The organism is Actinotalea endophytica (assembly GCF_025717005.1).
Taxonomy (GTDB): domain Bacteria; phylum Actinomycetota; class Actinomycetes; order Actinomycetales; family Cellulomonadaceae; genus Actinotalea.
Map to the genome: position 1 here is coordinate 173015 of NZ_JAOVZU010000004.1, position 56192 is coordinate 229206.

Consider the following 56192-nt stretch of genomic DNA (forward strand, 5'->3'; position numbering starts at 1 on the left):
TGACCGTCTGGCGCAGCGCGACCCAGGTGTCCGCCTCGCCCAGCAGGCGCCAGAGGTCGGCGAAGATCTCGGTGGCGGGCGGCAGGTAGTCCGGGTTGACGATCGCCAGGCGGGACAGGAGCTCGGCGGTGGTGATCGCGCCGAGCACGCCGAGTGCTCCGATCACACCGCCCGACCAGGACCGGCGGCGGCGTGGGCGCTGGGCGGCCGGGGCGCTCGGCCTCGGCGGCGCAGCTGTTGCCGTCATGACTCCTCCGTACGGTGAGTGGTGCGAGGGGTGTGGCGGACCAGGTCCGGGCGCCCGTGGACCCATGGCGCCCGGACCGGTCCGGGTCTCACGGCAGCAGTGCCGCCACGTCCGGCGTGGCGCCGGTGATCATGCCGTCCTGGACCGCCAGGTCGGCGAGCAGCTGGACGGACTCGGTGCTGATCTCGGTGGGCCAGCGCGGCAGGGTCACGGCCTGCTGGGTCGCCTCGTCCATCGAGGTGTAGGTCGCGAGGATCGCGCGCGCCGCGTCCGGGTTCGCGTCGGCGTACTCGAGCGAGGTGTTCATCGCCTTGGTGAACCGCTCGACGACGTCGGGGTGCTGCGCGATGTAGTCGCCCGAGGTGAAGTAGGCGCCGACCTCGAGGTTCGGGTCGGTCGCGGCGTAGTTCGACACGACCTGGCGCAGGCCCTGGCCCTGGCCGATGGTGAGGAACGGCTCGACGACCTGGCCGGCGTCGACGTCACCGGCGACGATCGCGGGGACGATGTCCGGGAACGCGAGCTCGACGTACTCGATCGTGCTCGGGTCGCCGCCGGCGTCGCTGACCACCTTGTTGATCGTGGTGGTGTTGATGTTCTGCAGCGTGTTCACCGCGATGCGCTTGCCGGCCAGGTCGGCGGCGGACTGGATGTCGCTGCCCTCGGGCACGAGCACCGCGCCGAAGTCGGCGCCGTCCTCACCGGTGCTCGCGACGCCGGAGGCGACGACCTTGATGTCCAGGCCGTTCGACTGCGCGAGGAGCAGGGACACCACGTTGGAGAAGCCGAACTGGAACTGGCCGCTGACCACGCCGGGAACGATGGCTGCGCCGCCCTGGGCGGTCTCGAGCGTGACGTCCAGGCCCTCGTCGGCGAAGAAGCCCTGCTCGATGCCGAGGTAGATCGGCGCGACGTCGAGGATCGGGATCACGCCGATGGAGAGCGCGACCGTCTCCGGTGTCGACGAGGTGTCCTCGGTCATGCTCGCATCGCTGGTGGTGGACGTCTCCGAGCTCGGGTCCGATCCGGAGCTCGAGCCGCAGGCCGCCAGCATCAGAGCCCCCGCGGCGACCAGGGCGCCCAACCGAAGTGCGGCCACGCGCCGCCGGACCGTTCCGTTCATGGCTCCTCCTCGAGTCATCCCACGCTCGCCGTCGAGCGCTGCACGAGGAGACGTTAGCAAGATTGTCGCCAATCTTGTAGCCCTTTTTGTGACCTGTTATCTCACCGTGATACCGGGGAGGGTATATCTGGGCCTAGCGGGACGCCTGGGGAGACGCCTGCTGCCCGAGAGCGTTCAGCGCGTCGATCACGCTCGAGATGTGGTCGCGCATGGCGGCCTCGGCGTCCGCCACATCGCCCCGCGCGACGGCGGCGATGATCCGCTCGTGCTGCACGAGCGAGACCGCGGAGCGGCCGGGGACCCGCGACAGTGCGAACTGGTGGCGCACCATCTGCCCGTGCAACCGCTCGATGATCCGGTTGGCCGTCTCGTGCTGGGCGACCTCGCGCAGCGTCGCGTGCAGCTCGGCGTTGAGGTCGCTGTACTGCATGAGCTCACCGGTCGCGACCGCCTCGCGCATCCGCCGGCCGATGGTCGTCAGCCGCGTGACGTCGGCCTCGCTCGCCTGGGCCGCAGCGCGGGCGGCGACCAGGCCTTCGACGACCCGGCGGACCTCGGTGATCTCGATGGCCTCGGTGAGGCTGATCTCCCGGATCCGGGCGCCCTTGTTGCGCAGGCGCTCGACGATCCCCTCGGCCTCGAGGGCGCGGAGCGCGGCACGCACGACGAACCTGCTGGTGTCGAACTGCTCGCACAGCTCGGCCTCGACCAACCGCTGCTTCGGGGCGAACTCGCCGCGGAGCACGGCCTCTCGGATCCCGTCGATCACCTCGACCTCGGCTGCCATGCCCGCCTCCTCGCTCCGCGCAGGTATTGGCTACAATACTGTAGCCAATCCACTGCGCCAGTCCTTCTGATCACTCGTGCCGGTCACAGCCGCTCGGCCCGGTCGGCCGACGCCACACCGGCGAAGCCTTCCGCAAGGTACTGGCGCCCCGCGCGCGAGGCCAGCATCCCGCGCAGCTCGGCGGCGTTGCGCCGCACCTCGAACGGCGTCGCGTCGGCGCGGGTGTGCAGCAGTGTGGTCATCCGGTACGAGAAGCTCTGCACCTGCCACACGTGGTCCAGTGCGGTGTCGCTGTAGGCGTCCAGGCCCCGGGTGTCGCCCGAGGCCCAGTCGAGGATCGCCGGGCCCAGCAGCGCGACATCCGCGAACGCCAGGTTCAGACCCTTCGCACCGGTCGGCGGCACGGTGTGCCCGGCGTCGCCCGCCAGCACGACGCTGCCGTGCCGCAGCGGCTGGTGCACGTAGCTGCGGAACGGCAGCACCGACTTCTCGACGATCGGGCCCTCCTTGACCGTGAAGCCGTCCGGGCCGGCCGCCCGGGCCTGCATCTCGGCCCAGATCCGGTCGTCGCTCCAGTCGCGCGGGTCCTCGGCCGGATCGCACTGGAAGTACGACCGCTGCAGCGTTGCGTCACGCTGGCTCAGCAGCGTGAAGCCGCGCGCCGACTGCGTGTAGAGGATCTCCGGTGCGGACGGCGGCGTCATGACCAGCAGGGCGAACCAGGCGAACGGGTACTCGATGAAGAACCCTTCGCCGACGCCGCGCGGCAGCGAGTGGCGCACCAGGCTCTGCGACCCGTCCGCCCCGACCAGCAGGTCGCAGGACAGCTCGACCCGCGTCCCGTCCGGCTCGGTGAACGACACCGACGGCGCCTTGACGTCGACCTCGACGTCCGAGACGGCCCAGCGCACGTCGCCGCCGGAGCCGGAATGCACCTCCGCGAGCGCGGCCACGACCAGGTTCTGCGGGTAGAGCCACACGGACGCGCCGACCAGACCCTCGAGGTCGATCCGATGCGTGGCTCCCCCGGTCCGGATGCCGAAGCCGCCGTGCCGCCGCCCGTCACGCGCGACGTCGGCCGCGAGTCCGAGCTCCTCGAGGAGACGGACCGAGTGCTGCTCCAGGACGCCGGCCCGCTGGGTCGCCTCGATCACGCCGCGCTCGCGGATCTCGATCACGACCGTGTCCACGCCGCCGAGAGCCAGCATGCGGGCCAGCGCGAGACCTGCGGGTCCGGCACCCACGATCCCGACCCGGGTCCGCTCCCTGCGCACCGCGCGGCGCGGCCGCGTCCGACCGTCGCCGCCTGCTGACGTCACCTGCTCCGAGCCCGCCATTGGACCTCCGCACCGTCTTCTCGATCGGAGCAGGCCGGCTCGCCCACGCCGTCGCCGTGCAAGACAGTTAACCAGTATACTATCGACGAGGCAATAGACCCGGATCGCGCCCGTGCGAAGTGGGACGCCTCCCACCGCTCAGCGCGCGCGCCGCGCGAGCAGCTGCATGGCCGCGTCGGGCACGCCCTCGGCCTTGAAGGTGCGCACGACCGGCGCCGTCTCCACCGCACGCACCCTGCCGATCGACCCGAGCGTGGCGGACAGGTACGTGTAGAGCTCGTCCTCGTCGTGGGTCAGGACGCTCGCGTAGATGTTCGTGCGGCCGGTCGTCGCCGCGGCGAACGCGACCTCCCGGTGCGTCGCCAGCGCCGCACCGGTCGCCGCCAGGTCCCCGGGCTCGACCGTGATCCAGACCGCGGTACGCATCGGCGTCGCGAGGACCCTCGGGTCGACCGTGACGTCGAAGTAGAGCGCTCCGTCCGCACGCAGCGCGGCGAGCCGGCGCCGCACGGTGCTCGCCGGCAGGCCGATCGCGGCGGCCAGCTCGTCCACCGGCCGCCTGCCGTCGCCCGCGAGGCCGTCGAGCACCCGGCGGTCCACCTCGTCGACCTCGGCCGCGCCGGCGGGATCGACGTCGACGTGCCGACGGAACGCGTCGACCTGCTCCGGGGTGAGGATGCTGCGCTTGCTGACCACGTTGCGCGGACCGCCGAAGTAGGTCGTCAGGAACCGCTGCGCGGTGATCTCCGTGACCTGGGCGCTGCGGGTCAGCGCCCCCTCGAGCGTCTGGTCGTTCCCCATCGCCGGGGACCGCGTCGCGAACGCCACCTCGGTGCCGCCGGCGAGCAGGTTGACCCACGAGGTGGCGGGCCGACGCGCCAGCACGGTCGCGATCCGCTCGGCACTGTCCGCCGTGCACCGCACGCGCAGCAGCCACCGCGCCTGCCCCACGTACCGCGGGTCGGTCAGCGGGGCGAGCCGCAGCCCGGCGGCCGACCGGAGCTTCGCGTAGCGCCGCGCGACCGTGCGGTCGGACACCCCGAGCACCGCACCGATCCGGGCGAACGGGGCCCGCGCGTCGAGCAGCAGGGCGTGCAGGACCTGCCGGTCAAGATCGTCGAAGGTGACGCTTTCCACCATCAGAACGGTACTCCTGTCGGAATCCACCGATCTGCGACCCGCGCCTGGAGGCCGATGCTCGCCCCGCGCACCCTGGGACCTGTCCACCCGCTCCGGGGCCGGCCCACCCCTCGTCGAGGAGACCGAACGATGACCGTCGTCGACATCAACATCCACCACCTGCCGGAGAACCTGTTCACCGACGCGCGGATCCTCAACGGGTTCCTGGACAGCGCGCCGCGCGGGTTCGGTGAGATCGCCCGGGTGATCACGATGGACGACGGCAAGAAGCAGCTGGTCCTGGAGAAGCCGGCCGGCTACCAGAACCTCAACTACGTCGAGGGCGACTACTCGGTCGAGGCGAAGCTCGCCGCGATGGACGAGGCAGGCGTCGACTACGGGGTCATGCGGGTCCCGGTGTGGCAGGAGTGGCTGCCGCTGGAGATCTGCAAGGTCGTCAACGACAACGCGGCCGACATCGTCGCCCGCTCGGGCGGACGGCTGTTCGCGACCGCGTGCGTGCCGCCCTGGGGCGGCAAGGAGAACATCCACGAGCTCGAGCGGTGCGTCGGCGACCTCGGCGCGGTCGGCGTGCAGCTCGCCTGCCACTACGGCCAGCTCTACCTGGACGACCCGGTGTTCCGGCCGTACCTCACGGCCATCGAGAAGCTCGACGTGCCGGTGGTCGTGCACCACACGCCGCTGCCGGTCGAGTGGCGGTCGGTGATCGACTACACGAACCTGCGCCGCGAGTTCGGCCGGGTGATCGACCAGGCGACCGCCGTGGGCCGCGAGCTGTTCAGCGGCATGTTCGACGAGCTGCCCGGGCTGCGGTTCATCCACACCATGCTCGGCGGCAACTGGTTCGCCAACCAGGAGCTGCTCATGCCGCACAAGTCGAACAAGGACGAGGCCATGCACCGGCTCGACCCGACCGGCGGCGACAAGATCGCCTCCTACCTCGAGCACAACATCTTCTACGACCTCACCCACCCGCACTCGTGGGGCGCCGAGCAGGTCGAGGCCGCCGTCGGGGTCGGCGGCGCCGACCACTACCTGTTCGGGTCGTCCTTCCCGGTCTTCTACGGGTGGATGAGCCAGGGCGTCGAGTTCATGAAGCACGAGCTCGACCTCAGCGACGACGACCGGGAGCTCATGCTCTCCGGCAACGCGAAGCGGCTGTTCCGGCTGCCCATCTGACCCGCTCGGGGCAGCATGGCGGAGCACACAGGCCCGACCACCCGCAGGACGGGCACGCTTCTCCCGCACCACACGACGCGGCCGGAACGGCCGGAGGAAGGACAGGTGCCGATGGCACAGCCGGCAGAGCAGACCCCGGGGCGCGCACCGAGCATCGTCGAGCGCGTGCCGCACACCCCGCGACGCCGGGTCCTCGAGGTGGTCGAGGTCGAGGAGCTGTCCCCCACCATGCGGCGGTTCCGGCTCGCCGGCGACGACCTCGAACCCGACTTCCCGTTCGTCCCGCTGGGCGCGACCGACCACGTCAAGCTCGTGCTGCCGGACGAGGCGACCGGCGAGGTGACCCTGCCCGAGGGCGGCCCGGCGCCGGACGGGCCGCCGATGCGGGAGTACACCATCCGCGGCTTCCGCGACGGCTCCCTCGTCCTCGACTTCGTGCTGCACGAGCACGGCCCGGCAGGCCGGTGGGCGGCCTCGGCGACCGTGGGCTCGCGTCTCGGCGTGCTCGGGCCACGGGGCTCCCAGGTGCACCCGACGTGGCCGACCCACTACCTGCTCGTCGCCGACCCGACGGCCTTCGCGGCGGCCGAGCGGTTCTGCGAAGAGCTGCCCGCCACCACCCGGGTGAGCCTGGTGGCACTCGGCCTGGACGGGAGCCCGGCGCGGCCGCTCGGGCCGGACGGGCGCGCCGACGTCACCTGGATCGAGACCGAGGACCTCGCCGAGGCCGCCGGCCGGCTTCTCGCGGCGGTCGCCCGGATCCCGCTCGACGACCGGACCGTCGCGTGGGGCGCCGGCGAGGCGGGCGTCATGCGGAGCCTGCGCGGCCACCTGCGCGATCGCGGCCTGCCGGCCGAGCGGGTCCTGGTCCGCGGCTACTGGCGCCACGGCTGGTCAGGCTCGCTGCCGCGCGAGGACCGCTAGCACTCGAGGAGGAACGAACCGGTCGTGACGACAGAGGCGGTGGCCCGGTACCCGGGCGAGGAGTTCTCCGTGCGGCGCAGGATCGCGCACATCCTCGTGCTGGGCGGGCTGGTGGCGTTCGGGCCGTTCACGATCGACCTCTACCTGCCCGCCTTCCCCGCGGTCGCGGCCGACCTCGCGACCAGCGAGGCGGCCATCCAGTTCACGCTCACCGCCACGACCGTCGGCTTCGGCCTCGGCCAGCTCGTCGTCGGACCGCTGAGCGACGCCGTCGGGCGTCGACGCCCGCTGCTCGTGGCGACCACCGTGCACGTGGTCGCCTCGCTCGGGATCATGCTGGCGCCGACGGTCGGCTGGGTGATGGTCGGCCGCGTCGCACAGGGCGTCGGTGCGGCCGGCAGCGCGGTCGTCGCGATGGCCGTGGTCCGTGACCTGTTCGGCGGTCAGCCGCTCGTCCGGATGCTGGCCCGGATGGCGCTGGTCACCGGTCTCGCGCCGATCCTCGCGCCCGTGATCGGGTCCCAGCTGCTGCTGGTCGTGGACTGGCGCGGGATCTTCGCCGTGCTCGCCGGGTACGGGCTGCTGATGATGCTCGTCTCGGCCGGCCTGCTCGGCGAGACCCTGCCGCCCGCGAACCGGCACGGCAGCGGCCGACGCGCGATCGGCGAGCGCTACCGGGCCCTCGCGCGCGACCGCGTCTTCGTCGGCTCCGCCCTGGTCGGCGCGATGGGCTTCGGCTCGATGTTCGCCTACCTGGCGTCGTCCTCGTTCCTGTACCAGGAGGACTTCGGCCTGAGCGCGCAGCAGTACGGCGCGCTCTTCGCGACCAACGCCGTGGGGATCGTGATCTCGGCCCAGGTGGCCGGCCGCCTCATGCGTCGGTACCCGCCGACGTGGGTCATGGCGGGATCCCTCACGATCATCCTGGTGAGCTCGGCCGGCCTCCTGGTCGCCGGGTGGCTCGACAGCCCTCCCGCCGTCGCCATGGTGCTGATCTTCGTCACGATCGCGGCGCTCGGCGGCGTCAACCCGTCGGTCCAGGTGACCGCGCTGTCCCGGCACGGCGCACGCGCCGGGACCGCGGCGTCGCTGCTCGGCGCGTTCAACTTCGTGCTCGCCGGGCTCATCTCGCCGGTCGTGGGCGCGCTCGGCGTCTCGGTCACCTCGATGGCCTCGGTGATGGTCGCGGTGCTCGTCCTCGCGCACCTGTGCCTGTGGCTCGTGGTCCGGCCGTGGACGGTGGCCGTCGTCGCCTGACGAGCGGCGCGGGACGAGCCCCCGTCCGGCCTCGACGCGGTGGAACGCCGCGGCCGCCGCGCTGCAGAGCCGCTACTGCGCGGCCTCGCGGTCGGCGGTGCTTGCCGTCGCCACGCGCTCGGTGACGTCGAAGAACCGCCCGAGCCCTTTCGCGACCAGGGGCAGCGTCGCCCAGATGACCAGGTACGAGACCACCACGGAGAGCCCGAAGTTCTGCCAGTAGTGGGCACCGAACAGGGCCTGCGGCCCGACGTTCACCCAGGTGATCACGGTGGTCATCACGAACGACATGATCAAGGAGATGATCAGGTTGAACAGGCTGTCGAAGACCCTCTGGCTGATGCGCATCGCTGCTCCGCGGGGCTGACCGGGGGCACCCGCGGGCTGCCGGCCCACGAGCCGTCGTCCTCGTTGACGATGAGATTAATGATACATATATAAGTATTAGAGGTCAGGGACGTAGGTCCGCCGGTTCCCCCTGCCCGGTCGGCGCCAGCTCCAGATCGGCGAGCCGGCGCAGCGCGGGCACGGCACCCAGAGCGGCGCGGCGCTCGGCCGGCGGCAGCTCGGCCAGGAAGGCGCCGATCGCGGCGACCCACGCCTCGTCGATCCGCCGCCGGTCCTGCACCGCGGTCGGGGTCGCGCGCAGGAGCCGGCGCCGCGCGTCCTCCGGGTCGGTCTGCCTGGTCAGCAGCCCGCGGCCGACCAGGTCCCGCACCGTGGCGCTCGCGTTGCTGGGCTGGAGCCCCAGGGCGCGGGCGACCTCGGTCAGGGTGCAGCCGGGATGGTCGATGACGTGGACCAGCACGTCGACCTCGGAGAGCCGGATCTCCTCGATGCCCAGCCGGCGCTCGCCCAGGCGTCGCAGCCGGTGCACCACCGCGCGGACCGCGATCGCGAACTCCCGCTCGGCGTCGGCGGTCGGATCGGGCACCGGATCAGCGTAGCGACCGCGTGACGCGGCCCCGCGCCGGCCCCGCTCAGCCGGCGACGTCGAACGCGCGGGCCACGAGCCGCACCAGACCGTCGGCGACCAGCTCGGCCGCCCCCGGCATGAAGCGGGACGACTGCGCCTCGTACGTGACCCGCTCGAACGAGACGCGGTCGGCCAGGTACTTCGCCGCGCCGTCGGCCATCGTGACGACCGCCGTCACCGGTGCCGACGAGCGCGCCACGACGTCCACGCCGGTCCCGACCGTGACCTCGGGCGCCAGGCAGGCGAGCGCGAGGTCGCCGAGCCGCAGCGCGGCGATCGGCACCGAGGTGGGGCCCGTGGACCGCCACACCGCGCTCCGGGCGGGGCGGAGCTCCTCGCGCGGTGCGGCGTCCCGGCCGAGCACCTCGACCTGGTCGCGCAGCAGCACGACCGGCCCACGCGAGCCGTCCCCGGCCCGCACCGGCACCTGCGCGGCCAGCCGCACCACCTCCTCGCCCAGCCGGCGGCCCTGCTCGGCGACGTCCGGGTGCGCGGCCTCCCCGCGATCGGCGGCCCGCCACGTACCGTCCCGGTCGACCGTGGCCACGACCGCCGTCTCGCGCGGGGCCTGGTCCGCCGCAGCCCCGACGAGGTACATCGCGACCGCCCCCGGAAGCCGGTCCTCGACGTGCCGCACCGCTGCACCCGCGAGGTCCGCGCTGACCACGCGGGTCCCGTCGGCCAGCCACGAGTCGGCCAGGACACCGGGCTGCACCGCGTATCCGACGATCACGGCGACCGGCGCACCCGACAGGTCCTGCACGACGCAGGCGGTCACGGTCGGGTCGCTCGGCCCGGACTCGTCGGAGCCGAGCCACACGCCCGCCGCGGTGGCCACGTCACGGTTCACGCCCACGTCGCACCGCCCGGTCCGGACCACGATCCGACCCGGCCGAAGGCCCGCCACGGCGTCCTGCGTGCTGCGCCGGAGAGCCTCGCGGAGGGCCTCGCGCAGCCGGTCGTTGCGGTCCGACTCCTCGCCGGGCGGCAGGCCGTCGCGCACGTGCGGCGCGCTGAAGGTGTGCGACGCGACGATCACGACGTCATGGACCGCGAGCGCCCCGGCCTCGGCCACCACGCCGCGCAGCTCGGTGGCGAGCGGCGTGCTCAGCGACGTCATGTCCACCACCGCGAGCGCAACGCGGCGCCTGTCGTCGAGCAGCAGCACTCGCACCTCGAGCGGGTCGAGCACCGTGGCGAACCCCTCGACCGGCAGCACACCGTCCAGATCGAGGGTCGCCGAGGCCGCACCGGCGAGCAGGCCGGGCGTCGAGGGGTCCGGGCGGTGCGCACCCAAACCCGCGGGGCTGCCCGTCACGACGACGCCGGCCGCCAGCGCCCCTCGACCGCGTCGTCGCCGAGCTCCAGCCACTCGCGAGCGTCGGCGTAGAACGCCTCGAGCAGGTCGGGACGGTCGTCGCCGGGCAGGTCCTGCGGCACCGGCCGTCCGGAGCGGTTGTTGAGGTACGTCAGGAACTGGTACGACGCCCGGCCGGTGGTGAGCTCGTCCACGTCGATGTCGAGCGACTGCCCCGGCACCACCGGGTCCAGGCGGTCCTTGCCGTAGATGCTGTCGAACGACCGCAGCCGCCACTCGCCGGCCCGACGCTCCAGCCGGGAGAAGAACCGGCACCAGCTGGTCACGTCGACCTGCACGCCGTCGAGGCGCGGCCGGATCACGATCTGCCCCTGGCTCTCCACCAGCGCGCGGTCACCCCGGACCTCGCTCCACGCCGGGTTGATCGGGTGGATGCCGCCCGGCCGGCCGGCCGCGCGCGTCGCCCGGGACCCGTCGATGAAGCCCTCGGCCGTGCCCTCGAACCAGGTGACCCGGACCACCGAGTCCGGCCAGTAGAGGTTCGCCATGGTGGTCCAGTCACCGGAGTCCCGCGCCCGCCGCTCGCGGCGGACGAGGGCGAAGAGCTCGCGCTCGAGCTGTGGCTCGGTCGCGCTCGGCGCGATGATGGTCACGGTTCCTCCGTCGTCGGGGGGCACGCGCTCGACGCTCATGCCGGGTCGACGCCGACGGCCGCGGAGACCAGCTCGGTCAGCCCGTCGACGATGGTGCGCTGGGCGAAGCCCTGCGCGATCGGACAGCCCTCGGCGGCCTGCGTGCGCCGGTCGTAGGACTCGTCGGTCGGCAGGTAGCCGATCCGGGCGTTCGCGATCGACACGAGCAGCGTGGCCGCCAGCGGAGACGCGTCGAGCACCGCCCGCCCGACCGGCACGGTCACCTCGCCGGACACCCCGGCGAGCGCGAGCGGGCCGATCGTCAGGCAGGTCAGAGTGAGGTCGACGGTGTCGACGTCGGCCTGCTCCATGCCGGGCGGCACCTCCAGCCGCCGCGCCGGGCACGGGATCACCCGGACCGCCCCGGTCACCGGGCCGGCCGCGGTGAGGTGCCGCTGCTCCCGGACACCGCGGACCGCCGCAGCACCGAGCATGAACCCCTGCGCCGCCATGGCGGCCAGGGCGTAGGAGCGGTCCCGTTCCGGGTCGTCGCTCGGCGCACCGAGCTCGAACTTGGGTGCCTGGTCACCGAGCGAGCCGGCCGTCCACAGCGCCACCGTCGGGCCGCCGAGCTCGCGCTCGACGTGCGCGCACGCGGCTCCGGCCAGGTCGGCGCTGACCTCGCGGACGCCGAGCATCACCGTCGAGTGCACCGCGTAGTTCAGCACGACGGCCACCACGGTGCCGTCCTCGGCGACGAACGCGACCGTGCTCAGGGTCTTGTCCGAGACGCCGTCCGGCACGTGCCCGAGAGTCCAGCGGCCACCGATGTACGCCTCGCGGCACTCGTTGACGTCGACGGACTCGCGCGCGACGCCCATCCGTACCGGACGGGTCGCGTCGGCCGCCTGCCGCACCACCTCGACGACCCGGTCGTCGACGTACGCCGTGTAGTCGAGCGACTCGGGGGTCGGGATGCGCGCCTTGCCGCCCGGCGGGACGAGCCCGACGCGCGGCGCGTTGTGCGCGTGCGACGGCGCGAGCATCACCCGGTCGGCCGGGATCCCGACCTCGTCCGCGATCCGGTCCCGCAGCTGCGTCGTGTCGCCGACCTCGACGAGGTCGAGCGCGACGAGCGCGACCCGGGTGTCGCCGTCGCCGACGACCAGGGCCCGCGCGTGCAGCGGGTCGTGCACCGAGAGGAAGTCCGGCCCGAACGGGTTGAGGCCCGCCAGGGCCGCCGGGGTGATCTCGACCCGCGCCGCGCCTGCGGTCAGCTGTCGGGTGCTCATGCCGTCCTCCCGTCCGATCCGGCGTCCGGGTCCGCGAGCGCCTCGAGCCGGCCGAGCAGCCGACGGAGGTTGACGACCAGCTCGCCCGCGTCGATCCGCTCGCCGTCGGGGCTCGCGGCGAGCGCCGCCCGCACCGCGGCGGTGCGGTCCTGCCGGAACGTCTCCAGGATGGTCCGTCCCTCGTCGGTCGGCACGATCGTGACGGTCCGCGCGTCGTGCGGGCCGGTGCGGCGCTCGACGAGGTTGTCCTGGACCAGCCCCTTGAGCAGGTTGCTCACGGTCGGCCGGGCGACGTGCAGCTCGTCCGCGAGCTGGGCCGGGGTGAGGCCGCCGCGCAGGACCACCAGGCGCAGGATCGTCACCTGCGACTCGTTCGCCGGCAGCCGTTCCTCACCGCGTGCAGCACGCTTCATGGTGCGCCACAGTGCCGGGACGAGGTGGGCCAGCTGCTCGGCAGGGTCGACGTCGGGACCCGGGACGGGCTCGTGCACGTGCTCGTTCATCCCTTCACCCCACCTTCGGTCAGGCCGGACATCACGCGCCGCTGGAGCACGACGTACGCGATCACCAGCGGCAGGCTGGTGAGGATCACGTGCATGAACACGAGGTTCCAGCGCAGCCCGTACTGGCCGGCGTTCGCGAAGTTGTAGAGCGTCAGCGGTAGCGTCGCGTTCTCCGGGCCCTTGATCATGTAGAGCGCGAAGAGGAAGTCGTTCCACACGTTGATCACGGTCATCACGGCGGCCGTGAACAGCACGGGTCGCAGCAGCGGCAGGATGATGTGCCAGTACGTCTGCCAGCGGCTCGCGCCGTCGATCTGGGCGGCGTCCTCGAAGTCGAGCGACAGGCTGCGGATGTAGCCCGTGGTGAGGAACACGATCACCCCGATGCGGGTGCCGACCAGGGCGAGGACGTACCCGGCGACCGACCCGGTGAGGTGCGTCTTGGTCAGCAGCACCACGGTCGGCACGATCGCGGGCGGCAGGATGATCGACAGCGCGGTGATGTAGTACGTGGTCAGCAACGACCGCGACCGGGTCCGCGCATACGTCCACGCGGCCATCGAGCCCAGCAGCAGGACGCCGAGGACCACCGGGATCGCCACGAGCAGGCTGTTCTTGAGCCCCACGAAGTAGTGCCCGTCGTTGATCACCGTGGTGAGGTTCTCGAGCGCCGCCCAGGTCGTGGGCAGGGCGACCGTCGGCGTCGCGGCCTCCTGCTCGGTCTTCCACGAGTTGACCAGGAGGACCCAGAACGGCAGGACCACCCACGGGATCGCGACCAGCGACAGAACGGTGTACCGGATGGTGCGCAGCACCCGGGCACGCGGGCTGACCCACGTGGTGGTGGCGGTGGTCGGGCTCATCCGTTCACCTCCCTCTTGCGCAGCGCCCAGATCAGCGGGACGGCGGTCAGGATCACGAGGATCGCGATCATGAAGCTCAGCGCGCTGGACGTCCCGAACAGGCCCTGGCCGTACTGCCGGTAGACCGCGACGTTGAGCACCGAGGTCGCGTCCCCGGGCCCGCCCTTGGTCGTGGCGAAGATCACGTCGAGGGCGCTGAACGAGCCGACGAGCGTGATCACGATGTTGAACGTGAACGACGGCGCGAGCATCGGCACCTCGATCGACCGGAACCGCCGCCAGGCGCTCGCACCGTCGATCAGGGCCGCCTCGATCATCTGGCGCGGGATGCTGTTGAGCCCCGCGATGTACACCAGCGTGACCAGCCCGCTCCACTTCCACGCATCGATGAAGCCGACGGCGACCAGCGCGGTGGACTCGCTGCCGAGCCACGAGTACGTGAAGTCACCGGGTACGAACAGCGAGATGAAGGCGTTGATCGGCCCGTCGGGGGCCAGCATCGCGGACCAGATGTAGCCGGCCGCGAGCGGCGACATCAGCACGGGGACGAAGAAGATCGTGCGGTACACCGAGTTCAGCCGGTTGGTGTCCTGCAGCGCCTTGGCCAGGGCGAGCCCGACCGTGTTCTGGACCAGCATCGTCGTGGCGGCGAACCCGATGGTCACCAGGGTCGAGTGGCCGAGGATGCCGAGCGAGATCATCGACCGGAAGTTGTCCAGGCCGTTGAACGAGATCTCGCTGCTGAAGCCCGTCCACTTGGTGAAGCTCAGGACGCCGTTCGCGAGGAACGGGCCGGCGAAGAAGAACGCGACGAGCAGGATCGCCGGCAGCGCGAACCACAACCGGTAGGCGCCGCCGCGGTGCCGCTCCACGCGCGGCGAGCTCTTGGCGGAGAGCCCGCCGCGCGCGGCGGTCGTGTACGACGAGGGAAGACCGGCCCTCTTCGGAGACATGATGACTGGCATCCCTCAGGTCAGGGCTTCTACTGCTGGGCCTCGATCGCCTGGTCGACGTACGCCTGCCAGGTGTCCGCAGCCTCCTGCGGGCTCGCCTGACCGACCAGCACGCTCACCGAGACCTGACCGAAGCTACCGAAGCCGGGGACGGACTGGTTGAACGCCGGGGTCGTGCTCGGGTCCATCAGCACGTCGGCGAGCGAGGCGTAGAGGCCGCCCAGGTCCGGGGTCGTCGCGTTGGTCAGGGTCGGCACGGCCTGGGCCTCGTCGACGTAGTCCTGGTAGCCCTCGGTGGTGATCCAGTCGATGAAGTCCTTGGCCGCGGCCTCCTTGGTCGCGTCACCGGTGCTCGGCACGAAGTAGCTGCCGATCGGGCTGGCGGAGTAGGAGCCGATGCCCTTCTCGGCCGAGATCGGGCCGAAGCCGATCGTCTCGTCGACGGTCGCGGTGTCGCCGCCGCCGGCCTCGTAGAAGAGCGAGATGAAGTCCGAGGGCAGGATGGTCAGCGCGGACGAGCCGTCATAGACCGCCGCGATCGAGTCCTGGAAGGTCGCCGTGGCGGCGTCGCTGTTCACGCAGCCGGCGTCGACCAGGTCCTTCATCGTGGTCAGGCTCGCCACGATCGGGCCTTCAGGGTCGTTGACCTTGATCGAGCCGTCGGCCACCCCCTGGCCCCACTGGTCGCCCTCGTTGTAGTCCGCCATGTAGGCGAAGCCGGCGAACATGTTGACCGGGAACTCCGAGCCACCGCCGATGTTGACCATGTCGGCGCCGCTCGCGGTGACCGCGTCGCAGCTGGTCATCAGGTCGCCGTAGCTGGTGGGCACGTCCACCCCGGCAGCGTCGAGCACGTCCTTGTTGTAGAACATCCCGAACGACGAGAGCGGGCCGAGCACCGCGCCGTAGACGGCGCCGTCGAGCTCGCCGGCGTCGTTCACCCGGTTGCCGACGAAGGCCAGGTCGCTCAGGTCGAGCATGTTCTCGGACATGTTGAGCTGCCGCATGTCCTGCGGGGTCGGCACGTACTCGAGGATGTCCGGCCGGTCCCCGGTGGCCCACTTGGTCTGGACGGCTGTGGTGTAGGTGTCCGCCGGCAGGTCCACGAGCTCGATCGTGTTGCCCGATGCCGCCTCGTACGCCTTGTAGAGGTTGAGCTGCGGGTCCGCGTCGGCGGACTGGTGCCACATCACCAACGTGACGCCGGTCGGCGCGGACGCCGAGTCGCTGCCGGTGGCCGAGTCGCTCGGGTCGGAGCTGCCACCGCTCGAGCAGGAGGCCAGGAAGAGAGCGGAGGCTGCGACGGCGGCGGTCATGATCGCCGAACGCCTGACAATCGTTGCTGACATCACGGTTCCTCGTCTTTGAGAAAGCGGCGACCAGGGCAGCCTGATGCTGCCGAGGTGTCATGGCTCGTGGGGGTCACGAACCAACTGTTTTGTCTATCGAATATTTCACCTTACCGACGTATCTCGTCAACGTCTCCGACGTCACGATTCGGTGACGTCATCCCAGGGGCGTCGGCGGTGCACGCGTCGGTCAGCGCAGCGCGACGGCGACGCAGACCATCCAGATCACGTTCAGGGCGGCGTTGAGCCGCAGCAGCCAGACCGGCGCGGGTGCGCGCCGGGCGGCGAGCGCCAGTCGGGCCGCGAATGCGAGCGCGAGCGCCGTGCCCGCGACCGCGAGCACCCCGCCGCCGGTCAGGCCCGCGGGGATCAGCCATGCCATCGCGATCACGTGCACGCCGTCGCGCAGCGGCTTGACGTCGGTGGTGGCACCGGCCAGCTGGGCCCCCTCGAGCATCGTGTCGAGGAGCATCCAGGCGAACCCGGCCGCCACCGCCCAGGCCGGCGCCGGGAGCGCGGCGACCGCGGGGAGCAGCAGCAGGTGGTAGGCGATCCCGAGCAGCCGGGCGGGCCGACCGCCGACCTCGGCGAGCACCCACCGCCCGTCGCGGCGCAGCGGCAGCGGCACGTGGAAGGCCGCGAACGCCGCAGCGGCAGCGAGCGTCGTCGCAACCACCACCGGCATCGCCTCGCTCCTCCCCTCGATCCGTCCGTCCGGTGCTCGGACCTGCGCCCATCGTGGCCCGCCCCGACCGGCGCGTCAGTCAGTCCGCGTCGTCCGGCAGGTCCTTGTACTCGGCGTAGAGGCGGGGCAGGAACTTGCTCAGCTGCTGTGCCTCGGTGGTCGAGTGGGTGATGACCTTCTTGAGGTACCCCTCGTTGAGCATCCAGTCCGGCGTGCTGAGGTCGCGCACGATCGTCCCGTCCTCGACGCCGTACCCGATCCACTCCCGGGTCACCTTCTCCAGCACGCCCCACGGGTTGATCCGGGACAGCGTCATGAACAGGTGCGTGCCGGGCAGCGTGACCGACGGGTCCTCGACCGGGTGGAACGACTCCGTGCAGCAGTCCACGAAGCACCCGGCCGCCTTGAGCTCCTGCTCGCGCTCGGCGGTCAGGCCGAAGTCGCGCGGGTCCAGCTCGTGACGCACCGACCAGAGCATCTCCTCGCCCTCGCCGAGATCGAGCGACTCGACGGTGTAGATGCCGCCGTGCTTGTCGACACCGTTGATGAAGCCGTGGTCCCAGTGGTCCGCCCGGTTCCAGATCTTGTAGCGGATGTTCCCGACGCCCTCGGGCGTGCTCTTCGAGCGGATGTTGATCCACCGGAAGTACCAGCCGAGCATCTGCGGCGTGCAGCCGGGGTACGTGGTGTACACGGCCAGGTAGCCGGTGCCGTCCTCGCGCATGCAGTAGCCGTACTCGACCTCCTCGTACCCGACCGGCCGCAGCAGGTCGGTGAAGCTCTCCGGGAGCGTCGCCTTGCTCGGGTCCATCGGGCCGGCCTCGATCAGCTGGCGCTGCAGCGGCGCGACCCGGTGCAGCGGGAGGTCCCAGTACTTCGCGAGCGGGAGCGCGCGCTCGGCCTCGGTCAGCTCACGCCGCTTGGTGACGAGCATCTCGTCGGGGTAGTCGGTCACGGGGTCCTCCATCGGGTTCGCGTCGTCCCCACCGGGTCGGGCCGCCACCGGGCCCGCGGGTCTGGCTGCGGCGCTGATCGCCGCCAACTACTTCGGCACAGTAAACCACTTGTTTCAGTAGATGGAAATAGTTTGTGCGTGGCCGGCGCCGCGACGAGTCCTGCGTGGGCTGATACCGTGACCTGCGGACACGACTGGAGGCTCGGATGGGCGACACGGACCCGACGCTCGCGGACCAGGCGTCCGAGTTCGCCGAGGTGCTCGGCTACCTCTGGCAGGAGGCGACCCTCGCCACGCGGTCCAAGGGCGGCCTGCCCGTCCTCCCCCCGTCGCAGGCGCTCGCGCTGCGGCTCGTGATCGCGACCGAGGGCCTCACGCCGACGGCGCTGGCCGCCGAGATGCGGCTGTCCCGGCCGATGGTGAGCGAGGTGCTGCGCAAGCTCGAGGAGCAGGGCCTGGTCGAGCGTCGGCGCTCGCGGCTCGACGGGCGGTCCGTGGTGCTGAGTGCGACCGATCGCGGGCACTACGTCCGCGAGTCGTTCCGGTCCGGGATCTCCGCGGCGATGTCCGAGGCCTTCGAGTCGCTGTCCGCCCGGGACATCCAGCGCATCATGCGCAGCATGCCGGCCCTCGACCAGCTGCAGAAGCACCTGTCCGGGATCGCCGACCGCGAGGAGGCCGCGGCCGCCGCCCGAGGTCGCGGGGCCTGACGACCGGACCGCGGCCGGCGGTCCCGGAACCCGAACCTTGGCCGAGGCCGACACTCCTGGCGCCCGACGGCCGAGCCATGGCCGCGGGCCGCGGCTGGACTCAGCTCGAGTGCCGCTCGAGGAACGCGAACACCTCGCTCTCGTCGACCCCGGGGAAGCTCCCGCTCGGCAGCGGCGCCAGGATCTGGGTGTGCACCGCCGCGCTGGGCCACGACCGCTCGGCCCAGCGGTCGGCCAGGTCCCGCGGCGGCAGGCTGCAGCAGGCCGGGTCGGGGCAGGTCGACCGGGTTCGCACCGTCGTCTCCCGACCGCGGAACCAGGTGGCCGACTCGAACGGCACCCCGAAGGCGATCGAGAACTCGCCCTGGTTCGCCATCCCGGTCTGGGTCGAGGCCCAGTACGTGCCGGCCGGCGTGTCGACGTACTGGTGGTACTCGCTCGTGCGGTCCCGGCGACCGAACGCCGCCCTCGCCGGCCAGCGACGGCAGACGGTCTGCCCCACCGACGCACCGGTGCTGTCCACCGGGAACGGGAACCCGTCGTTCTCGTAGCCCTTGTACAGCGCGCCGTCCACGCCCACCCGCATGAAGTGCACCCGCAGGTCCAGGTGCGAGGTGAGCAGGTTCGTCATCCGCTGGGCAGCGGTCTCGTGCGTGACGCCGAACGCGTCGCGGAAGTCCTCGACGGCGAGGTCCTTGGCCCGCTTCGCGCGCTCCAGGAACCCGACCGCGGCCGAGCGCGGCATCAGGCAGGCGGCCGCGAAGTAGGTGATCTCGGTCCGCTGCCGCATGAAGTCCGAGTAGCTCCGCGGACGCTCGTGCCCGAGCAGGCGGTGCGCGATGGCCTGCAGAGCGAGCGAGCGCAGGCCGTGGCCGCCGGGGATCGACGCCGGCGGGAGGTAGATCCGCCCGTTCGCCAGGTCGGTCACCGTCCTGGTCGACGACGGCAGGTCGGGCGTGTGGATGATCGAGAAGCCGAGGCTCTTGGCGATCTCGGCCACGCTGCGGTGGGTGAGCGGGCCGGTCGTGTAGCCGCTCGACCGGACGGCGTCCTCGGCAACCTCCTCGATCGCCGGCAGGTAGTTGTCGCGCTCGCGCATCCAGGCGTGCAGCGCGGTCGAGGCCCGACGGGCCTCCTCGGGCGTGGCGATCGCCGCGTCCGCGCGCCGGGCGAGCTCGGTGTGCAGGCCGACGAGGGCCTCGAGGGCCTCGGTGGGCAGGCTCTGGCCGGGCCGAACCTCGGGCAGGCCGAGCGCGCGGTACGCACCGGTCCGCTGCGCACGGTCCAGCGCGATCTCCAGCGCGGCGCGGTGGGACGGCGGCTCGGGCGCCAGGAGCGCGGCCGCGGGCACACCGAGCGCCGCGGCGATCGAGCGGAGCAGCGTCACGCGCGGCTCGCGCCGACCGTTCTCGACGAGCGAGAGCTGGCTCGCGGACGCGCCGACCTCCCCGCCGAGCCGGTCGAGGGTCCAGCCGCGCTCGGTCCGGTAGTGCCGGATCCGCCGCCCGAGGGTGAGCAGGTCGCTGCTCTCCTGCTCGCCGGCGCCGCTCTCCGGGATCGCGATGACCGGACCGGCTACCCGCGCCGATGCCGACCCACTCTGCTCCGTCGCCATGACATGACCGTACCGAAAGAATCGCCAAATTTTTCATCGGATGACTGGATCCAGCCCGTCTGAACCGTGGAATCGTCAACAGGGAACTCATCGACACGGCGAGAGAAGGACCCGATGACCACGCTGGCCGAACGGCCCCGCAACGCCCACCACGACAACGGGCCGCAGACCGAGAACCGACGCCTGCTCGCGTGGGTCGACGACATCGCCCGGCTGACCCGGCCCGACCGGATCGTCTGGTGCGACGGCTCCGACGCGGAGTACGACGCACTGTGCGAGCTGCTCGTGGAGCAGGGCACGTTCCTGCCGCTCGACCCCGTGCTGCGACCCCGGTCGTTCCTCGCCCGCTCGGACCCTCGGGACGTCGCGCGGGTCGAGTCGCGGACCTTCATCTGCTCCGAGCGGGAGGAGGACGCCGGCCCCACGAACAACTGGCGCGCGCCGGCCGAGATGCGCGCCGAGCTCGACGGCGTGTTCGCCGGTGCGATGCGCGGCCGCACGATGTACGTGGTGCCGTTCTCGATGGGCCCGGTCGGCTCACCGCTCGCCGAGATCGGCGTCGAGCTGACGGACTCCCCGTACGTCGTGGTGAGCATGCACGTCATGACCCGGGTCGGCACGGCCGTCCTCGACGAGCTGGGGCCGGACGGCGACTTCGTGCCCGCGGTGCACAGCGTCGGCATGCCGCTGGTCGACGACACCGGGGCGATCCGCGCCGACGTCCCGTGGCCGTGCCACGAGACCAAGTACATCTCGCACTTCCCGGAGACCCGGGAGATCTGGTCGTTCGGCTCGGGCTACGGCGGCAACGCGCTGCTCGGCAAGAAGTGCTTCGCGCTGCGGATCGCCTCGGTCATGGGCCGCGACGCGGGCTGGCTCGCCGAGCACATGCTGCTGCTGCGGCTGACCAGCCCCGAGGGCCGGTCCTTCCACGTCACCGCGGCGTTCCCGTCGGCGTGCGGCAAGACCAACCTCGCGATGCTGGACCCGACGCTGCCGGGCTGGCGGGCCGAGACGCTGGGCGACGACATCGTGTGGATGCGGGTCGGGGACGACGGCCGGCTGCGCGCGATCAACCCCGAGGCGGGCTTCTTCGGCGTCGCACCGGGCACCGGCGAGGTGACCAACCCGACCGCGGTCACGATGGTCGCGAGCGACACGATCTTCACCAACGTCGCCCTCACCGACGACGGCGACGTGTGGTGGGAAGGCCTGACCGAGCAGGTCCCCGAGCACCTGGTGGACTGGACCGGGCAGGACTGGACCCCGGACTCCGGGCGGCCCGCCGCGCACCCGAACGCGCGCTTCACGGTCCGGGCCGACCGGTGCCCCTCGATCGCCCCGGACTGGGAGGACCCGGCCGGCGTGCCGGTCGACGCGATCCTGGTCGGCGGGCGCCGCGCCACGAACGTGCCGCTGGTCACCCAGGCGCGGGACTGGGCGCACGGGGTGTTCCTCGGCGCGACGATCTCGTCGGAGCAGACCGCTGCCGCCGAGGGGACCGTCGGGCAGCTGCGCCGCGACCCGTTCGCGATGCTCCCGTTCTGCGGCTACAACATGGCCGACCACTGGGCGCACTGGCTCACGATGGGCGAGCGCCTCGGTGACGCGGCGCCGGAGATCTTCTGCGTGAACTGGTTCCGCAAGGGCGCCGGCGGCCGGTTCCTGTGGCCCGGCTTCCGGGAGAACTCCCGCGTGCTCGCCTGGGTCGTCCGGCGGCTGGAGGGGTCGGCCGAGGCGGTCGACTCGCCGGTGGGCCTGCTGCCCACGCCGGGTGCCCTCGACCTGACCGGCCTCGACGTGCCCGAGCAGGACATGACCGAGCTGTTCGCGATCGACCGCGACTCCTGGCTCGCCGAGGCGGACCTCACCGAGGAGTGGTTCGCTCAGTTCGGCCCGGCGCTGCCGGAGCAGGTCGCCGGGCAGCTGGCCGAGCTGCGGCGTCGGCTGGGCGACTAGCGAGCGACCGATCGGGTGGTGCCCCGGGCGGGCGCCACCCGATCGGGGCGAGTCCGGTCGGACCTCCCGCCGCGCCGAACGCCGGATCGGTAGTCTCCCGCCCGACGAAGCGGGAGGCCGGATGGCTGAGCCGATGCTGATCGGTGCGGTTGCGGCGCAGCAGTGCACCGTGGCCCCGGCCATGGTGCTCGAGGCGCTGCGCCGCGGCGCCGAGGACGTCGCCGCGCACTCCATGGGCATCGACCTGCGCTGGAGCACGACCGCCATCAACGCCGAGGACGACCTCGGACGGCCCGGTGCCGCCACCGTCGGCGACGGCCTCGACCCCGGCTTCGTGGCGGACCGCTGGAGCGACGGCACACCCCAGAGCGGGAGGTTCTCCGCCCGTTCCTCGGCGATGCAGGACGCGATCCAGGACGACGTCACGCTCTACGACCCGCGAATGGAGGTCGTGACCGTCGCGTGCGACTTTCCCGCCGTCGTGGGCTGGAGCGACGAGCCCGTCGGTGGGCTGGTCGTGTGGGTCGGCCTGCAGCGTTGGGCGATGTACGGCGGCGGAGCGACCATGGGCTGGGCGGTCGGACGCCTCGAGCGGTGGGTGCTGGACACAGCGGTGGCCATCGGGGCCACCGCCGGGTTCCTCACCGCCACCGACCACCCACCGCTCACGACCGAGAGCCCGTGGGAGCTGGCGACCGGCGCCGCGCCCTCCCTGCGCGACGTCGCCCACAAGGTCTGGGGCTTCGGCTGGGGCACCCTGCTCGGGCGGTCCCAGCTGGATGCGCTCGAGGGCACCGGCGCGCTGGACGACGCCGAGCTGACGCGGCGTGACCTGCCCGGTGGGCGGGCGTGGCTGCGGCTCCCCGGCGACGACCCGGCCGCCGTCACCGACGCCCGGATGGACGCGCTGCGCCGGGCGCTGGGGCCCGTGCTGGACCCGGGCCCCGCGCAGGCCTGAACCGCCACAACCCGGACAGCGGGGCGCGGGCCGCGCTGTCGATCGCCCGCGACCCGTCGAGATGACGGGTCGGGCCCTGTGGTCTCACGGATGGCCTCGGGGTTTCTGACCTGCGGCGACGTCTACTTATGACCAGATCACGACAGATAACGGCGAAAGATTGCGTCAGAGGTTTGACAGATCACTGACGTCACCCCGAGTGTCCTCCTCGGCAAGTCCGCCGACGTCGAGGAAGACAACGAGTGAGCGCCGTGACCGAAACCTCAGATGCCGCCCAGACCCCCCTCTGGCGCCGCGTCACCACCGCACTGGGCCGCCGTGGCGGGTCCAGCCTGCTGGCCGGGATCCTCGCCCTGCTGGTGCTCTCGCAGCTGCTGACGACCCCCGCGTTCGGCCGCTGGGCGAACATCGCGAACATCCTCCAGCAGAACTCGATCATCGGGATCGTCGCGTGCGGCATGCTCCTGATGATCATCCTCGGCGGCTTCGACCTGTCCGTCGGCGCGGTGGGCGCGATGTCCTCGGTGCTCGCCGCGACCGTGATCGTCCATGTCGGGACGCCCGCCGGGATCGTCGCCGCCGTCCTCGCCGGGCTCGCGGTCGGTGCGGCCAACGGCGCGTTCGTCGCGCTGCTCGGCATGAGCCCCTTCGTGGTGACGCTCGGCACCCAGAGCGTCGTGCTCGGCGGGCTGTTCGTCGCGACGCAGGCCAACCCGGTCTACGGCGTGCCCGAGTCCTTCACGCGCCTCGGGCTGGGCCGGATCGCCGGCATCCCGATCGTCACGATCATCTTCGCCGCCGTGGTGGTCGTCATCTGGGCGACGCTGCGGTTCTCCCGGTTCGGCCACTACGTCTACGCGGTCGGCGGCAACCGCGAGGCCGCCCGCCTCGGTGGCGTGAACGTCCCGCTCGTCACGATCGGCACCTATGCGATCGGCGGCACGCTCGCCGGGCTCGCCGGCGTCCTGCTGCTCGCGCAGACCGGGATCGGCCAGCCCGCCGCGGCCAGCACCTGGGCGCTGTCGGCGATCGCGGCGGTCGTGGTCGGCGGCGTCCCACTGTCCGGCGGAGTCGGCAAGGTCTCCGCGGCCGTGCTCGGCACGTTCCTGCTCGGCGTCGTCTCGAACGCCTTGAACCTCAACGGCGTCTCGTCCTACTGGCAACCGATGGTCACCGGCTTCGTGATCCTCATCGCGGTCGGCATCGACAGCTACCAGCGGCAACGGCGCGCCTCGCGCTGAGGCCGTCGATCACCACCACCCGGGGACGAAGCGGTCCCCACCAACCATGAGGAGAACCATGCGCATCACACGACGCCTCGCGGCCTCGTTCGTCGCCATCGGCCTCGCCACGTCGATGGCGGCGTGCTCGGGCAGCGCGGACGCGACCGACACGAGCTCCGCAGGTGGGGACGAGTCGTCCGCCGCCGGCGGGGACCTGCGGATCGGCTACATGATCTGGAACACGTCGGTGCCGTTCTACTCGGGCCTGATCAGCAAGGCCGAGGAGACCGCGGACGAGCTCGGTGTCGAGCTCGACATCCGCAACGGCGGCGGCGAGCTCGCCAACGAGGTCGCCGTGGTGCAGCAGTTCGTCGCCGAGGACTTCGACATGATCCTGATCAGCCCGTCCGACCCGACGGGCATCGTCCCGGCGGTCAAGGAGGCGAACGCCGCGGGCATCCCGGTGATGGCGGTCAACACCATGGCCGACACCTCCAGCGGGGCCGAGATCGTCACCTACGTCGGTGTCGACGACGTCGAGTTCGGCCGGCTCCAGGGCGAGCTGCTCGTCGACGCCATCGGCGAGACCGGCACCTACGCCTACATCCAGGGCAAGCTCGGCACGTCCGCGCAGCTCCAGCGGCAGCAGGGGCTCGAGGAGTACCTGGCCGACTACCCGGGCATCACCCGGCTCTCCGAGATCAGCGCCAACTGGGACAACGCCCAGGCCCTCGCTGCGATCCAGGACACCCTCAACCGGTTCGCACCCGGTGAGATCGACGCGATCGTCGGGCAGGGCCCGGAGAGCGTGAGCGGTGCCCTGAACGCCAAGGAGAGCGGTCGCACCGACGTCGCCTTCGTGCTCGGCGACTACCCGTCCGACGTCCGCTCGGCGATCCAGGACGGCGCGGTCTACGGCACGGTCGACCAGATGCCCGACCCGCAGGGCGAGCAGGCCGTGCGCTACGCCTACGCGTGGCTGACCGGCGACCAGGCGTCCGTGCCGCAGCCGCAGGCCTTCATCGACATGCCGCTGGTCACCGCGGACAACGTCGAGGACGTGCCCGCGGCCTGGGGCGAGTGACCGAGACCCCGCGCCCATCCTGACCGACCGATGACGACCGTGGAGCACCTCTGATGCTGACGATGACGCAGATCCGCAAGAGCTTCGGCGGCATCGAGGTGCTCCACGGCGTCGACTTCACCGTCGAGCCGGGCCAGGTCCACGCCCTCGTGGGCCACAACGGCGCCGGCAAGAGCACCCTGATGAAGGTGCTCGGCGGGCTCTACCACGACTACTCGGGCACGATCACCCTCGACGGCCGGACCCAGCACCTGCGGACCCCCAAGGAGTCGCTCGACGCAGGCGTCGCGATCATCTACCAGGACTTCGCCCTGGTCCCCGACCTCGACGTCGCGCACAACATCGCGCTCGGCCGCGAGCCCGGCGGCCGGGGCTGGGGTGGCGTGGCCCACCGTGCCCTGGCCCGCCGCTCCGCGCAGGAGGCCGAACGCTTCGGGATCACGCTGCCGATGACCACGCCGGTACGCCGCCTCGGCGTCGCCGACCAGCAGCTCACCGAGATCGTCCGGGCGCTCGCGCGCGACGTCAGCTACCTGGTGATGGACGAGCCGACCGCCCGGCTCGCACCCGCCGAGCGCGCCCAGCTGTTCCGGATCATCGCTCAGCTCGCCGAGCGCGGCGTCGGCGTCGTGTACATCAGCCACTTCCTCGACGAGGTGGTCGAGGTCGCCGACGTCGTGACCGTGCTGCGCGACGGCGCGGTGCGGGCGGTCGGCCCCGCCTCGGACTGGACCGCCGACACCCTCGCCCGTGAGCTGGTCGGCGAGGACGAGATCGGCGACCGGCCCGTCGTGCCGGCTCCCGGCGGCCCCGCGGCACCGGCACGCAGCGAGACCGGGGCGGGCGCCGCCCGGCTCGAGGTACGAGCGCTCGCGGTCGAGGGCAGACCGCCGACCGACCTCACCGTCGCCGCGGGCGAGATCGTCGCGCTCGCCGGTCTCGTCGGCTCCGGCCGGACCCGCTGGGCCCGGGCGCTGATCGGCGACCTGCGCACCGAAGGGCGCGTGCTGGTCGACGGGCGCCCGCTCGGCCGGCGCAACCCGCGCACCTCAGCGCGGGCCGGGCTCCTGCTGGTCCCCGAGGACCGCAAGGTCAACGGCCTGGTCCTGACCGGCTCCGTCCGCGAGAACATCGAGCTCACCGCGCTCGGCACCCACCTCAGCCGCGGCGGCCTGGTCCGGCTCGCCACGGTGGACCGGGTGGTGCGTGACCTCCTCGCCCGGTTCCGGGTCCTGCCGCCGAGACCGGAGATCCTCACCAAGAACCTCAGCGGCGGCAACGCGCAGAAGGTGCTCGTCGCCCGCGCCGTGGCCGCCCGGCCCAAGGCCATCGTGCTCGACCAGCCGACGGCCGGCGTGGACATCGGCGCGAAGGCCGAGCTGCACACCCAGGTCCGGTCGATGGCCGCGGCCGGCACCGCCGTGGTCGTGATCTCCGACGACCTCGACGAGATGCTCGACCTCGCCGACCGCGTCGTGGTGCTGGCGAACGGGCAGATGATCCAGGACGCCCCGGCGGCGTCATTCGACCGGGCGTCCCTGCTGGCGGCCATGAGCAGGACGGCGGTGGCGTGATGGCCCCGATCATCGGTGTGAAGTGCTACGGGTTCGACTGGATGACGCGCCTCGGCCTCGACGAGCGGTCCGCCGCGCGGCTGATGGCGTCGCACGGCGTGGACTGGGCGCTGATCCAGAACACCATGGACCCGCTGCCGACCAGCGGCGTCGCCCAGGTCCAGCCCGCCCACTACGACGAGCGGCGGTTCCGGGACGAGCTGCGCAACCACGGCATCAAGACCTACGAGTCGACCGCGGTCTTCTTCCAGCCGGACATGGTCGCCGCGGAACCCGACCTTCGCCCGGTCGCCGACGACGGCAGCCCGATGGAGATGTTCGACTGGTACCTCGGCGTGAGCCCGCACAGCCGCGACTACCTCGCGCGGCGGGTCGAGCTGATGGAACGCGTCGTGGCGACCCACGACCCCGACGGCGTCTTCCTCGTGTTCATCCGGTTCCCGGGCTTCTGGGAGGGCTGGACACCGCGGGTGGCCCGGGATCAGATCCACGACTACGGCTTCGCCCCCGGCAGCACCCGCCGGTTCGCCGAGGACACCGGGATCGACCTGCCGGACGCCGACCCAGCCACGGTGGCGCGGGTCGTGCTGGCCGAGCACATGGCCGAGTGGGTGCGCTGGAAGTGTGACGTGGTCACCGACGCGGCGGCCCAGCTCGCCGAGGCGGCCCGCCGCGCGCGGCCGGGCACCGAGACCCTGATCAACGGGTTGGCGTTCCCGCGGGCGGACCGCGGCGACCTCGGCCGCGAGGTGCTCGGGCAGGACCTGGGGGCGATCTCCGGCGTCGCCGAGCACGTCGAGACGATGATCTACCACCAGATCCTCGGCCGGGACACCGACGCCTGGGTGGCCGAGGTGGTCGAGGACCTGCGCCCCCGGGTCGCCGGGACGCTGCTCCCCTCGCTGCAGACCTCGGTGGCGTACACCGAGCCGCCGCACCACACCGCGGGGCGCGCAGCCGAGCTGCCCCCGAGCGAGGTCGTCGACGTGCTGCGCAGCGTCGCGCGGACGGCCGCCGACGGCGTGACCGTCTACCACTGGACCGACATCGCCGACGAGGAGATCAACGGCGACGGAGTGATGGCCGCAGGGTTGCGCGCCTACAAGGAGGGTTCGCTGTGAACGCAGGGAGCACGGGCGACGCCGAGCGCGTGGTCGCGACGGGCTTCGCGTACCCCGAGGGTCCGCGGTTCGACGCCACCGGAACGCTGCACGTGGTCGAGCTCGCCGGCGGGACGGTCAGCCGCGTCGTCGACGGCGAACGTCAGGTGCTCGCCGCGCCGGGCGGCTCGCCGAACGGTGCCGCGTTCGACGCCGACGGCATGCTCTGGGTCGCCAACAACGGCGGCAACTGGGGCCCGAACGCCTCGACCGGGGGTGTCGCCGGCCCCGGTGGCCTGCGCCCCGCGGCGATCCAGGTCGTCGCCCCGGACGGCACCGTGCGGGACGTCCTGACCGAGATCGACGGCCGCCCGCTCGACAGCCCGAACGACGTCGCGCTCGACCCGCGCGGCGGCCTCTGGTTCACCGACCCGGTCTGGGCCACGCGCGACGCGAGCGGCAGCGCACCCGCCTCCGCGAGCCCGCCGGGCTCGGTCTGCTTCACCGACGGCGAGCGCTCGAGCCGCTGCCACACCGGCATGGTGTTCCCCAACGGGCTCGCCCTGACCCCCGACTGGTCCGAGCTCGTCGTCGGCGAGACCGGGACCGGCCGGATCCTGGCGTTCCCGATCATCGAGCCCGGCCGGCTCGGCGAGCCGCGGGTCTGGTGCGAGCTCGGCGACGGCGCCTTCCCGGACGGCATGGCGTGGGACTCGGCGGGACGGCTCGTGGTGGCCGGGACCGGCTCGGGCGCGCTGTTCGTGGTGTCCCAGGCCGGGCGCGTCGACCGGGTCGCGATGGCCGACGTCGACGTGACGAACCTGTGCTTCGGCGGCCCAGAGGGACGCGACCTGTACGTGACCGAGGCCGCCCTGGGCCGGGTCGTGGTGCTGCGCTGGGACGCGCCGGGCGAGCCGCTGCCCGCCGGGCCGCGCCTGTGGTGAGGCCGCGCAGGAGCTCCGGCCGCCCGGGCAGGGCTGTGGTCGGGCCGGTCTGAGGCCGCTGTGGCTCAGGCCGGCGTGCGCCGTGCGGCCTGGACCCGCGGCTCTGCGGTCACCGGGTCGATGACCCCGATCGCCATCGCGATCGCACCGTAGACCTCGGCCCGCTCCCCCAGCCGGCTCGCCGTGATCTCCAGGGCCTGCGCGACGCGGGCCTCGGTACGGTCGGCCATCGACTCGCGCAGGCCCGAGATCGCCCAGTCGCCAGCCCGGGCGAGCGAACCGCCCACGATGACGAGCCGGGGGTTGAGCGCGTTGCACAGGTTGGCGACCGCGTGCCCCACCTCGCGACCCGCGTCGCGGAGCACGCGGCCCGCACCCGGATGACCCTGCCGGCCCATCGCCGCGAGGTTGTCGAGCGTCAGCTCGGGGTTGTGGGTCACGGCGTGCAGGGCCTGGGTGAGGTACTCCGACGCCGAGAGCGTGTAGAGGCAGCCGCGGTTGCCGCACAGGCACACGATCCCGTCGGCCCGGACCTGGGTGTGACCGATCTCCCCGGCGAGGCCGTCGGTGCCGCGGACCAGGCGCCCGTTGACCACGATGCCGAGCCCGACGCCGTGCGAGATCTTCACGTAGAAGACGTCGTCCAGGTTGCGGCTCGCGCCGAACACCGTCTCGCCGAGCACGGCGAGGTTCGCGTCGTTCCAGGCGTGCACCTCCTGGCCCAGCGCGTCGCCGAGCACCTCACCCGGTCGCACACCGTGCCACCGGCTCGCGACGCTGTCCCGCGCGACCCGGCCGTCCCGCCCGATCGGCTCGGGGATCGCCGCGACGACGCCGTGGCAGGTCTGACCGGGCGCGGCGGCCGCGACGAGCTCGCGGACCACGGCGCGGGTGTGCCGGGCCGCCTCCTTCGCGGTCGCCTCGATCCCGATGTGTCGCACGCCCCGGGCGAGCACCCGGCCGGACAGGTCCGCGATCGCGATCTGCAGGCGCTCGTGCCCCGCGTCGATCGCGACCCCGTAGCCCAGCGGCCGGGTGCGCGCGAGCAGCTCGGGGCGCCGCCCCGGCACGTCGGACCTCGGCACGACGAGCGCGTCGCGCGGCGTCGTCAGCAGGCCCTCCCGCACCAGCTGGTCGACCAGACCGGTCACCGTGGTGCGGGACAAGCCCGTGCGGGCGGCGATCTCACCCCTGGTCAGGGCCACCGCGCCGGCGAACGCGTCCAGCACCCGAGCGCGGTTGAAGTCGCGCATCGAGGACGACCCGCGCGGCGACACGCACCGAGTATGCCCGACGCGTGCAGCCCCCCGGTCGCACCGCCCACCGCGACGCGGCGGCGACGCCCGCCCCGCTCAGGCCAGCCCGTACGGCAGGTCGGTGGCCGCGGCGATCTCGAGCAGGCGGTTGTACTTCGCGACCCGCTCGCCCCGGGCCGGTGCACCCGTCTTGAGCTGCCCCGAACCGGTGGCCACCGTGAGGTCGGCGATGAACGAGTCCTCGGTCTCCCCCGACCGGTGCGAGACCATCTGGGTGTAACCGGCCTGCCGGCACAGCCGCATGGCCTCGAGGGTCTCGGACACGCTGCCGATCTGGTTCAGCTTGATCAGCGCGGAGTTGCCGACCTTGCGGCCGATCGCCTCGGCGATGATCGCCGGGTTGGTCACGAAGATGTCGTCGCCGACCAGCTGCGTGGTGCCACCGAGGCGCTCGGTCAGCGCGACCCAGCCGTCCCAGTCGCCCTCGGCCAGACCGTCCTCGATCGACCACACCGGGTAGTCCGCGACCATCGCCGCGTACCGCTCGATCATGTCGGCGCTGGACAGCCGCTCGCCGTCGACCAGGTAGCCGCCGTCGGACCAGAACTCGCTGGCCGCGGGGTCGAGCGCGATCGCCACGCCAGCCCGACCGGTCGGGTAGCCGGCCTTCTCGATCGCCCGCACGAGCAGGTCGAGGACGTCCTCCGGCCGGGCGATCTCCGGCGCGAACCCGCCCTCGTCGCCGAGCCCCGTGGCCATCCCGGCCTCGGTCAGCAGGCCGCGCAGCGCGCGGTACACGTCCGCTCCGGCGCGCACCGCCTCGGGCATCGACGGTGCACCGATCGGCGCGACCATGAACTCCTGGAAGTCCAGCGGGTTGGCCGCGTGGGCGCCGCCGTTCAGCACGTTGAAGTGCGGCACCGGAAGCCGCGGGCTCACGCCCTCGGGCTGCAGCGACCGCCACAACGGGCCGTCGCCCGCGACCGCGCGGGCCACCGCCATCGAGACGCCGACGATCGCGTTCGCACCGAGCCGCGCCTTGTTCGGGGTGCCGTCCGTCTCGATCATCGCCGCGTCGAGCTCGGCCGGCGACGCCCAGGTGCGCGACCTGGCCAGGTCGGCGAGCTCCCCGTTCACGTTGCCGACGGCGGTCAGCACGCCCTTGCCGGCGTAGCGGGCCGGGTCCCCGTCACGCAGCTCGACCGCCTCGCGCGAGCCGGTGGACGCGCCGGAGGGCACGCCCGCCCGTCCGGCCCGCCCGTCCGCGAGAGCCACGTCGACCCGGACGGTCGGGTTGCCGCGCGAGTCCAGGATCTCCAGCGCCGACAGCCCGGCGACCTCGAAGCCTTCAGCCATGACCTTCCCTCTCCGACGGCGCCCGGCGGCGCGCGTCCAGCAGCGGACCGGTGGCGGCAGAGGGGGCGTCACGGCGTCCCCGGTGCGTGCACCGGAACCAGGGACCGTTGGCGGCGAGCGCCGCGGTTGCGGCGAGCCCCACCGCCGTGACACGACCACCGTAGTCAGTGGCCCGGGCGGCGCGCGCGACCCGAACGTCCCGAGCCGCGCGCGGCCCCGCACTCACGAGCCCTGGGTGACCTCGGCGACCCAGGCGATGAAGTTCGTGGTGCCGTCGCCGGTCAGCTCGGCCATGGTGTGCCCCTGGCCCCAGATGGTCGCGAAGTCGACGTCCGCACCGTCGCTCTGCAGCGCGAGCGCGAGGTTCATCTCCACGGTGCTCGCCGTGTCGCCCTGCTGGATGCCCGTCCGGATCCGCCAGGAGGGCGCGACCGTCGAGGTCTGGTAGCCGTCGTAGGAGTCGGACAGGTAGTACATCGGGTTGTACATCGCCAGCCGGGTCGCGACGTCGGTGCCGAGGCTGTCGGTCTCGGCGAAGTCGGACGTGTACTGCGCCGAACCGTACGAGTCGTCCCAGTCGGCGTACGTCGAGTACTCGTCCTCGTTCGCGGCGATCACCGCCTCGGACGCGGCGTCGAAGTGCAGACCCTCCTCGCCCAGGCCGAGCACCAGGTTCTCGGTCGCGCTCGCGTCGATCGCGTCGAACGCACCGACGTCCTTCGACGCGTTCTTCTGGCTCGTCACGAAGCCCTCGAGGCTGGTCACCGTCGCGGTGTTCGAGCTCGCGTCGTAGCTCACCCACGACGTGTCGGCGTTGAGCGCGGCGATGTAGTCGTCGACGGTCTCGTAGGTCGTCGCGTCGGAGCTGCCGGACGACGTCGTGCCGGCGGCGTCGTCCGGTGCGGCTCCGCTCGTCGCGCCCGCGGTGGTCGCGTCTGCGGTCGCGTCGCTCGGTGCGTCCCCGGTCGGCGCGGTCCCGTCGGTGGGCATGCCGGACGGCGCGTCACCCGACGGCGCACCCCCGGTGTCCATCCCGGCCATCTGCTGGCTGCTCGGCGTGTACGGGAACTCGGTGACGGACAGGAAGTCGTTCAGCGAGTCCGTGATCATCGAGACCAGGTAGTCGTAGTACGAGCCGGCGAGGTACACGCCGTCGCTCGACTCGTCGAGGGTCAGCACGGCCCCCGAGTCGTCGGTCAGCCCGAGCTGGTCGACGTACTGCGCGTACGCGGTCGCGAGGTCCTGCGAGTACGCGTCGGTCCAGGTCCCGGAGGCGCGGGTGCCGGTCGTGGCGAACTGGCCCATGTTCCACTCGTAGGCCTCGTTCGCGTAGTCCAGGCTGGTGATCGGGCACCAGGCCATCACGCCGGCGATCGCGTCGCTGATCGCCTCGCCGTTCGCGTCGGTTATCGCCGCGCCGATCGACTCCAGGTAGGGCGTGTACAGCTCGGAGTCGCCCGAGGCGCCCATCACGGCGCTCTGCGCACCGCCACCGCTGTGCCCGAAGACGAAGACGCTGTCCGCGTCCCCGGGGAGCTGCGCGGCGTTGTAGCGCACGTAGCGCACGGCGGCCTTGAGGTCGGTCACGCCCCACGGGGCGTTGCCGGTGTAGTCGTCCCCGTTGCTGTCCCGCCCGCGCAGGCCGGCGGCGACGTAGATGAAGCCGGCCTCGAGATAGGACGCGACCTCGTCGTAGCTGTAGCTCGTCGGCGGGTTCTGGGCCGAGTAGCCCGGGGTGTTCACCGGGAAGACGATCGGGGCGGTGCTCGCGGTGTAGCCGGCGACCTCGCCGGAGTCGTCGATCGTCGCGGTGTAGGTGCCGTCCCCGTTGTCGGTGGCGTCCAGGTAGGCGCCCGGCACGTAGATGCCCAGCGTCTCGTAGTCCTCGGACGCGGGCGAGGACACGTAGACGTTGCCGAGCTGGTAGTAGACGTCGTTCGTCTCGTCGTACTGCCACGCGCCCGGGTCGAGCGCGAGCCCGGACGCGTCGGCGTCCGCCGAGGAGCTGGTGGAGTCCGCCGAGTCGTCGGCCGTGCAGGCCGCCAGGCTCACGGTGCCGAGGGCGAGGGCCGCCACGCCAGCCACCACCCGTGCGGTCCGACTCCGACCGAGCCGCCGATCGATCCGACTCCGACCGAGCTGCATGGGTTGCCGTCCTCTCATCACGGAGGCACCCATCCGGTCGGGCCGCCCCCACACGACTCGGCGAACCTAGGACCGCGCTCTGTGCCGGGTGACGGTGCCGGCCATGCGTCGGCTGTGAGCTCTCAGCGCGACGGCTCGGGGTGGTCCCCGCCCAGCACCGCGGTGACCAGCGGCACCCCCGGCCGGTAGGCGACGTGCACCGGGTCGGGGGCGTCGAGCACCTGGAGGTCGGCGCGCGCACCCACCGCGACCCGGCCGACGTCGTCGCGACGCAGCGCCGCCGCGCCGCCCGCGGTCGCGGCCCAGACCGCCTCCTCGGGTGTCATCCGCATCTGGATCACCGCGAGCGCCACCGCGAGCGGCATCGACGACGAGTAGCACGAACCGGGGTTGCAGTCGCTCGCGAGCGCCACCGTCGCGCCGGCGTCGAGCAGCGCGCGGGCGTCCGGCATCGGCCGCCGGGTGGACAGCTCGACCACCGGCAGCAGGGTCGCGACGGTGCCGCGACCGGCCGCCCCGGCCTCGGTGGGGGCGCCACCCGCCGCGACCGGAGCCGCCCCGGCGAGCAGCGCGACGTCCTCGGCGTCCAGCTCGGTGCAGTGGTCCACGCTCGCGGCCCCGAGCTCGACCGCGAGGCCGACCGCGCCGGTCCGGGACAGCTGGTGGCCGTGCACGCGCAGGCCGAGCCCGTGGGCCGAACCCGCCTCGAGCACGCGGCGCGACTGGTCCAGGTCGAAGGCGCCGACCTCGCAGAACACGTCGATCCACCGGGCCAGCGGGGCGCACGCGTCCAGCATCGGCCCGGTGACCAGGTCGACGTAGCCGTCCGGGTCGGCCGCGTGCTCCGCCGGGACCACGTGCGCGCCGAGGAACGTCGTCTCGGTGGTCAGCTCGCGCGCGATCGCCAGCGACCGTCGCTCGGTCTCGACGTCCAGCCCGTAGCCGGACTTGATCTCGACCGTCGTGGTGCCCTGCCGGCGCATCTCGGTCAGCAGGGCGGCCGCGCGGGTCCGCAGCGTCTCGTCGCTCGCGGCGCGGGTCGCGGCGACCGTGGTGCGGATGCCGCCCGCGCTGTACGGCTGGTCGGTCATCCGGGCGGCGAACTCGGCCGACCGGTCGCCCGCGAACACCAGGTGGGCGTGCGAGTCGACCCAGCCCGGCAGCACCGTGCGCCCGTGCGCGCCCCACCGTGCGTCGCACGCGGGGGCGTCCGCCGACCGGCCGACCCACGCGACCCGGCCGTCCACGACGACCACCGCTGCGTCGCTCAGCGGCGCCGTCCACGAGCCGCGCGCGGGGTCGTTGGTGACCAGCACGCCGATGTCGTCGACCAGCAGGGACCGGCCCGCCGCGGGCGCCGGGATCTCGACCGGCCGCGCGAGGTCGTCGGACGGGCTCATGACGCCCCATCCTGCAGCGCCGCGAGCGCCCGGGTGAGCAGCTCGGCCGGGTCGCCGGCCACGGATCGTCCGTCCCGCACCACGTGCCGTCCGCCGACCACGGTGTGCCGCACGTCGGTGGCCGACGCCGCCAGCCACAGCTGGTCCGGGCGGGCTCCCGTGGTCCGCACCGAGCCCGGGTCGAGCACCGCGAGGTCGCAGGGTGCGCCCACCTCGATCCGGCCGCCGTCCCAGCCCAGTGCGGCGTACCCGTCCGCCGTGGCGGCGGCCAGCAGCGCGGCCGGGGTGAACGTGCCGCGTCGGCCGGTGCGGAGCCGTTCGTGCATCTCCAGGCCCCGCGCCTCCTCGAGCATGTCGAGCACCGCGTGCTGGTCGGTGCCGAGGCTCAGCGGGACCCCGGCTGCGGCCAGGTCGCCACCGCGGCCCGGGCCGTCGGCCAGGTCCCGTTCGGTCGTCGGGCACGCACACACACCGGAGCCGCGCTCGGCGAGCAGCGCGACGTCGGCGTCCGAGACGTGGTTGGCGTGCACGGCGACCAGGTCAGGGCCGAGCAGCCCGTGCCGGTCCAGCAGGCCGACCGGCGTGACACCGTGCTCGGCCAGGCACCCGGAGACCTCGGCGGGCTGCTCGGCCACGTGCACGTGCAGCGGGCCGCTCTCGCCGAGCGCGGCGACCGCGGTCAGGTCGGCGGCGCCGACGGCCCGCACCGAGTGCAGCGCGCGGCCGGCGCGCAGGTGGGGTGCGGCGGGCAGTGCCGCGCGCCGCGCGGCCCACGCCTCGACGGAGCCGTCGTCGAACCGGCGCTGCTCGGCGGACAGCGGCACCGGCCGGCCGTCGGCGTCCACGCCGCCGCGCCGGTAGAGCGTGTCGAGCAGGGTGATCCGCAGCCCGGCCCGCGCGGCCGCCTCGACCAGCGCCTCGGCCATCGCGGTGGACGGCCGGTAGGGCGTGCCGTCCGGGTGGTGGTGCACGTAGTGGAACTCGCCCACCACGCCCACGCCGGACAGCACGGCCTCCGTGTACACGGCCGTGGCCAGCTCGAGGTACGTCTCGGGCGTGAGGCTCGCCGCGACCGCGTACATCTGCTCGCGCCAGGTCCAGAAGGTGCCGCCCTCGGCGTGGGTCCGTCCGCGCAGGGCGCGGTGGAACGCGTGCGAGTGCGCGTCGGCGAACGCGGGCAGCCCGAGCCCGTCGAGCACGGTGTCGCCGGGCGCCGGTTCGACGCCCTCGTCGATCCCGGTCACGACGCCGCCGCCGTGCCGGACCCGGACCCCGGTGGCGACCCGGCCGGCCGGGGGCCGGCCGAGCCAGGCCGTGGGGAGCCAGTAGGCGCCGTCGGTGCCGGCCGGGCGGGCCGCGGTCGGGTGGGTCATCCCTGCCAGCCGGAGCCGGCGCGGTCGCGGATGATCTCGACGAGCGCGGCGGCGCCGAGCCGGGCGTCGTCGTCCTCGGCGTGCTCGCCCGGGGCATGCGAGATCCCGGACGGGTTGCGCACCACGAGCATCGCGGTGGGCACCCCGGCCTCGGCCAGCACCCCGGCGTCGTGCCCGGCACCGGACGGCAGGCTAGGCAGCAACGGTCGCCCGTCCGCGCCCGCGGGCGCCCCCGCGGCGGCGAGCGCCACGCGGACGGGGCCCGCCAGACGGGCTCCGAGCCCGGCGTCGAACCGCGTGACCGGGGTCCAGGACTCGCGCACCCCGGCCGTCCCCAGCGCCGCCGCGACCTCCGCGACGGCCGCGTCGACCGCGACCGGGTCGGCGCCGCGCGCATCGAGCCAGAAGGTGGCCGCGGACGGGATCGCGTTCACCGCCCCAGGATCCACCCGGACCTTGCCGACGGTGGCGAGCACGCCGTGCCGCTCGGCGGCGCGCCGTGCGGCCAGGACGCCCTCGGCGAGCGCGAGCATCGGGTCCGTGCGCCGGTCCAGCGGTGTCGTCCCGGCGTGGTTGCCCTCGCCGACGAGGTCGAACCGCCAGCGTCCGTGCGGCCAGATCTCGGTGAGCAGACCGAGCGGTGCGCCCGCCTCGGCCAGCCCGAGCGCACCGTGCCGGCACCCTCCGGAGGTCGGCAGGTGCCCCTGCTCGACGTGCAGCTCGACGGCCTCGCCGATCCGGGCGACGCGGACCGGGTCGGGACCCCAGGCGGCGGGGTCGGCGCCGACCCGACGCGCGGCGTCCGCAGCGGTCACGCCGTCCGGGTCGGCCAAGGCGCCCGCGCGGGCAGGGTCCAACGCTCCGGTCATCAGGCGCGACCCGGCGCAGGCGATCCCGAACCGGCCGCCCTCCTCCTCGGCGAACACGGGGACGACCACCGGGCGGTGCGGCCTGAACCCCTCGGCGCGCAGCCGGGAGACCGCGGCCAGCGCGCTCACCACACCCAACGGCCCGTCGTACGCGCCACCGGCCGGCACCGAGTCCAGGTGCGAACCGACCTGCAGCACCGCTCCGGGCTCGTCGGCACCGGGCAGGTCGGCGCCCCACCAGGCCCACAGGTTGCCGTTCCGGTCGGTCTCGACGTCCAGGCCGAGTCGCGTGGCGTGCTCGGTGAACCAGTCGCGCAGGGTGAGCTCGGCGTCGGTGTGCACCAGCCGGGACCAGCCGCCGCCGGCCGCGCGGCCGACGTCGGCGATCTCGGCGAGCAGCGCCACCGGGTCCAGGTCCCCGAGAGCCGCCACCGAGGCCGGCACTGACGCCGGCACGGGGCCGGCCGCCGTCCCCGGTCCGGTCGCCCCGGCCCCGGGCACGGCGGCACCAGGTGTCGCGGCGGCCATCACCGGTCCTCGCGCATCGGGATGCGCACGCCGCGCGCCTGCGCGGTCTCGATCGCCTCGGGGTACCCCGCGTCGACGTGCCGGATCACGCCCATGCCGGGGTCGTTGGTCAGCACCCGCGCGATCTTCTCGGCCGCGAGCGGCGTGCCGTCGGCGACGGTGACCTGACCGGCGTGGATGGACCGGCCGATGCCGACACCGCCGCCGTGGTGGATCGACACCCAGGTCGCACCCGACGCCGTGTTGATCATGGCGTTGAGCAGCGGCCAGTCGGCGATCGCGTCGGACCCGTCGCGCATCGCCTCGGTCTCCCGGTAGGGGCTGGCGACCGAGCCGGAGTCCAGGTGGTCGCGGCCGATCACGATCGGCGCGGACACCTCACCGGAGGCGACCAGCTCGTTGAACCGCAGGCCGGCACGGTCCCGCTCGCCGTACCCGAGCCAGCAGATCCGGGCCGGCAGACCCTGGAACGCGACCTTCTCCTGGGCGAGCCGGATCCAGCGGGTCAGCGACTCGTTCTCCGGGAACAGGTCGAGGATCGCCTTGTCCGTGGCGTAGATGTCCTTCGGGTCGCCGGACAGCGCGGCCCAGCGGAACGGACCCTTGCCCTCGCAGAACAGCGGCCGGATGTAGGCGGGCACGAAGCCCGGGAACGCGAACGCGTCGGAGTAGCCCGCGGCCTTGGCCTCGGTGCGGAGGTTGTTGCCGTAGTCGAAGACCTCGGCGCCGGCCCGCTGGAACCCGACCATCGCCTCGACGTGGCGGGCCATCGACTCGCGCGCGGCCTTGGCGAAGCCGACCGGGTCGGCCTCGCGTGCCGCGTGCCAGTCCTCGAACGCGACCTCGAGCGGCAGGTAGGCGAGCGGGTCGTGCGCCGAGGTCTGGTCGGTCACGACGTCGATCTCGGCGCCGCCGGCGAGCAGCGTTGGGACGACGTCGGCGCTGTTGCCGAGCACGCCGATGCTCAGCGGGCGCCGCGCGCGCTTGGCCTCCCCGGCCAGCTCGAGCGCGTGCTCGAGCGAGTCGGCCATGACGTCCAGGTACCGCTGCTCGATGCGCCGGCGGATCCGGGACTCGTCGACGTCGACGCAGATCGCCACGCCCCCGTTCATGGTGACCGCGAGCGGCTGGGCGCCGCCCATGCCGCCGAGGCCACCGGTCAGGGTGACGGTGCCCTCGAGCGAGCCGCCGAACCGCTTGTGCGCGACCGCCGCGAACGTCTCGTAGGTCCCCTGCAGGATCCCCTGCGTGCCGATGTAGATCCACGAGCCCGCGGTCATCTGGCCGTAGGCCGTCAGGCCGAGCGCCTCGAGCCGGCGGAACTCGTCCCAGGTCGCCCAGTCGCCGACCAGGTTGGAGTTCGCCAGGATCACCCGCGGCGCCCACTCGTGCGTGCGCATCACGCCGACCGGCCGGCCGGACTGGACGAGCATCGTCTCGTCGTCGGCGAGCGTGGTCAGGGTGCGCACCAAGGCTGCATAGGACGGCCAGTCCCGCGCGGCCTTGCCGGAGCCGCCGTACACCACGAGCTCGTCGGGGTGCTCGGCGACCTCGGGGTCGAGGTTGTTCTGCAGCATCCGCAGCGCGGCCTCCTGGCCCCAGCCGCGGGCGGTGCGGGTGGTGCCGCGCGGGGCGCGCACGGTGTGCGGGACGGACAGGTCGGTGATCGTCATCGGGTCTCCTCGGGCGGTGGGTGGCCGGGCGCGCGGGGGCTCAGTCGAGCCCGGCGCCGGACTCGGCCAGGGCGGTGCGGGCGACGTCGAGCAGCTCGCCGTCGCGCAGCAGCGCGACCGCGGCCTCGATGTCGGGTGACAGGTAGCGGTCCGGGCCGGGGCCCGGGACGCGGGTGCGGAGCAGGTCGCGGACCGCACGCGCGGCGGGCGACGGGTGGGCGTCCGGCTCGGTGCGCTCGCGCAGGTCGAACGCGCGGGCCGCCGTGAGGATCTCGATCGCCACCACGTCGCGCAGGCCGTCCAGGGCCCTGCGCAGCTTCAGGCCGGCCGACCACCCCATCGACACATGGTCCTCCTGCATGGCCGAGGACGGGATCGAGTCGACCGACGCCGGGTTCGCGAGGCGCTTGAGCTCCGAGACGATCCCGGCCTGGGTGTACTGCGCGATCATGTGGCCGGAGTCCACGCCGGGGTCGTCGGCGAGGAACGGCGGCAGCCCGTGGCTGCGCGCGGTGTCGAGCATCCGGTCGGTACGCCGCTCGCTGATGGACGCGAGGTCGGCGACCGCGATCGCCAGGAAGTCCAGCACGTAGGCGACCGGGGCACCGTGGAAGTTCCCGTTCGACTCCAGCCGCCCGTCGAGCGTGATGACCGGGTTGTCCACGGCCGAGGCGAGCTCGCGGGCGGCCACTCGCAGCGCATGGTCGAGGGTGTCCCGCGCCGCACCGTGCACCTGGGGTGCGCAGCGCAGCGAGTAGGCGTCCTGCACGCGGGTGAAGACCCCGGCACCGCGGTGCGTGACGAGGTCTGACCCGGCGAGCACGGCGGCGACGTTGGCGGCCGAGACCGCCTGGCCGGGGTGCGGGCGCAGCGTCTGCAGGTCGGCGGCGAACACGCTCGACGAACCCCGCAGGGCCTCGACGCTCATCGCGGCGGCCAGGTCGGCCGCCGACAGGAGCTCGGCCAGGTCGGCCGCGGCCAGCAGCAGCATGCCGAGCATGCCGTCGGTGCCGTTGATCAGGGCGAGGCCCTCCTTCTCGACCAGCGTGAGCGGCTCGATGCCGGCGGCCGACAGGGCGTCCGCCGCCGGCAGGAGCCGGTCCTCGGCGTCCCGCACCGTGCCCTCCCCCATCGCCGCGAGCGCGCAGTGCGCCAGCGGGGACAGGTCGCCGGAGCACCCGAGCGAGCCGTGCTCGCGCACGACGGGCGTGATGCCGGCGTCGAGGATCGCGGCATAGGTGCGGGCGACCACGGGTCGCACCCCGGTCCGCCCGGTGCACAGCGTCGACAGGCGCAGCAGCATGAGCGCTCGGACCACTTCGCGCGGCACCTCCGCACCGGAGCCCGCCGCGTGCGACCGCACCAGCGACCGCTGCAGGTCCTGACGGCGCTCCGGCGGGATGCTGGTCGTCGCGAGCGCTCCGAAGCCGGTGGAGACGCCGTAGTGCGGTCGCACGTCGGCAGCCAGCTCCTCGATCACCGCCCGTCCGGCGGCGAGCGCGTCGAGCGCCTCGGCGCTGAGCGCCACGCGGGCGCCGTCCCGGGCGACGGCGAGGACGTCCGCGGGGGCGAGAGGTCCGGTGCCGACCGTGACGGTCGGCGGTGCGGCGAGCGAGGTCATGATGTCCTTCTCAGTCTGGTCGCCCTGTCGGAGGAGGGCGGGTGTGGGGTGCGGGATCCGACGACGGCGGGACCCGGGCACCGCTCCGGCTGGGGCGGGCCCGGGTCGGGCTCAGGCGGCGTCGGCGATCCGCAGCTCGACGACCTGGCCCTGCTGGAGCCAGTTGCGGTGGCCGGCGAGCGCGAGCTCCAGCTCGCCGGACACGACCTCGCCGATGTAGCTGATCTTCAGCGGCTCGTCCGCGAGGTCGTCGCCGTACACGACGCAGAACTGCTGGCGCGGGTTGTACCAGCAGACCGAGCCGCGGGCGTAGCCCTTCTCCTCGCGCCGCATCGCTCCGACCTCCTCGGTCAGGTAGACGTTCTCCCAGGGCGCGACGATCGGCATCGTCCAGAAGACCATCTCTCCGATGATCTTGCCGTGCTGCAGGATGCCCTTCTGCGGCAGCTGCGCTCGGAGCTCGGCGGCGATGCGCGGAACCTTGTCCTCGAAGACCTCGATGGTGCAGGTGTCCACACCGTCGACGCTCATGATCAGGTGCACGGGTCTCTCCTCTCGGGGCAGTTCGTGGGTCGGGTCAGGCTTCGACGCGCTTGAAGCCGTTGGTCACGCCCCAGGGGAAGACGGCGTCGACCCACATGTGGAGCTTGTTGACGTAGCTGATGGCCGAGCGGATCAGCCGGAGCAGCTCGTCGGTGTCGGTGGCGGTCGCGCTGGCCTCGACGAAGCGCTCGATCAGCGCACCGGCCGCGGGCAGGCCGACGAAGTCGAAGAACGCGGCCTTGTAGCCCACGATCTGCTTGAGCAGCAGCTGGAGGGTTCGCAGGTCCAGGCTCTCGGTCTCGGAGACCTCGATGATCCCCCAGAGCAGCTCGTCGGAGAGGGTGCGCGCCTCGCCCTCGGCGAAGATCAGCGTCGTCAGGTACTGCCCGTGGGTCCCGGTGCGCCGCGGGACGATGCCGCGTCCGAGATCGGCCACCTCCTTCGGGCACTCCAGCCAGATGCGGTCTCGCTCGGCGTCGAGCTCGGCGATGACCTCGTCGATCAGGCTCACTGCGGTCTCCTTCCGGTGTCGTACCTCCAGTGTGAGACCGGGATTCGCCAATCCGGAAGAATGAATGCGAGCATTCTGTCTCGTCGGCGAGACGTCGGCAGGCGGGTGTTTCGTGGCGGTGACCGGGAGGTGGCGATGACCGACGTGCCGGCGGCTCGAGCCGTCCTGCAGGTGCTCCGCGTCCTGCGCGCGGCGGGCCAACCGGTGTCCGCCGGCGAGATCGTCCGGGAGCTCGACCTGCCCCGGTCGTCGGTCTACAAGCTGCTCGGCGCGCTGCGCGACGAGGGCTTCGTCATCCACCTGCCCGAGGAGCGGCGCTACGCCCTGTCCCTGCGCGCCGCGCGGCTCGTCGCCGACGACCTCACGGACCTGCGCCTGGAACGCATGGCCGTCCCGCTGCTGCGGCGGCTGGTCAGGAGGGTCAACGGCCCGGTCGTCGCGCATCTGTCGCTGCTGCGCGGTGCGGACGTGGTCTACCGCGCGACGGTGGACGACCCCGCCGGGCCCCGGCTGCTGGTGGGACCCGGCATCCACCTGCCGGCGCACCTCACCGCGTCGGGGCGGGCGATGCTGGCCCACCTGCCGACGGCCCAGGTCAGGGCGACCTACCCGACCGCGGACGCCCTGGTGCACCGGACCGGGCGCGGGCCGCGGACCCCGAGCGGGCTGCGACGGCTCCTGGAGGGTGTCGCCGAACGAGGGTGGGCCAGGGAGGTCGGCGAGGTGGTCGCCGACCTCGCGTCGGTCGCGGTCGCGGTGCTCGACGACGAGCACAACCCGGTCGCGGCGGTCGGACTGACCTGGGTGGGCACGGAGGTGCCGGCGCGGATCGGCACCTGGCAGCACGGTGCCGTGCCGACCCAGGCGGAGCTCGCGGCGCAGACCCGGATCACCGCGGACGCGCTGGCGATGCGGGTGCGCGGACGCCTCTGAAGCGCCCCGGCCGGCTCGGCCGGACGCACACCGCGGCCGGCGGGGCGGGCCTTCCGCTCAGACGAACAGGTCGAGCGACGCGACGTACCGCTCGTACTCCTCCAGACGCTTCTGGGTCGCCACCTCGTCGACCGCGCAGATCGCCTCGAGCAGCATCAGCGAGAGGGCCAGCGGCACGGCGTGCGAGTCGAACGACAGCGAGGACTCGACGGGCGCGTAGAGCACGTGGTCCGCGTACCGGGTCGCGGGTGAGGTCGGCGTGTCGGTGATGCAGACGACGGTCATGCCGAACCCACGGGCGATCTCCAGGAGCTTGATGGTCTCCTTGGGGTACCGCGGGAGCAGGAAGGCCAGCAGCGCCGAGCCGCCGGCGGTGTGGGCGTGCATCAGGGCGTCGACCATCGCGACCGTGCCGACGCTGGTCAGCGCGCGGACGTCGGGCAGCGCCTTGGAGGCGAAGTAGCCGAAGTACTGCGCGGCCGGGCCCGCGGACCGCAGACCGAGCACGCTCAGCGGCCGGCTCGCGGCCAGGACCTCGGCGGCCGCGCGCAGCGGGGCCGGGTCGGCCATCTGACGTCGCAGCTCCTCCATCGCGGCCATCTCGTAGGTGACCGACCGCTGCCACATGTTGAGGTTGGTGAGCTCCGCGGTCCGCTCGTCGTCGGACGGGAGCGCCCGGCGGATCGCGTCCCGGAACTGCGGGTACCCCTCGAAGCCCACCGCGTTCGCGAACCGCGTCACCGAGGGCTGGCTGACGTGGGCGAGGTCGGCGAGGTCGTTGATCGTCAGGTACGGCGCGTCCTGCGCATTGGCGATGAGGCAGTTCATGACCCGGCGTTGCGTCGCGGTCAGCTGCCTGCCTGCCGCGAGCTCGAACAGGAACTGTCGTCGCGCTCGGACCTGTGGGTCGTCCGACGCGGCGATCTCTTCGGGGCTCATCTTCGACCTCCATCGTCCCCCGCCGAGGCTCCGGCGAGGCTAACGCTACGTGTCACCTTGATCGGATGCGCCGAGACGCAGGGGCGGCGCGCCGGGCGCGCCGCCCCTGCGTCTCAGGCGACCGCGGACTCGGTGCTCTCCTCGTGCAGCCGGAGCTCGACGATCCCGCCCTGACGCCGCCAGGTGCGCTCGCCGAGCAGGGCCAGCTCCAGCCCGCCGTCGACGACCTCGCCGATCAGGCTGTTCAGCAGCGGCTCCACGGCGAGGTCCTCGCCGTAGGTCATGACGAGCTGCTGGCGCGGGCTGTAGAAGCAGACGGTCCCGACGATCGTGCCCTTCTCCGCCCGGCGCATCCGGCCGATCTCCTCGGTCAGGTAGAGGTTCTCCCACGGCACGACGAAGGGCAGGGTGGCGAAGAGCTGGTCGCCGACGAGCTTGGCGTGCTGCAGCACGGTCCGGATCGGGAGCTGCTCCCGGAACACCTTGGCGGTCTCCGGGACCTTGTCGTCCCAGATCTCGAAGGTGCAGATCTTCTTGTCGTCCACGATGTAGTCGACGAGCACGGTGGTGCCTTCCTTCTCGGGGTGGATGCGCTGGTCGCGCTGGTCTGTGGGGGCCGGGCTCAGGACGCCTTGAGGCCTTCGCCGGTCTCGAGCCCGCTGTCGTCCCGCGGGAACGCGTTGGCCAGGCCCCACGGGAAGACGAAGTCGATCCACATGTGCAGCCGGTTGGCGTAGGACAGCGCCGCGCCGGTCACCGCGATGAACTCGTCCAGGTCCGCGGCGGCCCGTGCGCCCTCGGCGTAGCGGTGGGTCCACCGGCACGCGACCGGCAGCCCGACGAAGTCGAAGAAGTCCGCCTTGTAGTCGACGATCTGGGTGACGAACATCTTGAGCGTCTCGAGATCCGCGTCGCCCTTGCGGGCGATCTCCAGCAGACCCCAGAGGATCTCGTCGGACAGGGTGCGGGCCTCGCCCTCGGCGAACAGCAGGGACGTGAAGTACTGGGCCTTGGGGCCGGTCCCGCGCGGCAGGACGCCCTTGCCGAGGGACTGGACGTCCTCGGGAAGCGTCAGCCAGATCCTCTCGCGCTCGCCGTCCAGCTCGGCGATCACGTCGTGAACGAGCGACATCGGTTCTCCTCCAGGTGAGATGGGTGGGGTTCTGGGGTCATCAGACGAGGGCCTTGCCCCCGTCGATGCGCAGCGTGGTTCCGGTGACCTGCAGCGAGGACGTGCTCAGGTGCAGCAACGCCTCCCACACCGCGTCGAGGTCGATCTCGCGGAGCCGGTGGCCCGCGACGTCGACCGTTCCGTCCTCGTGCGGCTCCACCTCGCCGCGCCCCGCACGGAGCGCGTCGTTGGTGCCGTCGTCGGACCGGAAGAACTGGGACGGTGCGATCGCGTTGCACGCGACGACCGGTGCGAGCGCGACCGCCAGCTGTTCCATCAGCCGGGCGAGCGCGGACTTCGCCACCGAGTGCGGGACGAACGTGGGCCAGGCCTCGGTCAGCGAGTTGCCGACCATCGCCACGATCCGGCCCTCGCCCTGCTCGAGCATCACCCGGGCCGCCGCCTGGCTCAGGAAGAACGGGCCCTTGAGGTTCACACCCAGGGACGAGTCCCACGCCTGCTCGTCGACCTCGAGCCACGGCGCGGGCCGGAACGTCGACGCGTTGTGCACCAGCACGTCCAGGCGCCCGAAGGCCGCCGTCGTCTCGGCGACGAGCGTGCGGCAGGCCGCGACGTCGGTCACGTCGGCCTCGACGGCGACCGCGCGTCCACCCGCCGCCGCGATGCCCCGCACGACCTCGGCGGCGTCGGCGCCCTGGGTCGGGAGGTGGTTGACCACGACGGCCGCCCCGGCCGCGGCGTAGCGCTCGACGAACCGGCGACCGGCACGGTCCGCGGCTCCGGTGACCAGGACGACCCGGCCGTCCATCGGCGCGGTCACCACGGTTCACCTCCCGCGACGGCGAGCACCTGGCCGGTGAGCGCGGCGCTCGACGGGCCGAGCAGCAGCCCGACCGTCCGGGCGACGTCCGCCGGGGTGGGCAGCGGCAGCACCCGGCGCAGCCTCGAGACCTGCTCGAGGGCGGCGAACGCGGCGTCCTCCTCGGCGAGGTCGCCGGCGCCGATGTCGACCCGGCCGGGGGCGACCACGTTGACTCGGACGCCGTGCGGCCCCTCCTCGAGCGCGAGCGTCCGGCACGCGGACTCGGCGGCGGCCTTCCCGAGCGAGTAGAGCGCCAGGCCCGGGCCGCGGCGGTGCACGAGCGCCCCGCTGACGAAGACGACGGACCCTCGGGTGCTCCTCAGCTGCGGCAGCGCGGCGCGGCACAGCCGCAGGTGGACGCGCACGCCGTCGAGCGAGCGCTCGAGGTCGTCGTCGTCGTAGGCGTCGACCGGGGCCGAGCCGTGCGCCGGCCAGGCACAGTTCACCACGGCGGTGAGCGGCCCGCTGAGCGCCTCGGCCGCCTCGCCGACGACCCGTCGGGACTCGGCGAGCAGGTCACCGCCCACCGCGACGGCCGACCGGCCGTCGGCCCGCGCGGCAGCAACCGTCGCGGCGGCGCCGTCGGCATCCCGCCGGTAGTGCACCGCGACGGCGAACCCCTCGTCGAGCAGCTCGGCGACGACGGCCCGGCCGAGCGGACCGGTCCCGCCGGCGACCAGCACACGACCGCTCATCGGGCGCCGCCGGCCACGAAAGCCTGGACCCGCTCGGACGCGCCGGACCCGAGGATCTCGTCGACCGAGCCCGCAGCGACGATCCGGCCGGCCTCCATGAACACGACCTGGTCGGCCACGTCCCGGGCGAAGCCGATCTCGTGCGTGACCACGATCATCGTCGTCTCGCCCTCGTCGGCGAGGTCGCGCATGACGGTCAGCACCTCACCGACCAGCTCGGGGTCGAGCGCGGACGTCGGCTCGTCGAAGAGCACCAGGCTCGGGTCCATGGCCAGGGCCCGCGCGATGGCCACGCGCTGCTGCTGACCGCCGGACAGCTGCGCCGGGTAGGCCGCCGCCTTGTCCTCGAGGCCGACCCGGGCCAGCAGCTCGCGGCCGCGCTCGACCGCTGCCGACCGCGACTTCTTGGCGACGACCACCTGCGCCCGCACGACGTTCTCGAGCGCCGTCATGTGCGGGAACAGGTTGAAGTCCTGGAAGACCATGCCGATGTGCCGCCGCTGGCGGCACAGCTCGCGGTCGGTGAGCTCGTGGAACCGGCCGTCGGTCATCCGGCGGTGGCCGATCAGCTCGTCGCCGAGCCAGATGGTCCCGTGCTCGACGGGCACGAGCCGGTTGATCGTGCGCAGCAGCGTCGACTTGCCGGAGCCGGACGGACCGAGCAGGACGGTGACGGTGCCGGCGGGGACGTCCAGGCTCACCCCGTCGAGGACGCGGGTCGGGCCGTACGACGCCGCGACGTCGCGGATGTGGACCGCGTGGCGGTCGTGGGTGGCGGTCATGCCTGGTCCTCCCGGGATCCGGCGGTCGTCGTCGTGGCGGCGGCGTCGGAGCGCCTCGGCAGGCGCAGCGCGAAGACGCGCTCGGTCGCGGCAGGCATCGAGGTGGATCCCCGGCCGAAGTAGCGCTCGAGGTGGCCCTGGCCCCAGGACAGCAGGGAGGTCAGGAACAGGTACCAGATCGAGACGCAGATCAGCAGCGGGATGGTCTGGAAGTTGCGCGCGTAGATGGTCTGCGCGGAGTACATGAGGTCGGCCAGCGCGATGACCGAGACCATCGAGGTCATCTTGAGCATGCCGATCGTCTCGTTGCCGGTGGGCGGGACGATCACGCGCATCGCCTGCGGCAGCACGATCTGCCGGAAGGACTCGGTGCGGGTCATCCCGAGCGACGCCGCGGCCTCGGACTGCCCACGCGGGACGGCGAGGATCCCGGCGCGGACGATCTCGGAGAGGTAGGCGCCCTCGTTGAGGCCGAGGCCGAGGATCGCTGCGCTGAGCGGGGTGATGACGTCGTTGACGTTGGCCGACCACAGGGTCGGGCCGCCCGGGATCGCGATCGAGAGCTCCGGGTAGAGGTAGGCGAGGTTGTACCAGAAGACCAGCTGGACGAGGATCGGCGTCCCTCGGAAGAACCAGATGTAGACGCCGGCGACCCCGCGGAAGATCCGGCTGTGCGAGACCCGCATCGAGGCGAGCAGGATGCCGATCGCCAGGCCGATCACCATCGCCACGACGGTGAGGAACAGGGTCATCCAGAGGCCGTTGAGGATCGTCTCCGAGAAGAGGTACGTGAAGACGACGTCCCAGCCGAACCGCTCGTTGGTGATCAGCGAGTGGGCGAGGGCACCGAGCAGCAGCACGATGACCGCGTACCCCGCCCACCTCCCGCGGTGGCGCAGCGGCACCGTGACGACGTCCGGGACCCGGAACGTGTCCGAGGTCGCCGGCGTCGAGGTTGCGCTCGATCCGGACGGCTTCTGGGAAGAGGGCATGGCGGTTCCTTAGCGGAGACGGTCTGGTGCGGCCGCGGGCGCGGGGGCGGGGAGGGAGACAGGGCTCCCCGCCCCCGCGTCCGGCGTCACTCGCCGATCGGGTTCGTGGTGGCGAGGTTGATGCCGGGCTCCGTCCGAGCCCGCGGGGAGATGTCCCAGTCGTCGAGGATCGACTCGTAGGTGCCGTCGTCGACGATCTCCTGCAGTCCCTGCTGCCAGGCCTGGATCATCGCGTCGTCGTCCTGGTTGAAGATCATGCCGAGGTAGAGCTTCGGGAGCTCGGAGTTGTGGTGGACGACGAGGTCCACCGGCGAGGACTGGTTCAGGTAGGCCGCGGCTGCGGTGTCCTGCACGACGAAGTCGACGCGGCCCGAGTACAGGGCGTTGTAGGTGTCCGCGGCCGAGGGGAACTCGTTGACCGTCACCTCGTCGAGGCCCGCGTCGGCGCACTGCGGGTTGATGGTGTCGGTGATGATCGACACGGTGTCGAAGCCGGTCTGGGCCCCCATCGACTCACCGCACACGGACAGCGGGTCGGTGTCGTTGATCGGGCCGTCGTAGTCGGCCGTGGTGATGACCGCGGTCTCGGCGTAGATGAAGTCGAGGAACGTCACCTGCTCCTCGCGCTCGGCGCGGTCGGAGATGCACTCCATCGCGAGGTCGTAACGACCGCTCTGGACGCCGGGGATGAGCGAGTCGAAGTCGGTGTTCTCGACCTCGAGCGTCACGCCGATCCGGTCCGCGATCGCGTTCCAGATGTCCGGCTCGAAGCCGACCATCTCGCCGGAGTCGTCGATCCACTCGCACGGCGGGTAGTTGGCGTCGGTGGCGAGCGTCACGGTGGTGCCCGCGATGCCGTCCGAGCTCGCGTCGTCGGTGGCGGTCGTGGTGGCGGTGCCGTCGGCGCTGGCACTGCTGCAGGCGGCGAGCCCGAAGGCCATGCCGATGACTGTCGTCATGGTGATGGTGCGGTGTCGAAGCACGTTCGCTCCCAGGGTCGGTCGGTGACGGGCGGGGGTGGTCCGCGGGCCTCGGGGCCCATCCGGCACGACGATCCTCTGGAATGAAACTTTGCCGAGCAAGACTCCTCTGAATGGATTTACACACACGTAACCGCGACGCGGCTGATTTCACACGGCCGACACGACCGGACGCTCGGCGGACCCCGGCTCCCGGGCCGCCCGGCGACGCTCGACGATCCAGCTCACCGCCACGAGCACGAGCGCGACGACGACGATGCCGATCGCCACCGCCGAGGCGGCGCCGACCCCGCCGACGACCGTCTGGTCCGGCGAGTCCACTGCCGACGCGACCGCCACGGCGTTGAGCACCGCCACGCCGACGGCGCCACCGGTCTGCTGCGCCGACGCCTGCAGCGACGAGGCGATCCCGCTGCGGCTCAACGGCACCCGCCTGAGCACCGCGGCGAGGGACGGGAAGCCGACCAGGGCCTGCCCGGCCCCGACCAGCACCAGGACCAGCAGCAACGTCGGGAGGTACGTGGTCGACGGGCGCAGCGTGGCCAACGTCGCCGCACCGAGGCCGGTGCAGACCAGGCCCGGGACGATCAGCGCCTGCGGCCGGACCCGGTGGAGCAGGCGGCGCACCACGAACGAGTTCAGGGTCAGGATGGTCAGCGTCACGGGCAGGAAGGACAACCCGGTCTGCAGCGCGGAGAAGCCGAGCCCACGCTGCTCGAACAGCGTGATGAACAGGAACAGCGCGTTCATGCCCATCCCGCTCACGGCCGCAGCGAGCAGGGCGGACGCGGACGGGGCGTCGCCGAAGATCCCCCGCGGCACGAGCGGCATCCGCGAGGTACGACGGCGCCAGGCGAAGCCGCCGATCGCGGCAGCGCCGAGCACCCCGACCAGGAGCCGGATCTCGACCCGACCGTCGGCGGGCAGGGCCGCCGCGATGCCGAGACCGGCCACGCCGCCGGTGAGCAGCGCCGCCTCGACGACGTCGACCCGGGTGCGCTCCGGTACATGGTCGCGCTCCAGGAAGAGGCGGCTGCCGACCAGCGCGAGGACCGCGAACGGCACGAGGGTGGCGAAGCACGCACGCCAGCTCAGGTACTGCGTCAGCGCTCCCCCGAGGAGCAGCCCGACCGCGGCCCCCGACGCCGCGATCGACCCGTACACGGCGAGGGCCCGGCTCCGTTCGGCGGGGTCGGTGAACGTCGTGGTGAGCTTGCTCACCCCGGCCGGGACGAGGAGCGCGGCGAACAGCCCCTGCACGCTGGTCGCGACGAGGAACTGCCACCCCGCCTGCGACAGGCCGGCGACGGCCGCCGAGCACGCGAAGCCGGTCAGCGCGAGCATCAGGGCGCGCCGGGCGCCGAGGCGATCGGTCAACGACCCGCCGAGCACCAGGAAGCTGCCGAACACGAGCGTGTAGCCGGCGACGATCCACGCCCGCGACGCGTCGGCGATCTCCAGGTCGGCCTGGATGCTGGGGATGGCGACGCTGGTCAGCGCCGAGTTCATCACCACCATCAGCTGCGCCACGCCGATGGCCACGAGGCCCAGCCAGCGCCGGCGGTCCGGAACGCGGCGGAGGGGCCCCGGATCGCCGTCCGAGGCCCCTCCGTCCAGCACGGTCATCAGTCGAGCGTGACGGTGCGCGCGCAGCGGGTGCGCGACGGGAACGGCAGGTAGCTGATCCGCAGGACCTCGATCGCCTCGACCGTGTGCTCGCCGCGCAGACCGCCGGGCCGGAGCACCGTGACCGTGGCGGTGTCGGTCAGCTCCCATCGGGTGTCGTAGTCGGTCTCGAGCTCGTCGAAGGTCCAGGTCCGGTCCCCGAGCGAGAAGCGCAGGGCGTCGGTGGGGACGGCCTCGCCGTCGACCGTGATCTCGAAGGGCTCGACCATCGAGACCCCGAGGCCCCGGTAGTACGCGATCCGGGAGTCGAACGCGAAGCCGACGGTCTCGTCACCCTCCGTGACGTTGCGCACCGTGCCCTCGCCGATGACGTACGAGTCGAACATCAGTCACTCTCCCTGGTCGTCGGCCGCGATGAGCCGCTTCATCATCTGCTGGTGCAGGCCCACCTGGCCGTAGGCGTCGACCGCCTGGATGTCCTGGATGTGGCGGTTGCCCTCGTACTCGCTGTTCAGGTACCCGCGGTACCCGCCCTTCTTGAGGGCCGCGATGATCTCGTCGTAGGGGATCGAGTACTCCTCGCCGCTGTCGAGCATCTCGTAGAACTTGGCGTGGATGTGGATGATCTGGTCGACGTGGTCGGTCAGCCGGGCCGGGTCGGAGTCGATGAAGTGCGTCGTCATCCGCGCGAAGTTCACGGTCAGCGGGTCCGCGCCGGAGGCCTCGACCTCGTCGAACAGGGCCTGGGTGTCGCCCTGCTCGTCGTAGTTCTTGACGCAGCGGGCCACGACGTCCGGGTCGGCGCCGTCGCGCAGCGCCCGGTCGATGATCACCCTCGGGAACTTCCGCACGAAGATCCCGAGGTCGGGGACGCAACCGACCACGTCGGTGCCGACCCGCTCCGAGACGTCCAGGTGCCGCTTGATCCAGTCGTCGTCGAAGCTCCACGGCGAGTGGATCTCGACGCCCATCTTCACGCCCTTGTCACGGGCGTACGGCGCGGCCGCCTCGACCACGCTCGGCGGCGTGTTGACGATGATCCGGATGTTCCGGGCCGGCAGCTTCGCCGCGTGGTCGATGTCCCGGTGCAGCGAGGCCACCATCTCGTCGTGGGTCAGCTCGCGGTGCTTGTACTTCTTGGTGTCGAGGAACATGTCGTGCGCCACCGAGACGGTGCCGTACTTCTCCATCCACCCGGCGAAGGTCGCGTAGAACTCGTCGCTCAGGTCGGGGAAGCCCGGCATCATCTGCTCGGCGAGCGTCTCGATGCCCTCGGCGCCGAGCTCGGCCGCGGCGGCGATGCAGCCCTCGAGGTCCCGCTTGCCCTCGAAGTAGTCGTCCTGGAACGAGTACAGGCTCGCTCCCGTCCGGATGTCATGTGCCATTCCCGTGAACCCTTCTCTGCTGCTTGCGATGATCGTGCCGCGCTGGTCCGCGCCGGCGCGTGACTGTCTGGTGCTGGTCCCCGACCCGGACCGTCCGGGCCGGACGCCTCAGCCGGCCGCGGCCGTGAGGCTCCTGCGCAGGAGGGCCTGCTGGGACGCGACCACGTCGAACGCGTCGACGGTCCCGGGCGGGGCGAAGACGTGCCCCTCCCACTCGGTCGAGATCCAGCCCTGGTAGCGGCTGTCGACCAGCACCGTCGCGATCGAGGGGTAGTCGATCGACGGCTCGTCGCCGACCTCGTCGAACTCGTAGCACTTGCCGTGCACGTGCACGATGCGCGGTGCGAGCTCGGCCCAGGTCTCGGCCGCGGCGCGACCGTGCATGGTGAACACCAGGGTCGCCGCGCCGACCGCGTCGTCGGGCTCCCCTGCCGCGCGCGAGGCCTCGGCCCACGCGCCGAAGTTCGCGAACTGGTTGCCCGGGCTGAGCCAGGCCTGGGTGAGACCGTCGGCGGCGCCCTCCGACAGACCCCGCGCCCGCAGGTCCGCGAGGACGCCCTCCGGGACCCGGCGCATGGTGCTGCTGAAGTCCGGGATGAAGCCGAGCAACGGGGAGTCGACCGACTCGTAGAACTCCCGGACCCGCATGATCGCCGGCGAGACGGCGCTCTCCGGCGCGTGGATCTCCATGCCCATCCGGATCCCGTGCTTCTCGGCGCGGGCGAGGCAGCGCTCGATCACCGCGGGGTCGGCGCCGATCTGGATCCGGACCACCGGGAAGCCGAGCGCGGCGGCGGTGTCCAGCTGGCGGTTGAGGTAGTCGACCATCTCGTCGCGGTCGAGCGAGCGGTCGGCCCGCAGTGCCACGTCCACGTTCGAGCCCAGGCAGGTCGGGACGATCCCGAACCGGTCCACCAGGCCGCGCCAGAGGGACACGCTGTCGGCATCGACCTCGGGGAAGGTGCGCAGGCTCTGGAAGCCGACGATCTCCACGCCGGGGCCCAGACCCCGCCCGGCGACCTCCGCGACCAGGCCGGTCAGGTCGTACTGCCGGGACCACCACTCGTTGGTGAACGAGTACAGCGTCACGCCGAGCGAGATGCCGGTGCCCGCGACGTCCACGTTGGTGTCGGTCATCATCACTGCTCCCCGCTGCGGACGACGGGCAGGGTGCCGCCATCCTGCACGTGCCGGACGAGGGCCTTGTCCGGCCCGATGAGGATGTAGGGGATCCGGATCTCGGCCTCGACCCGGAGCTCGACCTGCGTCGCGTCGAGCGTCGCGGGTACGACGAGCCACCCCGTGTCCTGGACGAACCAGAACGTCTCGTGCTTCGCCGCGAGCTCGGTGCACGGGATCGTGGCGTCGCCGAGACGGAGCTCGAGCTGGTCGACGCCGAAGCGCTGCCCGTCGAGCGTGACGGCGACGGACTCCCAGCAGGACAGCGGGAGGCTCCGGTACCACGGGACCCGGACCGGGACGAGAGTCCGGTCGGCCGCCGCGACGACGGCGTCGCCGGGTGAGATGAGTCGGTCCGTGACGCTCGTCATGAGAGCCTCCCCGGCAGGTCGCTGCCCTGGGGCGCGAGCCCTCGTCGAGTCGTCACAGCACCGTTGAGCGGGTGCGCCATCGGGACCCCTTCTCGCACACGGTTCTGAGAGTGTTGGTCGTACGGTCGTCCATCATATGCACTGTCGGTGCATAAGACAACGCCTGATTTGGAGACGCATGCCGTCTGCCGTGCCACTAGAGCGTCGTCCGACACACTAGAGATTGCATCCGTCCCGACTTATGCATATCATGTGCGCAAGTCCTGATGCTGTCGTCCGAGGAGATTCCATGCAGCACCGATTCGTGATCGTCGGCTACGGCACGATGGGGTTCACCCACACCCGCAACCTGACGGCCCTCGGCATCGAGGTCGCAGGCATCGTCGACATCGACCCCGTAGCGCGCGACGAGGCGGCCGAAGCCGGCCTGCACGTCTACCCGGACCTCGACGCGGCATGCGCGGACGACACGGCCGACGTCCTGTTCATCTGCACGCCCAACGAGGTGCACCGGCCGATCGCCCTCGCCGGGCTCGCGGCCGGCAAGCACGTCGTCACCGAGAAGCCCGCCATGCTCGGCTCGGCCGAGATCGAAGAGGTCATGGCCGCGGCCGAGGCCGCGGACCGCCGGTTCATCGTCCACCAGAACCGACGCTGGGACGAGGACTACCTCGTCATGAAGGAGATGTTCGAGGCCCGGACCATCGGTGAGGTGACGTTCATCGAGACCCGCGTCGACGGCTCGCGCGGCATCCCCGGGGACTGGCGGCGCGACCCCGAGCGCGGCGGCGGCATGGTCCTGGACTGGGGCGTGCACCTGGTCGACCGCCTGCTGCTCATGGTCCCGGCCCCGGTGCGCACCGTGTACGCGCGACTCAGCTACGCGCTCGGCGCCCCCGTCGAGGACGGCTTCACCATCTACCTCACGTTCGCCAACGGCGTCGAGGCGCTCGCTGCGTGCACCACCGACAACTACGCGCCGCGACCAAAGTTCCACATGACCGGCCGGCGCGGCACGGCGACGGTGGACGACTGGGAGATGCACGGCAAGGTCGTGCGCCGGGTCGAGGACGTCGAGCCCGACGCCAAGCCGATCGTCGCCGGCAAGGGCATGACCAAGACCATGGCGCCGCGGATCGTCGACTACGGCAAGCTCGCGAAGGTCCAGGACAACGTCGAGGTCCTGCCCCTGCCGCGGGTCGAGTCGGACATCAACGACTTCTACCGCAACGTGATCGCCGCGATCGAGGGCACGGCGGAACCGGCCGTGACCACCCCCTCGGTGCTGCGCTGCATGCGGGTGCTCGAGGCCGCGCGGCGCTCGCACGAGCAGGACGTCGTCGTCGACCTCTCCGGCACCGACACCTACCTCGCGTCCTGACCACCGTCCTGACCCGCCTCCACGTGAGCACCGGCCCGCAGCCCGAAGGAACCCGATGAGCCAGATCAAGACCTCGGTCAGCATGTACAGCCTGCAGGACTCCTACGCCCGGCACCGGCTCGACCTCGAAGGGGTGCTGCAGTTCGTCAAGGACGTGGGCGCTCAGGGTGTCGAGCTGATCAGCGACCAGATGATCACCGGGACACCGTTCCCCAGCGACGCCACCGTGACCCGATGGCGCGACGCCCTCGACCGCTCCGGGCTCGCGCCGGTGTGCAACGACATCTTCATCAACAGCACGATCTACAAGAACCGCGAGCTGCGGGTCGCCGAGCAGGTCGACCTGCTCAAGCGCGAGCTCGACGTCAGCAAGCGGCTCGGCTTCGACCTGGTCCGGCTGGTCTCGAACACGCGGGCCGACGTGACCGAGGCCGCCCTGCCGTACGCCGAGCAGATCGGCATGGCGATGGCCCTGGAGATCCACGCCGGGATGAGCTTCCAGGGCGGTCTGACCTCCGAGTGGATCCGGATGATGCGCCGCGTGCAGTCGGAGAACCTCGGAATCGTCGTCGACTTCGGGATCTTCTGCGACCGTCACCCTCGGGTCTCCACCGACTACTTCCGGTCGATCGGAGTCACGCCCGAGGTCGCGGACGCGGTCGAGCGGATCTACGTCGAGAACGGCGACACGATGCGCGCGTTCGCGTCCGGCGACGGCTTCGGGGACGTCAGCTTCCCGCCCGAGCTCACCGCGCTGTTCCGCAGCGACCTCGACGCCGAGTTCGCGTTCTTCTCCACCGGGTACGAGAGCACCCCGCTGGACGTGCTCGACGAGTACTTCCCGTACATCAGGCACTTCCACGGCAAGTTCTACGAGATGCTCGAGGACGGCACCGAGTACTCGATCGACTACCCCGCGATCCTCACCCGGCTCAACGCGCTCGGGTACGACGGCTACATCTCCTCGGAGTAC

Annotated in this window: 54 protein-coding genes (2 of these 54 running past the window's edge); 14 read left to right on the forward strand and 40 right to left on the reverse strand. The window is 72.4% G+C overall.

Annotation, left to right across the window (positions count from 1 at the left end; all coding sequences use genetic code 11):
* The 5 genes from OEB99_RS08420 to OEB99_RS08440 all read right to left on the reverse strand — a co-directional run.
* On the reverse strand, window positions 1-247 hold the beginning of the coding sequence (locus OEB99_RS08420; protein ID WP_263509598.1) for an ABC transporter permease. 587 nt of this gene lie to the left of the window's left edge; only the first 247 of its 834 coding nucleotides appear in the window; its start codon is at window positions 245-247; the stop codon falls past the left edge of the window.
* An 88-nt stretch (window positions 248-335) separates the two neighbouring features.
* The gene (locus OEB99_RS08425) at window positions 336-1370 is read right to left on the reverse strand and encodes an ABC transporter substrate-binding protein (RefSeq protein WP_263509599.1); all 1035 of its coding nucleotides are present in this window, start codon (window positions 1368-1370) and stop codon (window positions 336-338) included.
* Between the two features lie 133 nt (window positions 1371-1503).
* Window positions 1504-2157 (reverse strand): GntR family transcriptional regulator, encoded by a 654-nt coding sequence (locus tag OEB99_RS08430; RefSeq protein ID WP_263509600.1) that lies wholly within the window; start codon window positions 2155-2157, stop codon window positions 1504-1506.
* An 83-nt stretch (window positions 2158-2240) separates the two neighbouring features.
* Window positions 2241-3494: a 4-hydroxybenzoate 3-monooxygenase gene (locus OEB99_RS08435; protein WP_263509601.1), complete on the reverse strand. Its 1254-nt coding sequence runs from the start codon at window positions 3492-3494 to the stop codon at window positions 2241-2243.
* A 138-nt stretch (window positions 3495-3632) separates the two neighbouring features.
* Window positions 3633-4634, reverse strand: a complete 1002-nt coding sequence (locus OEB99_RS08440) for an Lrp/AsnC family transcriptional regulator (RefSeq protein WP_263509602.1) — start codon at window positions 4632-4634, stop codon at window positions 3633-3635.
* A gap of 129 nt (window positions 4635-4763) precedes the next feature.
* Between OEB99_RS08440 and OEB99_RS08445 the strand changes: the two genes are divergently transcribed.
* The 3 genes from OEB99_RS08445 to OEB99_RS08455 all read left to right on the forward strand — a co-directional run bounded on the left by OEB99_RS08445 (window position 4764) and on the right by OEB99_RS08455 (window position 7994).
* The gene (locus OEB99_RS08445) at window positions 4764-5813 is read left to right on the forward strand and encodes an amidohydrolase family protein (RefSeq protein ID WP_263509603.1); all 1050 of its coding nucleotides are present in this window, start codon (window positions 4764-4766) and stop codon (window positions 5811-5813) included.
* Between the two features lie 111 nt (window positions 5814-5924).
* Window positions 5925-6737 carry a siderophore-interacting protein gene (locus OEB99_RS08450; RefSeq protein WP_263509605.1) on the forward strand — a complete coding sequence of 271 codons (813 nt, stop codon included), beginning with the start codon at window positions 5925-5927 and terminating at the stop codon, window positions 6735-6737.
* Between the two features lie 24 nt (window positions 6738-6761).
* Window positions 6762-7994: a multidrug effflux MFS transporter gene (locus OEB99_RS08455; protein WP_263509606.1), complete on the forward strand. Its 1233-nt coding sequence runs from the start codon at window positions 6762-6764 to the stop codon at window positions 7992-7994.
* A 72-nt stretch (window positions 7995-8066) separates the two neighbouring features.
* Here the strand turns inward: OEB99_RS08455 and OEB99_RS08460 are convergent, their stop codons facing one another.
* From OEB99_RS08460 to OEB99_RS08510, 11 genes are all read right to left on the reverse strand, one after another.
* Window positions 8067-8342: a DUF2798 domain-containing protein gene (locus OEB99_RS08460; RefSeq protein ID WP_263509607.1), complete on the reverse strand. Its 276-nt coding sequence runs from the start codon at window positions 8340-8342 to the stop codon at window positions 8067-8069.
* Window positions 8343-8445: 103 nt separating this feature from the next.
* Complete coding sequence (locus tag OEB99_RS08465) at window positions 8446-8928, reverse strand: MarR family winged helix-turn-helix transcriptional regulator (RefSeq protein ID WP_263509608.1); 483 nt, start codon at window positions 8926-8928, stop codon at window positions 8446-8448.
* Window positions 8929-8974: 46 nt separating this feature from the next.
* Entirely contained in the window at window positions 8975-10288 is a 1314-nt protein-coding gene (locus OEB99_RS08470) for a hypothetical protein (protein WP_263509609.1), read from the reverse strand.
* On the reverse strand, window positions 10285-10941 hold the full coding sequence (locus OEB99_RS08475; RefSeq protein WP_263509610.1) for a nuclear transport factor 2 family protein: 657 nt from the start codon (window positions 10939-10941) through the stop codon (window positions 10285-10287). Before OEB99_RS08475 ends, OEB99_RS08470 begins: the two co-directional genes overlap by 4 nt.
* Before the next feature lie 35 nt (window positions 10942-10976).
* On the reverse strand, window positions 10977-12212 hold the full coding sequence (locus OEB99_RS08480; RefSeq protein WP_263509611.1) for a hypothetical protein: 1236 nt from the start codon (window positions 12210-12212) through the stop codon (window positions 10977-10979).
* Window positions 12209-12715, reverse strand: coding sequence for a MarR family winged helix-turn-helix transcriptional regulator (locus OEB99_RS08485; protein ID WP_263509612.1), 507 nt, complete (start codon window positions 12713-12715; stop codon window positions 12209-12211). Before OEB99_RS08485 ends, OEB99_RS08480 begins: the two co-directional genes overlap by 4 nt.
* Complete coding sequence (locus tag OEB99_RS08490) at window positions 12712-13578, reverse strand: carbohydrate ABC transporter permease (RefSeq protein WP_263509613.1); 867 nt, start codon at window positions 13576-13578, stop codon at window positions 12712-12714. The genes OEB99_RS08485 and OEB99_RS08490 overlap by 4 nt, the downstream gene beginning before the upstream one ends.
* Complete coding sequence (locus OEB99_RS08495; RefSeq protein ID WP_263509614.1) at window positions 13575-14531, reverse strand: carbohydrate ABC transporter permease; 957 nt, start codon at window positions 14529-14531, stop codon at window positions 13575-13577. Before OEB99_RS08495 ends, OEB99_RS08490 begins: the two co-directional genes overlap by 4 nt.
* 29 nt (window positions 14532-14560) lie before the next feature.
* On the reverse strand, window positions 14561-15880 hold the full coding sequence (locus tag OEB99_RS08500) for an ABC transporter substrate-binding protein (protein WP_263509615.1): 1320 nt from the start codon (window positions 15878-15880) through the stop codon (window positions 14561-14563).
* Window positions 15881-16070: 190 nt separating this feature from the next.
* Entirely contained in the window at window positions 16071-16565 is a 495-nt protein-coding gene (locus tag OEB99_RS08505) for a hypothetical protein (protein WP_263509616.1), read from the reverse strand.
* 79 nt (window positions 16566-16644) lie between these two features.
* The gene (locus OEB99_RS08510) at window positions 16645-17520 is read right to left on the reverse strand and encodes a DAPG hydrolase family protein (protein ID WP_263509617.1); all 876 of its coding nucleotides are present in this window, start codon (window positions 17518-17520) and stop codon (window positions 16645-16647) included.
* A 206-nt stretch (window positions 17521-17726) separates the two neighbouring features.
* Here OEB99_RS08510 and OEB99_RS08515 point away from each other — a divergent pair, with 206 nt between their 5' ends.
* A complete protein-coding gene (locus OEB99_RS08515) occupies window positions 17727-18230 on the forward strand; it encodes a MarR family winged helix-turn-helix transcriptional regulator (protein ID WP_263509618.1) in 504 nt (167 codons plus the stop codon).
* Between the two features lie 100 nt (window positions 18231-18330).
* Here OEB99_RS08515 and OEB99_RS08520 read toward each other — a convergent pair whose 3' ends face one another.
* On the reverse strand, window positions 18331-19845 hold the full coding sequence (locus tag OEB99_RS08520) for a helix-turn-helix domain-containing protein (protein ID WP_263509619.1): 1515 nt from the start codon (window positions 19843-19845) through the stop codon (window positions 18331-18333).
* Window positions 19846-19959: 114 nt separating this feature from the next.
* Between OEB99_RS08520 and OEB99_RS08525 the strand changes: the two genes are divergently transcribed.
* From OEB99_RS08525 to OEB99_RS08555, 7 genes are all read left to right on the forward strand, one after another.
* Window positions 19960-21804 (forward strand): phosphoenolpyruvate carboxykinase (GTP), encoded by a 1845-nt coding sequence (locus OEB99_RS08525; protein WP_263509620.1) that lies wholly within the window; start codon window positions 19960-19962, stop codon window positions 21802-21804.
* 121 nt (window positions 21805-21925) lie between these two features.
* A complete protein-coding gene (locus OEB99_RS08530; protein WP_263509621.1) occupies window positions 21926-22762 on the forward strand; it encodes a hypothetical protein in 837 nt (278 codons plus the stop codon).
* A 251-nt stretch (window positions 22763-23013) separates the two neighbouring features.
* Window positions 23014-24003, forward strand: coding sequence for an ABC transporter permease (locus OEB99_RS08535; RefSeq protein WP_263509622.1), 990 nt, complete (start codon window positions 23014-23016; stop codon window positions 24001-24003).
* Between the two features lie 58 nt (window positions 24004-24061).
* The gene (locus OEB99_RS08540; RefSeq protein WP_263509623.1) at window positions 24062-25069 is read left to right on the forward strand and encodes a sugar ABC transporter substrate-binding protein; all 1008 of its coding nucleotides are present in this window, start codon (window positions 24062-24064) and stop codon (window positions 25067-25069) included.
* Between the two features lie 53 nt (window positions 25070-25122).
* Window positions 25123-26643: a sugar ABC transporter ATP-binding protein gene (locus OEB99_RS08545; RefSeq protein WP_263509624.1), complete on the forward strand. Its 1521-nt coding sequence runs from the start codon at window positions 25123-25125 to the stop codon at window positions 26641-26643.
* Window positions 26643-27764: a hypothetical protein gene (locus tag OEB99_RS08550; protein WP_263509625.1), complete on the forward strand. Its 1122-nt coding sequence runs from the start codon at window positions 26643-26645 to the stop codon at window positions 27762-27764. Before OEB99_RS08545 ends, OEB99_RS08550 begins: the two co-directional genes overlap by 1 nt.
* Window positions 27761-28687, forward strand: coding sequence for an SMP-30/gluconolactonase/LRE family protein (locus OEB99_RS08555; protein WP_263509626.1), 927 nt, complete (start codon window positions 27761-27763; stop codon window positions 28685-28687). Before OEB99_RS08550 ends, OEB99_RS08555 begins: the two co-directional genes overlap by 4 nt.
* A 65-nt stretch (window positions 28688-28752) precedes the next feature.
* On the opposite strand, the gene OEB99_RS08560 is transcribed toward OEB99_RS08555, so the two are convergent.
* The 10 genes from OEB99_RS08560 to OEB99_RS08605 all read right to left on the reverse strand — a co-directional run bounded on the left by OEB99_RS08560 (window position 28753) and on the right by OEB99_RS08605 (window position 41962).
* Window positions 28753-29964, reverse strand: a complete 1212-nt coding sequence (locus OEB99_RS08560) for an ROK family transcriptional regulator (protein ID WP_263509627.1) — start codon at window positions 29962-29964, stop codon at window positions 28753-28755.
* Window positions 29965-30039: 75 nt separating this feature from the next.
* Complete coding sequence (gene eno / locus OEB99_RS08565; protein ID WP_263509628.1) at window positions 30040-31299, reverse strand: phosphopyruvate hydratase; 1260 nt, start codon at window positions 31297-31299, stop codon at window positions 30040-30042.
* Between the two features lie 222 nt (window positions 31300-31521).
* Complete coding sequence (locus tag OEB99_RS08570) at window positions 31522-33375, reverse strand: subtype A tannase (RefSeq protein ID WP_263509629.1); 1854 nt, start codon at window positions 33373-33375, stop codon at window positions 31522-31524.
* 191 nt (window positions 33376-33566) lie between these two features.
* Window positions 33567-34844, reverse strand: a complete 1278-nt coding sequence (locus tag OEB99_RS08575; RefSeq protein ID WP_263509630.1) for an amidohydrolase family protein — start codon at window positions 34842-34844, stop codon at window positions 33567-33569.
* Complete coding sequence (locus OEB99_RS08580; RefSeq protein WP_263509631.1) at window positions 34841-36217, reverse strand: formimidoylglutamate deiminase; 1377 nt, start codon at window positions 36215-36217, stop codon at window positions 34841-34843. Before OEB99_RS08580 ends, OEB99_RS08575 begins: the two co-directional genes overlap by 4 nt.
* Window positions 36214-37614 (reverse strand): allantoate amidohydrolase, encoded by a 1401-nt coding sequence (locus tag OEB99_RS08585; RefSeq protein WP_263509632.1) that lies wholly within the window; start codon window positions 37612-37614, stop codon window positions 36214-36216. Before OEB99_RS08585 ends, OEB99_RS08580 begins: the two co-directional genes overlap by 4 nt.
* Window positions 37614-39287 carry a urocanate hydratase gene (hutU, locus tag OEB99_RS08590; protein WP_263509633.1) on the reverse strand — a complete coding sequence of 558 codons (1674 nt, stop codon included), beginning with the start codon at window positions 39285-39287 and terminating at the stop codon, window positions 37614-37616. The genes OEB99_RS08585 and hutU overlap by 1 nt, the downstream gene beginning before the upstream one ends.
* 40 nt (window positions 39288-39327) lie before the next feature.
* Entirely contained in the window at window positions 39328-40908 is a 1581-nt protein-coding gene (hutH, locus tag OEB99_RS08595; RefSeq protein WP_263509634.1) for a histidine ammonia-lyase, read from the reverse strand.
* Window positions 40909-41019: 111 nt separating this feature from the next.
* Window positions 41020-41451, reverse strand: coding sequence for a DUF3830 family protein (locus tag OEB99_RS08600; RefSeq protein ID WP_263509635.1), 432 nt, complete (start codon window positions 41449-41451; stop codon window positions 41020-41022).
* A 34-nt stretch (window positions 41452-41485) separates the two neighbouring features.
* Window positions 41486-41962, reverse strand: a complete 477-nt coding sequence (locus OEB99_RS08605; RefSeq protein ID WP_263509636.1) for a cucumopine synthase-related protein — start codon at window positions 41960-41962, stop codon at window positions 41486-41488.
* A gap of 135 nt (window positions 41963-42097) precedes the next feature.
* Between OEB99_RS08605 and OEB99_RS08610 the strand changes: the two genes are divergently transcribed.
* Complete coding sequence (locus tag OEB99_RS08610; RefSeq protein ID WP_263509637.1) at window positions 42098-42895, forward strand: IclR family transcriptional regulator; 798 nt, start codon at window positions 42098-42100, stop codon at window positions 42893-42895.
* Between the two features lie 57 nt (window positions 42896-42952).
* Here OEB99_RS08610 and OEB99_RS08615 read toward each other — a convergent pair whose 3' ends face one another.
* The 13 genes from OEB99_RS08615 to OEB99_RS08675 form a co-directional block, all read right to left on the reverse strand.
* Complete coding sequence (locus OEB99_RS08615; protein ID WP_263509638.1) at window positions 42953-43834, reverse strand: MurR/RpiR family transcriptional regulator; 882 nt, start codon at window positions 43832-43834, stop codon at window positions 42953-42955.
* A 113-nt stretch (window positions 43835-43947) separates the two neighbouring features.
* Window positions 43948-44397 carry a DUF3830 family protein gene (locus tag OEB99_RS08620; RefSeq protein WP_263509639.1) on the reverse strand — a complete coding sequence of 150 codons (450 nt, stop codon included), beginning with the start codon at window positions 44395-44397 and terminating at the stop codon, window positions 43948-43950.
* A 59-nt stretch (window positions 44398-44456) separates the two neighbouring features.
* Window positions 44457-44966 (reverse strand): cucumopine synthase-related protein, encoded by a 510-nt coding sequence (locus OEB99_RS08625; protein ID WP_263509640.1) that lies wholly within the window; start codon window positions 44964-44966, stop codon window positions 44457-44459.
* Window positions 44967-45006: 40 nt separating this feature from the next.
* Complete coding sequence (locus OEB99_RS08630) at window positions 45007-45786, reverse strand: SDR family NAD(P)-dependent oxidoreductase (RefSeq protein ID WP_263509641.1); 780 nt, start codon at window positions 45784-45786, stop codon at window positions 45007-45009.
* Window positions 45783-46523 (reverse strand): SDR family NAD(P)-dependent oxidoreductase, encoded by a 741-nt coding sequence (locus OEB99_RS08635; RefSeq protein ID WP_263509642.1) that lies wholly within the window; start codon window positions 46521-46523, stop codon window positions 45783-45785. Before OEB99_RS08635 ends, OEB99_RS08630 begins: the two co-directional genes overlap by 4 nt.
* Window positions 46520-47305 carry an amino acid ABC transporter ATP-binding protein gene (locus OEB99_RS08640; RefSeq protein ID WP_263509643.1) on the reverse strand — a complete coding sequence of 262 codons (786 nt, stop codon included), beginning with the start codon at window positions 47303-47305 and terminating at the stop codon, window positions 46520-46522. Before OEB99_RS08640 ends, OEB99_RS08635 begins: the two co-directional genes overlap by 4 nt.
* The gene (locus tag OEB99_RS08645) at window positions 47302-48297 is read right to left on the reverse strand and encodes an amino acid ABC transporter permease (RefSeq protein WP_263509644.1); all 996 of its coding nucleotides are present in this window, start codon (window positions 48295-48297) and stop codon (window positions 47302-47304) included. Before OEB99_RS08645 ends, OEB99_RS08640 begins: the two co-directional genes overlap by 4 nt.
* An 86-nt stretch (window positions 48298-48383) precedes the next feature.
* Entirely contained in the window at window positions 48384-49256 is an 873-nt protein-coding gene (locus tag OEB99_RS08650; RefSeq protein ID WP_263509645.1) for an ABC transporter substrate-binding protein, read from the reverse strand.
* A 171-nt stretch (window positions 49257-49427) separates the two neighbouring features.
* Entirely contained in the window at window positions 49428-50903 is a 1476-nt protein-coding gene (locus tag OEB99_RS08655) for an MFS transporter (protein ID WP_263509646.1), read from the reverse strand.
* Window positions 50903-51289 (reverse strand): C-glycoside deglycosidase beta subunit domain-containing protein, encoded by a 387-nt coding sequence (locus OEB99_RS08660; protein ID WP_263509647.1) that lies wholly within the window; start codon window positions 51287-51289, stop codon window positions 50903-50905. Before OEB99_RS08660 ends, OEB99_RS08655 begins: the two co-directional genes overlap by 1 nt.
* Before the next feature lie 3 nt (window positions 51290-51292).
* Window positions 51293-52288 (reverse strand): sugar phosphate isomerase/epimerase, encoded by a 996-nt coding sequence (locus OEB99_RS08665; RefSeq protein WP_263509648.1) that lies wholly within the window; start codon window positions 52286-52288, stop codon window positions 51293-51295.
* Between the two features lie 108 nt (window positions 52289-52396).
* The gene (locus tag OEB99_RS08670; RefSeq protein WP_263509649.1) at window positions 52397-53425 is read right to left on the reverse strand and encodes a sugar phosphate isomerase/epimerase family protein; all 1029 of its coding nucleotides are present in this window, start codon (window positions 53423-53425) and stop codon (window positions 52397-52399) included.
* 2 nt (window positions 53426-53427) lie between these two features.
* On the reverse strand, window positions 53428-53838 hold the full coding sequence (locus OEB99_RS08675; protein ID WP_263509650.1) for a C-glycoside deglycosidase beta subunit domain-containing protein: 411 nt from the start codon (window positions 53836-53838) through the stop codon (window positions 53428-53430).
* A 289-nt stretch (window positions 53839-54127) separates the two neighbouring features.
* On the opposite strand from OEB99_RS08675, the gene OEB99_RS08680 reads away from it, so the two are divergent.
* Together OEB99_RS08680 and OEB99_RS08685 are read left to right on the forward strand one after the other, a co-directional pair.
* A complete protein-coding gene (locus OEB99_RS08680; RefSeq protein ID WP_263509651.1) occupies window positions 54128-55219 on the forward strand; it encodes a Gfo/Idh/MocA family protein in 1092 nt (363 codons plus the stop codon).
* A 55-nt stretch (window positions 55220-55274) separates the two neighbouring features.
* Window positions 55275-56192, forward strand: the 5' portion of a protein-coding gene (locus OEB99_RS08685) for a sugar phosphate isomerase/epimerase family protein (protein ID WP_263509652.1). 102 nt of this gene lie beyond the right edge of the window; 918 of the gene's 1020 nt are visible here — the first part of the coding sequence; the start codon lies at window positions 55275-55277; its stop codon lies beyond the right edge, outside the window.

Excerpts from the sequence above, each read along its gene's own strand:
- OEB99_RS08680 (WP_263509651.1), top strand. The coding sequence starts at position 54,128 with ATGCAGCACCGATTCGTGATCGTCGGCTACGGCACGATGGGGTTCACC.
- OEB99_RS08440 (WP_263509602.1), bottom strand. The coding sequence starts at position 4,634 with ATGGTGGAAAGCGTCACCTTCGACGATCTTGACCGGCAGGTCCTGCAC.
- OEB99_RS08425 (WP_263509599.1), bottom strand. The coding sequence starts at position 1,370 with ATGAACGGAACGGTCCGGCGGCGCGTGGCCGCACTTCGGTTGGGCGCC.
- OEB99_RS08640 (WP_263509643.1), bottom strand. The coding sequence starts at position 47,305 with ATGACCGCCACCCACGACCGCCACGCGGTCCACATCCGCGACGTCGCG.
- OEB99_RS08575 (WP_263509630.1), bottom strand. The coding sequence starts at position 34,844 with ATGAGCCCGTCCGACGACCTCGCGCGGCCGGTCGAGATCCCGGCGCCC.
- OEB99_RS08480 (WP_263509611.1), bottom strand. The coding sequence starts at position 12,212 with ATGAGCACCCGACAGCTGACCGCAGGCGCGGCGCGGGTCGAGATCACC.
- OEB99_RS08495 (WP_263509614.1), bottom strand. The coding sequence starts at position 14,531 with ATGTCTCCGAAGAGGGCCGGTCTTCCCTCGTCGTACACGACCGCCGCG.
- OEB99_RS08540 (WP_263509623.1), top strand. The coding sequence starts at position 24,062 with ATGCGCATCACACGACGCCTCGCGGCCTCGTTCGTCGCCATCGGCCTC.
- OEB99_RS08500 (WP_263509615.1), bottom strand. The coding sequence starts at position 15,880 with ATGTCAGCAACGATTGTCAGGCGTTCGGCGATCATGACCGCCGCCGTC.
- OEB99_RS08450 (WP_263509605.1), top strand. The coding sequence starts at position 5,925 with ATGGCACAGCCGGCAGAGCAGACCCCGGGGCGCGCACCGAGCATCGTC.
- OEB99_RS08530 (WP_263509621.1), top strand. The coding sequence starts at position 21,926 with ATGGCTGAGCCGATGCTGATCGGTGCGGTTGCGGCGCAGCAGTGCACC.
- OEB99_RS08610 (WP_263509637.1), top strand. The coding sequence starts at position 42,098 with ATGACCGACGTGCCGGCGGCTCGAGCCGTCCTGCAGGTGCTCCGCGTC.
- OEB99_RS08550 (WP_263509625.1), top strand. The coding sequence starts at position 26,643 with ATGGCCCCGATCATCGGTGTGAAGTGCTACGGGTTCGACTGGATGACG.
- OEB99_RS08645 (WP_263509644.1), bottom strand. The coding sequence starts at position 48,297 with ATGCCCTCTTCCCAGAAGCCGTCCGGATCGAGCGCAACCTCGACGCCG.
- eno (WP_263509628.1), bottom strand. The coding sequence starts at position 31,299 with ATGGCTGAAGGCTTCGAGGTCGCCGGGCTGTCGGCGCTGGAGATCCTG.
- OEB99_RS08580 (WP_263509631.1), bottom strand. The coding sequence starts at position 36,217 with ATGACCCACCCGACCGCGGCCCGCCCGGCCGGCACCGACGGCGCCTAC.
- OEB99_RS08650 (WP_263509645.1), bottom strand. The coding sequence starts at position 49,256 with ATGACGACAGTCATCGGCATGGCCTTCGGGCTCGCCGCCTGCAGCAGT.
- OEB99_RS08660 (WP_263509647.1), bottom strand. The coding sequence starts at position 51,289 with ATGTTCGACTCGTACGTCATCGGCGAGGGCACGGTGCGCAACGTCACG.
- OEB99_RS08490 (WP_263509613.1), bottom strand. The coding sequence starts at position 13,578 with ATGAGCCCGACCACCGCCACCACCACGTGGGTCAGCCCGCGTGCCCGG.
- OEB99_RS08615 (WP_263509638.1), bottom strand. The coding sequence starts at position 43,834 with ATGAGCCCCGAAGAGATCGCCGCGTCGGACGACCCACAGGTCCGAGCG.
- OEB99_RS08655 (WP_263509646.1), bottom strand. The coding sequence starts at position 50,903 with ATGACCGTGCTGGACGGAGGGGCCTCGGACGGCGATCCGGGGCCCCTC.
- OEB99_RS08445 (WP_263509603.1), top strand. The coding sequence starts at position 4,764 with ATGACCGTCGTCGACATCAACATCCACCACCTGCCGGAGAACCTGTTC.
- OEB99_RS08485 (WP_263509612.1), bottom strand. The coding sequence starts at position 12,715 with ATGAACGAGCACGTGCACGAGCCCGTCCCGGGTCCCGACGTCGACCCT.
- OEB99_RS08670 (WP_263509649.1), bottom strand. The coding sequence starts at position 53,425 with ATGACCGACACCAACGTGGACGTCGCGGGCACCGGCATCTCGCTCGGC.
- OEB99_RS08585 (WP_263509632.1), bottom strand. The coding sequence starts at position 37,614 with ATGGCCGCCGCGACACCTGGTGCCGCCGTGCCCGGGGCCGGGGCGACC.
- OEB99_RS08505 (WP_263509616.1), bottom strand. The coding sequence starts at position 16,565 with ATGCCGGTGGTGGTTGCGACGACGCTCGCTGCCGCTGCGGCGTTCGCG.
- OEB99_RS08525 (WP_263509620.1), top strand. The coding sequence starts at position 19,960 with ATGACCACGCTGGCCGAACGGCCCCGCAACGCCCACCACGACAACGGG.
- OEB99_RS08625 (WP_263509640.1), bottom strand. The coding sequence starts at position 44,966 with ATGTCGCTCGTTCACGACGTGATCGCCGAGCTGGACGGCGAGCGCGAG.
- OEB99_RS08520 (WP_263509619.1), bottom strand. The coding sequence starts at position 19,845 with ATGGCGACGGAGCAGAGTGGGTCGGCATCGGCGCGGGTAGCCGGTCCG.
- OEB99_RS08545 (WP_263509624.1), top strand. The coding sequence starts at position 25,123 with ATGCTGACGATGACGCAGATCCGCAAGAGCTTCGGCGGCATCGAGGTG.
- hutU (WP_263509633.1), bottom strand. The coding sequence starts at position 39,287 with ATGACGATCACCGACCTGTCCGTCCCGCACACCGTGCGCGCCCCGCGC.
- OEB99_RS08675 (WP_263509650.1), bottom strand. The coding sequence starts at position 53,838 with ATGACGAGCGTCACGGACCGACTCATCTCACCCGGCGACGCCGTCGTC.
- OEB99_RS08435 (WP_263509601.1), bottom strand. The coding sequence starts at position 3,494 with ATGGCGGGCTCGGAGCAGGTGACGTCAGCAGGCGGCGACGGTCGGACG.
- OEB99_RS08460 (WP_263509607.1), bottom strand. The coding sequence starts at position 8,342 with ATGCGCATCAGCCAGAGGGTCTTCGACAGCCTGTTCAACCTGATCATC.
- OEB99_RS08665 (WP_263509648.1), bottom strand. The coding sequence starts at position 52,288 with ATGGCACATGACATCCGGACGGGAGCGAGCCTGTACTCGTTCCAGGAC.
- OEB99_RS08635 (WP_263509642.1), bottom strand. The coding sequence starts at position 46,523 with ATGAGCGGTCGTGTGCTGGTCGCCGGCGGGACCGGTCCGCTCGGCCGG.
- OEB99_RS08515 (WP_263509618.1), top strand. The coding sequence starts at position 17,727 with ATGGGCGACACGGACCCGACGCTCGCGGACCAGGCGTCCGAGTTCGCC.
- OEB99_RS08430 (WP_263509600.1), bottom strand. The coding sequence starts at position 2,157 with ATGGCAGCCGAGGTCGAGGTGATCGACGGGATCCGAGAGGCCGTGCTC.
- hutH (WP_263509634.1), bottom strand. The coding sequence starts at position 40,908 with ATGACCTCGCTCGCCGCACCGCCGACCGTCACGGTCGGCACCGGACCT.